At 70.6% G+C, this 55423-nt stretch carries 53 protein-coding genes (1 of these 53 cut by a window edge); 28 read left to right on the top strand and 25 right to left on the bottom strand.

What is annotated here, in order from left to right; translation table 11 throughout:
* A protein-coding gene (locus tag AB0I94_RS25880) for a S8 family peptidase (RefSeq protein WP_363312040.1) crosses the window boundary here: on the bottom strand, positions 1 to 672 show its 5' portion. Its footprint begins 543 nt before the window's first position; only the first 672 of its 1215 coding nucleotides appear in the window; its start codon is at positions 670 to 672; the stop codon falls past the left edge of the window.
* Between the two features lie 338 nt (positions 673 to 1010).
* On the opposite strand from AB0I94_RS25880, the gene AB0I94_RS25875 reads away from it, so the two are divergent.
* From AB0I94_RS25875 to AB0I94_RS25865, 3 genes are all read left to right on the top strand, one after another.
* A complete protein-coding gene (locus tag AB0I94_RS25875; RefSeq protein ID WP_363312039.1) occupies positions 1011 to 2399 on the top strand; it encodes an aldehyde dehydrogenase family protein in 1389 nt (462 codons plus the stop codon).
* Positions 2400 to 2435: 36 nt separating this feature from the next.
* Entirely contained in the window at positions 2436 to 3518 is a 1083-nt protein-coding gene (locus AB0I94_RS25870) for a Zn-dependent alcohol dehydrogenase (RefSeq protein WP_363312037.1), read from the top strand.
* Positions 3519 to 3775: 257 nt separating this feature from the next.
* Complete coding sequence (locus tag AB0I94_RS25865) at positions 3776 to 5140, top strand: MFS transporter (protein WP_363312036.1); 1365 nt, start codon at positions 3776 to 3778, stop codon at positions 5138 to 5140.
* On the opposite strand, the gene AB0I94_RS25860 is transcribed toward AB0I94_RS25865, so the two are convergent.
* From AB0I94_RS25860 to AB0I94_RS25850, 3 genes are all read right to left on the bottom strand, one after another.
* Positions 5106 to 6107 (bottom strand): urea transporter, encoded by a 1002-nt coding sequence (locus tag AB0I94_RS25860; protein WP_363312035.1) that lies wholly within the window; start codon positions 6105 to 6107, stop codon positions 5106 to 5108. The genes AB0I94_RS25865 and AB0I94_RS25860 overlap by 35 nt on opposite strands.
* 159 nt (positions 6108 to 6266) lie before the next feature.
* Positions 6267 to 6971: a winged helix-turn-helix domain-containing protein gene (locus AB0I94_RS25855; protein ID WP_363312034.1), complete on the bottom strand. Its 705-nt coding sequence runs from the start codon at positions 6969 to 6971 to the stop codon at positions 6267 to 6269.
* 92 nt (positions 6972 to 7063) lie between these two features.
* Positions 7064 to 7723: a TetR/AcrR family transcriptional regulator gene (locus AB0I94_RS25850; protein WP_363312033.1), complete on the bottom strand. Its 660-nt coding sequence runs from the start codon at positions 7721 to 7723 to the stop codon at positions 7064 to 7066.
* 133 nt (positions 7724 to 7856) lie between these two features.
* On the opposite strand from AB0I94_RS25850, the gene AB0I94_RS25845 reads away from it, so the two are divergent.
* From AB0I94_RS25845 to AB0I94_RS25835, 3 genes are all read left to right on the top strand, one after another.
* Positions 7857 to 9008 (top strand): acyl-CoA dehydrogenase family protein, encoded by a 1152-nt coding sequence (locus AB0I94_RS25845; protein ID WP_363312032.1) that lies wholly within the window; start codon positions 7857 to 7859, stop codon positions 9006 to 9008.
* Positions 9009 to 9138: 130 nt separating this feature from the next.
* On the top strand, positions 9139 to 9435 hold the full coding sequence (locus AB0I94_RS25840) for a YiaA/YiaB family inner membrane protein (protein WP_363312031.1): 297 nt from the start codon (positions 9139 to 9141) through the stop codon (positions 9433 to 9435).
* 69 nt (positions 9436 to 9504) lie between these two features.
* Complete coding sequence (locus AB0I94_RS25835; RefSeq protein WP_363312030.1) at positions 9505 to 10137, top strand: TetR/AcrR family transcriptional regulator; 633 nt, start codon at positions 9505 to 9507, stop codon at positions 10135 to 10137.
* Positions 10138 to 10149: 12 nt separating this feature from the next.
* Here the strand turns inward: AB0I94_RS25835 and AB0I94_RS25830 are convergent, their stop codons facing one another.
* Entirely contained in the window at positions 10150 to 10614 is a 465-nt protein-coding gene (locus AB0I94_RS25830) for a MaoC family dehydratase (RefSeq protein ID WP_160504115.1), read from the bottom strand.
* A gap of 116 nt (positions 10615 to 10730) precedes the next feature.
* On the opposite strand from AB0I94_RS25830, the gene soxR reads away from it, so the two are divergent.
* Positions 10731 to 11198 (top strand): redox-sensitive transcriptional activator SoxR, encoded by a 468-nt coding sequence (soxR, locus tag AB0I94_RS25825; RefSeq protein WP_363312029.1) that lies wholly within the window; start codon positions 10731 to 10733, stop codon positions 11196 to 11198.
* 57 nt (positions 11199 to 11255) lie between these two features.
* Here soxR and AB0I94_RS25820 read toward each other — a convergent pair whose 3' ends face one another.
* Positions 11256 to 11981 carry a 3-keto-5-aminohexanoate cleavage protein gene (locus tag AB0I94_RS25820; protein WP_363312028.1) on the bottom strand — a complete coding sequence of 242 codons (726 nt, stop codon included), beginning with the start codon at positions 11979 to 11981 and terminating at the stop codon, positions 11256 to 11258.
* 54 nt (positions 11982 to 12035) lie between these two features.
* Here AB0I94_RS25820 and AB0I94_RS25815 point away from each other — a divergent pair, with 54 nt between their 5' ends.
* Positions 12036 to 12554 carry a hypothetical protein gene (locus tag AB0I94_RS25815; RefSeq protein WP_363312026.1) on the top strand — a complete coding sequence of 173 codons (519 nt, stop codon included), beginning with the start codon at positions 12036 to 12038 and terminating at the stop codon, positions 12552 to 12554.
* A gap of 33 nt (positions 12555 to 12587) precedes the next feature.
* On the opposite strand, the gene AB0I94_RS25810 is transcribed toward AB0I94_RS25815, so the two are convergent.
* Complete coding sequence (locus AB0I94_RS25810; protein ID WP_363312025.1) at positions 12588 to 13196, bottom strand: hypothetical protein; 609 nt, start codon at positions 13194 to 13196, stop codon at positions 12588 to 12590.
* Positions 13197 to 13445: 249 nt separating this feature from the next.
* Between AB0I94_RS25810 and AB0I94_RS25805 the strand changes: the two genes are divergently transcribed.
* Positions 13446 to 16268, top strand: coding sequence for a penicillin acylase family protein (locus AB0I94_RS25805; protein ID WP_363312024.1), 2823 nt, complete (start codon positions 13446 to 13448; stop codon positions 16266 to 16268).
* Positions 16269 to 16280: 12 nt separating this feature from the next.
* Here AB0I94_RS25805 and AB0I94_RS25800 read toward each other — a convergent pair whose 3' ends face one another.
* The 4 genes from AB0I94_RS25800 to AB0I94_RS25785 form a co-directional block, all read right to left on the bottom strand.
* Positions 16281 to 17561 (bottom strand): serine-threonine protein kinase, encoded by a 1281-nt coding sequence (locus tag AB0I94_RS25800; RefSeq protein WP_363312023.1) that lies wholly within the window; start codon positions 17559 to 17561, stop codon positions 16281 to 16283.
* Positions 17562 to 17610: 49 nt separating this feature from the next.
* Positions 17611 to 18864: an MFS transporter gene (locus AB0I94_RS25795; protein WP_363312143.1), complete on the bottom strand. Its 1254-nt coding sequence runs from the start codon at positions 18862 to 18864 to the stop codon at positions 17611 to 17613.
* Positions 18865 to 19033: 169 nt separating this feature from the next.
* Entirely contained in the window at positions 19034 to 20356 is a 1323-nt protein-coding gene (locus tag AB0I94_RS25790) for an erythromycin esterase family protein (RefSeq protein ID WP_363312021.1), read from the bottom strand.
* A 108-nt stretch (positions 20357 to 20464) separates the two neighbouring features.
* A complete protein-coding gene (locus AB0I94_RS25785) occupies positions 20465 to 21733 on the bottom strand; it encodes a DUF1343 domain-containing protein (RefSeq protein WP_363312020.1) in 1269 nt (422 codons plus the stop codon).
* A 156-nt stretch (positions 21734 to 21889) separates the two neighbouring features.
* Between AB0I94_RS25785 and AB0I94_RS25780 the strand changes: the two genes are divergently transcribed.
* From AB0I94_RS25780 to AB0I94_RS25770, 3 genes are read left to right on the top strand one after another with little or no spacing between them, the layout of a single operon-like run.
* Positions 21890 to 22657 carry an SDR family NAD(P)-dependent oxidoreductase gene (locus tag AB0I94_RS25780; RefSeq protein WP_363312142.1) on the top strand — a complete coding sequence of 256 codons (768 nt, stop codon included), beginning with the start codon at positions 21890 to 21892 and terminating at the stop codon, positions 22655 to 22657.
* On the top strand, positions 22654 to 24375 hold the full coding sequence (locus AB0I94_RS25775) for an AMP-binding protein (RefSeq protein ID WP_363312019.1): 1722 nt from the start codon (positions 22654 to 22656) through the stop codon (positions 24373 to 24375). The genes AB0I94_RS25780 and AB0I94_RS25775 overlap by 4 nt, the downstream gene beginning before the upstream one ends.
* Before the next feature lie 25 nt (positions 24376 to 24400).
* Entirely contained in the window at positions 24401 to 24994 is a 594-nt protein-coding gene (locus AB0I94_RS25770) for a TetR/AcrR family transcriptional regulator (RefSeq protein ID WP_363312018.1), read from the top strand.
* 82 nt (positions 24995 to 25076) lie between these two features.
* Here AB0I94_RS25770 and AB0I94_RS25765 read toward each other — a convergent pair whose 3' ends face one another.
* From AB0I94_RS25765 to AB0I94_RS25755, 3 genes are all read right to left on the bottom strand, one after another.
* Complete coding sequence (locus tag AB0I94_RS25765) at positions 25077 to 26291, bottom strand: acyl-CoA dehydrogenase family protein (RefSeq protein WP_363312017.1); 1215 nt, start codon at positions 26289 to 26291, stop codon at positions 25077 to 25079.
* Positions 26292 to 26298: 7 nt separating this feature from the next.
* Positions 26299 to 27333, bottom strand: coding sequence for a phosphotransferase family protein (locus AB0I94_RS25760; RefSeq protein WP_363312016.1), 1035 nt, complete (start codon positions 27331 to 27333; stop codon positions 26299 to 26301).
* A 213-nt stretch (positions 27334 to 27546) separates the two neighbouring features.
* Positions 27547 to 27843: a hypothetical protein gene (locus AB0I94_RS25755; RefSeq protein ID WP_363312015.1), complete on the bottom strand. Its 297-nt coding sequence runs from the start codon at positions 27841 to 27843 to the stop codon at positions 27547 to 27549.
* Between the two features lie 195 nt (positions 27844 to 28038).
* Between AB0I94_RS25755 and AB0I94_RS25750 the strand changes: the two genes are divergently transcribed.
* Positions 28039 to 28995, top strand: a complete 957-nt coding sequence (locus AB0I94_RS25750; protein WP_363312014.1) for an NADP-dependent oxidoreductase — start codon at positions 28039 to 28041, stop codon at positions 28993 to 28995.
* A gap of 32 nt (positions 28996 to 29027) precedes the next feature.
* On the opposite strand, the gene AB0I94_RS25745 is transcribed toward AB0I94_RS25750, so the two are convergent.
* The 6 genes from AB0I94_RS25745 to AB0I94_RS25720 all read right to left on the bottom strand — a co-directional run bounded on the left by AB0I94_RS25745 (position 29028) and on the right by AB0I94_RS25720 (position 32798).
* Positions 29028 to 29360, bottom strand: coding sequence for a DUF202 domain-containing protein (locus tag AB0I94_RS25745; RefSeq protein ID WP_363312012.1), 333 nt, complete (start codon positions 29358 to 29360; stop codon positions 29028 to 29030).
* A complete protein-coding gene (locus tag AB0I94_RS25740) occupies positions 29357 to 29749 on the bottom strand; it encodes a DUF202 domain-containing protein (RefSeq protein WP_361052801.1) in 393 nt (130 codons plus the stop codon). Before AB0I94_RS25740 ends, AB0I94_RS25745 begins: the two co-directional genes overlap by 4 nt.
* 20 nt (positions 29750 to 29769) lie before the next feature.
* Positions 29770 to 30306, bottom strand: coding sequence for an NUDIX domain-containing protein (locus AB0I94_RS25735; protein ID WP_363312011.1), 537 nt, complete (start codon positions 30304 to 30306; stop codon positions 29770 to 29772).
* Between the two features lie 15 nt (positions 30307 to 30321).
* Complete coding sequence (locus tag AB0I94_RS25730) at positions 30322 to 31095, bottom strand: glucose 1-dehydrogenase (RefSeq protein WP_363312010.1); 774 nt, start codon at positions 31093 to 31095, stop codon at positions 30322 to 30324.
* Complete coding sequence (locus AB0I94_RS25725) at positions 31092 to 31718, bottom strand: TetR family transcriptional regulator (RefSeq protein ID WP_363312009.1); 627 nt, start codon at positions 31716 to 31718, stop codon at positions 31092 to 31094. Before AB0I94_RS25725 ends, AB0I94_RS25730 begins: the two co-directional genes overlap by 4 nt.
* A gap of 240 nt (positions 31719 to 31958) precedes the next feature.
* Positions 31959 to 32798, bottom strand: a complete 840-nt coding sequence (locus AB0I94_RS25720; protein ID WP_363312008.1) for an NAD(P)H-binding protein — start codon at positions 32796 to 32798, stop codon at positions 31959 to 31961.
* 94 nt (positions 32799 to 32892) lie between these two features.
* Between AB0I94_RS25720 and AB0I94_RS25715 the strand changes: the two genes are divergently transcribed.
* The 6 genes from AB0I94_RS25715 (at position 32893) to AB0I94_RS25690 (ending at position 39454) form a co-directional block, all read left to right on the top strand.
* Positions 32893 to 33264, top strand: coding sequence for a helix-turn-helix domain-containing protein (locus AB0I94_RS25715; RefSeq protein WP_363312007.1), 372 nt, complete (start codon positions 32893 to 32895; stop codon positions 33262 to 33264).
* A gap of 336 nt (positions 33265 to 33600) precedes the next feature.
* Complete coding sequence (locus AB0I94_RS25710) at positions 33601 to 35256, top strand: FAD-binding dehydrogenase (protein ID WP_363312006.1); 1656 nt, start codon at positions 33601 to 33603, stop codon at positions 35254 to 35256.
* 211 nt (positions 35257 to 35467) lie between these two features.
* Positions 35468 to 36427 (top strand): hypothetical protein, encoded by a 960-nt coding sequence (locus AB0I94_RS25705; RefSeq protein ID WP_363312005.1) that lies wholly within the window; start codon positions 35468 to 35470, stop codon positions 36425 to 36427.
* Positions 36428 to 36468: 41 nt separating this feature from the next.
* Positions 36469 to 38049: an APC family permease gene (locus AB0I94_RS25700; RefSeq protein WP_363312004.1), complete on the top strand. Its 1581-nt coding sequence runs from the start codon at positions 36469 to 36471 to the stop codon at positions 38047 to 38049.
* Between the two features lie 159 nt (positions 38050 to 38208).
* Positions 38209 to 38874 (top strand): molybdopterin-dependent oxidoreductase, encoded by a 666-nt coding sequence (locus AB0I94_RS25695; RefSeq protein ID WP_363312141.1) that lies wholly within the window; start codon positions 38209 to 38211, stop codon positions 38872 to 38874.
* Entirely contained in the window at positions 38846 to 39454 is a 609-nt protein-coding gene (locus AB0I94_RS25690) for a cytochrome b/b6 domain-containing protein (RefSeq protein ID WP_363312003.1), read from the top strand. The genes AB0I94_RS25695 and AB0I94_RS25690 overlap by 29 nt, the downstream gene beginning before the upstream one ends.
* A 74-nt stretch (positions 39455 to 39528) precedes the next feature.
* On the opposite strand, the gene AB0I94_RS25685 is transcribed toward AB0I94_RS25690, so the two are convergent.
* Both AB0I94_RS25685 and AB0I94_RS25680 read right to left on the bottom strand, forming a co-directional pair.
* Positions 39529 to 40926, bottom strand: a complete 1398-nt coding sequence (locus AB0I94_RS25685) for a gluconate:H+ symporter (protein WP_363312002.1) — start codon at positions 40924 to 40926, stop codon at positions 39529 to 39531.
* A 45-nt stretch (positions 40927 to 40971) separates the two neighbouring features.
* Entirely contained in the window at positions 40972 to 41490 is a 519-nt protein-coding gene (locus AB0I94_RS25680) for a gluconokinase (RefSeq protein ID WP_363312001.1), read from the bottom strand.
* 189 nt (positions 41491 to 41679) lie between these two features.
* Between AB0I94_RS25680 and AB0I94_RS25675 the strand changes: the two genes are divergently transcribed.
* From AB0I94_RS25675 to AB0I94_RS25655, 5 genes are all read left to right on the top strand, one after another.
* The gene (locus tag AB0I94_RS25675) at positions 41680 to 42381 is read left to right on the top strand and encodes an FCD domain-containing protein (RefSeq protein ID WP_363312000.1); all 702 of its coding nucleotides are present in this window, start codon (positions 41680 to 41682) and stop codon (positions 42379 to 42381) included.
* Between the two features lie 20 nt (positions 42382 to 42401).
* The gene (locus tag AB0I94_RS25670) at positions 42402 to 42806 is read left to right on the top strand and encodes a YchJ family protein (RefSeq protein ID WP_363311999.1); all 405 of its coding nucleotides are present in this window, start codon (positions 42402 to 42404) and stop codon (positions 42804 to 42806) included.
* A gap of 339 nt (positions 42807 to 43145) precedes the next feature.
* Entirely contained in the window at positions 43146 to 46022 is a 2877-nt protein-coding gene (locus tag AB0I94_RS25665; protein WP_363311998.1) for a peroxidase family protein, read from the top strand.
* Entirely contained in the window at positions 46009 to 47412 is a 1404-nt protein-coding gene (locus AB0I94_RS25660; RefSeq protein ID WP_363311997.1) for a hypothetical protein, read from the top strand. The genes AB0I94_RS25665 and AB0I94_RS25660 overlap by 14 nt, the downstream gene beginning before the upstream one ends.
* A gap of 127 nt (positions 47413 to 47539) precedes the next feature.
* Positions 47540 to 48409 (top strand): YhjD/YihY/BrkB family envelope integrity protein, encoded by an 870-nt coding sequence (locus AB0I94_RS25655; protein WP_363311996.1) that lies wholly within the window; start codon positions 47540 to 47542, stop codon positions 48407 to 48409.
* Here the strand turns inward: AB0I94_RS25655 and AB0I94_RS25650 are convergent.
* From AB0I94_RS25650 to AB0I94_RS25640, 3 genes are all read right to left on the bottom strand, one after another.
* Complete coding sequence (locus AB0I94_RS25650; protein WP_363311995.1) at positions 48374 to 49603, bottom strand: MAB_1171c family putative transporter; 1230 nt, start codon at positions 49601 to 49603, stop codon at positions 48374 to 48376. The genes AB0I94_RS25655 and AB0I94_RS25650 overlap by 36 nt on opposite strands.
* Positions 49603 to 50106, bottom strand: coding sequence for a hypothetical protein (locus AB0I94_RS25645; RefSeq protein ID WP_363311993.1), 504 nt, complete (start codon positions 50104 to 50106; stop codon positions 49603 to 49605). The genes AB0I94_RS25650 and AB0I94_RS25645 overlap by 1 nt, the downstream gene beginning before the upstream one ends.
* Before the next feature lie 166 nt (positions 50107 to 50272).
* The gene (locus AB0I94_RS25640) at positions 50273 to 50944 is read right to left on the bottom strand and encodes a helix-turn-helix transcriptional regulator (RefSeq protein ID WP_363311992.1); all 672 of its coding nucleotides are present in this window, start codon (positions 50942 to 50944) and stop codon (positions 50273 to 50275) included.
* Positions 50945 to 51907: 963 nt separating this feature from the next.
* Here AB0I94_RS25640 and AB0I94_RS25635 point away from each other — a divergent pair.
* From AB0I94_RS25635 to AB0I94_RS25620, 4 genes are all read left to right on the top strand, one after another.
* On the top strand, positions 51908 to 52975 hold the full coding sequence (locus tag AB0I94_RS25635) for a histidine kinase (protein ID WP_363311991.1): 1068 nt from the start codon (positions 51908 to 51910) through the stop codon (positions 52973 to 52975).
* A gap of 3 nt (positions 52976 to 52978) precedes the next feature.
* On the top strand, positions 52979 to 53587 hold the full coding sequence (locus AB0I94_RS25630; RefSeq protein ID WP_363311990.1) for a response regulator transcription factor: 609 nt from the start codon (positions 52979 to 52981) through the stop codon (positions 53585 to 53587).
* A gap of 277 nt (positions 53588 to 53864) precedes the next feature.
* Entirely contained in the window at positions 53865 to 55313 is a 1449-nt protein-coding gene (locus AB0I94_RS25625) for an NAD(P)/FAD-dependent oxidoreductase (protein WP_363311989.1), read from the top strand.
* Positions 55314 to 55316: 3 nt separating this feature from the next.
* A partial coding sequence (locus AB0I94_RS25620; RefSeq protein WP_363312140.1) for a tetratricopeptide repeat protein occupies positions 55317 to 55423 on the top strand: 107 nt, incomplete at its 3' end.

The raw sequence follows: 55423 nt of genomic DNA, 5'->3' as shown, positions 1-55423 counted from the left end.
GTCGAGCACGCGGACGGCCACGATCTTGGCCTTCTTGGCGACGCCGTACGTCTTGCCCGCGATGGTGGTGGCCACGTGCGTGCCGTGGCCGTTGCCGTCCTGGGCGGTGTTGTCGCGGTCGACCGCGTCGTAGCCGTTCACCGCGCGCCCGCTGATCTCGGAGTGCGTGATGCGTACACCCGTGTCGATCACGTACGCGGTGACACCCGAGCCCGCGGTGTCCGGATAGGTGTAGCTGCCGGAGAGCGGCAGGCTCGTCTGGTCGATGCGGTCCAGGCCCCAGGGGGCGTTGGTCTGGGTCGCGTCGGCCCGGACCGTGCGGTTCTGCTCGACCGAGGCGACGGCGGGGTCGGCGGCGAGGCGTCTCGCCTCCGCCGCGCTCAGCTCGACCGTGTATCCGTCGAGCGCGGCCTTGAAGGTCTTCTTCACCGACCCGCCGTACTCGGATATCAGGCCCTTGCCCTGGGTGGAGGCGGCCTTGAAGCCCGAGTTCTTCTTCAGCGTGACGATGTAGCTGTCCTTGACGGCGTCGGCGGAACCGGCCCCGATCACGGTGCCCTCGGCGGGAGCGGCCTGGGCCGGAAGGGCGGTGACCGCACCGAACAGAGTGGCGGCGGTGGCGGTCGAGATCGCCGCGGCGATCACAGTCTTCTTGCTACGCAGAATTGCCATTACGAGGGAGTCCTCCTCATTGGCGGCGCGCGTCCTGGGTCGGGCGGCGCAACTGTGGGGGCGCGTGCGTGATCGCACACACAGCCGGGAGCGGTGCGTTCCGCTCACGGCGCGGTCAGCAGAATGTCGGCTCTACAGGCGTAGATCAAGAGAGTTGACGCTTTGACATGTGTATGTCACATGCACGAAATCGAATTTCGGGGGACCGTCCGGGGGGTAGGCCCCGAGCCGGGGGAAATGTCCCTGGCTCCGGCCCCTCCTCCGGCGCCCCTGGTGGAGAAAAACTATCAGCGCTAGTTTGGGGTGGACGAGGTGCGGACGACCAACCGAGGAGAGCGATGAAGGCCCACGACGGCATGTACATCGGCGGCGCCTGGCGGCCCGCCGTCGGCACGGACACGATCACGGTCCTGAACCCGGCCGACGAGCAGCCGATCGGCCAGGTCCCCGCCGGCACGGCCGAGGACATCGACGCGGCGGTACGCGCCGCCCGCGATGCCTTCCCCGCCTGGGCGGCGACCCCGCCCGCCGAGCGCGGCGCGCTCATCGGCGCGCTCCGCGACCAGCTGGTCGCCCGCAAGGACGAGATCGCCGAGACGGTGACGGCGGAGCTGGGCTCCCCGCTCCCGTTCTCGCAGATGGTGCACGCGGGCGTACCGATCCTGGTCTCCGGTTCGTATGCCGAGCTCGCCGCGACGTACGCCTTCGAGGAGAAGATCGGCAACTCCACGGTCTACCTGGAGCCGGTCGGAGTGGTCGGCGCGATCACGCCCTGGAACTACCCCCTGCACCAGATCGTCAACAAGGTCGCCCCCGCGCTCGCCGCGGGCTGCACGGTGGTCCTGAAGCCCGCCGAGGACACACCGCTCACCGCCCAGCTCTTCGCCGAGGCCGTGCACGAGGCGGGCATCCCCGCCGGTGTCTTCAACCTGGTCACCGGGCTCGGCCCGGTCGCGGGCCAGGCGCTCGCCGAGCACGAGGACGTCGACCTGGTCTCCTTCACCGGCTCGACGGCGGTCGGCAAGCAGATCGGCGCCACCGCGGGCGCCGCGGTCAAGCGCGTCGCCCTGGAGCTCGGCGGCAAGTCCGCCAACGTCATCCTGCCCAGCGCCGACCTGGCCAAGGCGGTCAACGTGGGCGTCGCCAACGTCATGTCCAACTCGGGCCAGACGTGCAGCGCGTGGACCCGCATGCTGGTGGACTCGGAGCGGTACGACGAGGCGGTGGCCCTCGCGTCCGCCGCCGCGGTCAAGTACGGCTCGCGTATCGGCCCCGTCGTCAACGCCAAGCAGCAGGCGCGCGTGCGGGGTTACATCGACAAGGGCGTCGAGGAAGGCGCGCGCGTGGTGGCCGGCGGTTCCGAAGCGCCGCGCGAGCAGGGGTACTACGTCCAGCCCACGGTCTTCGCCGACGTCACCCCGGAGATGACCATCGCCCAGGAGGAGATCTTCGGTCCCGTCGTCTCGATCATCAGGTACGAGGACGAGGACGACGCCCTGCGCATCGCCAACGGCACCGTGTACGGCCTCGCGGGCGCGGTCTGGGCGGCGGACGACGCGGAGGCGGTCGCCTTCGCCCGGCGCATGGACACGGGACAGGTCGACATCAACGGCGGCAGCTTCAACCCCCTTGCCCCCTTCGGCGGTTACAAGCAGTCGGGGGTGGGCCGCGAGCTGGGCCCGCACGGTCTCGCCGAGTACCTCCAGACGAAGTCCCTCCAGTTCTGATCCCTTCACCACCCGCCTTTCAAGGAGTACGTCACCGTGGTCCGCGCCGCTGTTCTGCCAGCCGTCGGTTCTCCCCTGGAGATCACCGAGATCGACCTGCCCGAGCCGGGCCCGGGCCAGGTGCGGGTGCGCCTCGCCGCCGCCGGGGTCTGCCACTCCGACCTGTCGCTGACCAACGGCACGATGCGGGTACCCGTGCCCGCCGTGCTCGGGCACGAGGGTGCGGGGACGGTCGTGTCCGTGGGCGAGGGAGTCACGCACGTCGCCCCCGGCGCAGGGGTGGTCCTCAACTGGGCGCCCTCCTGCGGCGGTTGTCACCCGTGCTCGCTCGGTGAGGTGTGGCTGTGCGTGAACGCGCTGGCCGGCGCGGCCGACGTGTACGCCCGCCGTGCCTCGGACGGCGCCGACCTCCACCCGGGCCTGAACGTCGCCGCGTTCGCCGAGGAGACGGTGGTCGCGGGCAACTGCGTGCTGCCGGCCCCGGACGGCATCCCGCTGACCGACGCGGCGCTCCTCGGCTGCGCCGTCCTGACCGGGTACGGCGCCGTGCACCACTCCGCGAAGGTCCGCGAGGGCGAGACGGTGGCGGTCTTCGGGGTCGGGGGAGTGGGCCTCGCGACGCTCCAGGCGGCGCGGATCGCCGGTGCCTCGCGGATCATCGCGGTCGATGTGTCCCCGGAGAAGGAGGAGTTGGCGCGGTCGGCCGGAGCGACGGAGTACGTCGTCGCCTCCGAGAAGACGGCCAAGGACATCCGCAAGCTCACCGGTGGCCAGGGCGTGGACGTGGCCGTGGAGTGCGTGGGCCGCGCGGTGACGATCCGTACGGCCTGGGAGTCCACGCGGCGCGGCGGGCGTACGACGGTGGTCGGCATCGGCGGCAAGGACCAGCAGGTCACCTTCAACGCCCTGGAGATCTTCCACTGGGGCAGGACCCTCGCCGGCTGCGTCTACGGCAACTCGGACCCCGCGGTGGATCTGCCGGTCCTGGCGGACCACATCCGCGCGGGGCGCTTCGACCTGAGCGGCCTGGTGACGGACCGGATCGCGCTGGACGGGATCCCCGCCGCCTTCGAGAACATGGTGGCGGGGAAGGGGGGCCGGGCGCTGGTGGTGTTCTAGTCCTCGGCCGCCGTCACATGCCAAAGGGGCTGGGAATCCAGCCCCTTTGGCATGTGAGGAGCGGGGGCCGGGTGCGGAGGCCCGGTCTGTTTCCCCGGGCGTCCGGGGAAACAGACCCGGCCTACCGGACACTGCCTGCTGCCCCGGGGCAAGAATCCGTGCGAACCGTTGACCACATACCCACTGGTCGGTACGGTCCCTGCAATCACACGCCCACCCCCTGTCCCGTCCCCGGACCCACCGGAGTGTGCACCCGCATGGATCCCGCACCGTCCGCCCCCACGGCGGCCCCCCAGCCCGAATCCGCTCAGCCCGCGAACCCGGCGGATCCCCACCGCCGCAAGGTCGCCACCGCTGCCGCCCTCGCATCGGCCGTCGAGTGGTACGACTACTTCGTCTTCGGCATCGCCGCGGCCCTCGTCCTCGGCGACCTGTACTTCCCCTCCGGCAGCTCGTCCGCCGGAGTGCTCGCCGCCTTCGCCACCTTCGCCGTCGGATTCCTCGCCCGCCCCATCGGCGGCATCATCGCGGGGCATCTCGGCGACAAGCGTGGCCGCAAGCCCATGCTGGTCCTCGCCCTGACCTTGATGGGCCTCTCCACCACGGGCATCGGTCTGCTCCCCACGTACGACACGGTCGGCATCGCCGCGCCGATCCTCCTCGTCACCCTCCGCGTGTTCCAGGGCATCGCCGTCGGCGCGCAGTGGGGCGGCGCGATGCTGATGGCCACCGAGTACGCCCCCGAGGGCAAGCGCGGCCTCTACGGCAGCCTGGTCCAGCTGGGCGTGCCCATCGGCGTGGTGACCGCCAACACGGTCTTCCTGATCGCCGGTGCCGTCACCAGCGAGAGCACCTTCGAGGCGTGGGGATGGAGGGTGCCCTTCATGGTCGGGCTCCTCGTCCTCGTCCTCGCCTGGTACATCCACACACGCGTGGAGGAGACCCCCGAATTCCGTGCGGCGGAGAAGGCCCTCGCGCAGAAGGAGAAGAGCCAGAAGGCCGCAGGCGGCGAAGGGGGCAACTCACCCCTGCGCACCATCCTCCGCCACCACCTCGGCACCGTCTTCCTGGCGGGCGGCTCGTTCGCGGTGAATACCGCGACCTTCTACATCATCATCACCGGCGTCCTCGACTACACCACTCGCGAACTCGACATGAAACGCAGCGCGGTCCTCACCGTCTCGCTCTGCGTCAGCCTCACCCAACTCGCCCTGATCCCGGCCTCCGCCGCGCTCTCCGACCGCATCGGGCGGCTGAAGATCTACGCTCTGGGCGCCGCGGGGCTCGCGGTCTGGGCCGTGCCGATGTTCCTGCTCATCGACACCGGTTCGTTGCTGTGGCTGGCCGTCGGCACCTTCGTCACGAGCTGTTTCCTCAGCATCATGTACGGGCCGCAGGCCGCGCTCTTCGCGGAGTTGTTCACCGCCGAGATGCGCTATACGGGAGCGTCGCTCGGCTACCAGATCGCGGCCGTGTTCGGCGGCGGGCTCGCGCCGTTCGTGATGGTGCTGCTCCTGGAGGTGACAGGCACCTCGATGGCCGTCTCCGCATACATCATCGGCCTCGCCGTGATCGCCCTGATCTCCATCAAGGTGCTTGCGGGGCAGGCGAGTTCCCGCTGACGGCCGGGGTCGCGACCGGCTCCGGCGCCGTTTTGACCGACGGTGCCGGAGCCGTCGTACGCAGCCGTGCGAAGGACTTGGCCGCCGCCAGGAACGCGAGCGTCGTCAGCACGAACGGCCAGGTGAACGGGTGCCCGCCGGACGGTGCGAGGAGCGCCGACATGGCGGAGCCGACGGCGGTCGCCGTGGCGGCGCCCACCGTCGCGTACGCGAGTGTCGCACCGCGCGCGGGAAGGAAGACGCCGCACAGGGCAAGCGCGACGAGCACCGAGTTGTATCCCATCGTGCCGTCCGCGATCTGCGCGGCCGGCGCTCCGAGCGCCCACCCCGAACCGATCCCGACCGCGCTGCCGAGGCACGCCACGGCCCCCGCGCGGCGGCTCGCCACGAAGAGGCCGACGAGCAGAATCACCCCGACGTACCACTGCGGCATGAAGAAGATCTGGGCGAAGCCCGCGAAGAACCCCCGGGCCACGTCGTCGAGTTGGAGCGCGGTCGGGCCGGTCGCCGCGCGCGTTGGCGCGGCCAGGGCGCCCCCGTGGTGCCAGACGCGCTCGAAGCCGGGCGCCGCGATCGTCGTCACGCTCGCGAGCAGGCAGTACGGGAGTGTGAGCGAGGGCAGCTCCCAGACGGCGAGGAGATTGACGGCCGCCGCCGTCACCACCGTGACCACCACACAGCCCGCGAGGGCGAGCGCGGCCGTGGACAGATGGCCGGCCCCGAGGAACACCGCGAAACACAGCGCGGTCAGGCAGGCGTTGAAGCCTTCGAGCCCGGTCGAGACGCGGTCGCCGTCCGCCCCGAGAAGCCGCGCGGTTGCCGTGCCGACGGCCGTGCCCGCCAGGCCGTAGAGGCCGTACTGCCAACCCGCGGCGAAGAGCGCCACGCAGAAGACGGCGCCCGCCGCCGCGCTGGGCAGGAAGGTGACCTGCGCCTGGCCACGCAGGACGTGAGCGGCGAAGCGCAAGGCCCTGGCCGGCGGCCCTGCGGTCGGTCCTGCGCTGGGTCCTGCGGTCGGCCCCGCGGTTCCAAAAGGCAGGCCCTTGGCATCCGTTGAGTGCCGCACGGCTCACTCCCGTGTTACGTCCATGTTTCCCCCGACAAGGCAGATGCACCTTACATCTACCTAACGGGGTGCCGCGACACCGAGGTGTGTCTCCAGTGCGCGGGATCCGGCCGGTGTCACCTTGACCGCCCGCTCCGAACCGATCCGCACGCACCAGCCGGCGTCCAGCGCGTGGCGGCACAGCGCCGCGCCCGCGACCCCGGCCAGGTGCGGCCTGCGTTCGGTCCAGTCGACGCAGGCACGGGCCAGCGGGCGTCGGCCGGTGCGCTCCAGGCCGATGCCCAACTCCCCGAACCAGTCGATCCCCTGGTCGGTCAGGGCGAAGCCCGCGTCCTGCCGCAACAGGCCGCGCTCCGTCATCGCCCGGGTGATGGTGACCCCCAAGTGGCCCGCCAGGTGGTCGTAACAGGTGCGCCCACGCGCCATCGCCTCGCTCGCGCTGGACTCCCGCAACGTGCGCGGCGGCCGTACCGTGGCCCCGCCCGGCCGCACGTACGCGGTCAGGTCCTCGATCAGCTGTGCCGCACGCGCGTCGGTGATGCGGACGTAGCGGTGCCGCCCCTGCCGTTCCTCGGCCAGCAGCCCGCCCGCGACGAGCTTGCCCAGATGTTCGCTCAGCGTGGACGCGGCGACCCCCGCGTGCCGGGCCAGCTCACCCGCGGTCCAGGCCCGGCCGTCGAGCAGGGCGAGCAGGCAGGCGGCGCGTGTCTCGTCGGCGATGAGCCCGGCGAGCGCGGCGAGACGAGGGGTCGCGGGGTCCGTCATGGTTCAAGGATGCGCTGCCGACCGTTCGGTCCGCGCCGAACGGTCACCCTGTGGCGCCACCCCGGGTGCCGCCTGAGGCGTTCCCCGAGGAGTCACCCAGTGGGCGCCGCCACCTGGGCGTACTGGAGCGCGAGCCCGTCGAGCAGTGCCCGCAGGCCCGCCTCGAAGGCGCGCTCGTCGATCTCCTGCTGGCGCTCGGCCAGGAGGTGGGCCTGGCCCAGGTGCGGATAGTCGGCCGGGTCGTACGCGGTCGCGTCGTCCACGAAGCCACCGGCGAAGGAGCCGAGCGCCGAACCCATGATGAAGTACCGCATCAGCGCGCCGATCGACGTGGCCTGCGCGGCGGGCCACCCCGCGTCGACCATCGCCCCGAACACCGCGTCCGCCAGCCGCAGTCCGGCCGGGCGGCGGCCGGGGCCGCTCGCGAGCACCGGAACGATGTTGGGGTGCAGGGTGAGCGCCGCTCGGTACGAGACGGCCCAGTCGTGCAGTGCCGTCCGCCAGTCGCGTTCGTCGGCGGCCTCGAACATCGACAGGTCGACCCGCGCGCTCACCGAGTCCGCGACCGCCTCCAGGATCTCGTCCTTCGTGCGGAAGTGGTTGTAGAGCGAAGGCCCGCTGACCCCGAGCTCGGCGGCGAGGCGGCGCGTCGATACGGCGGCGAGGCCCTCGGCGTCCACGAGCGCGCGCGCCGTCTCGACGATGCGTTCTCTGCTGAGGAGGGGCTTGCGCGGTCGGGCCATGCGGCACATAGTAGGGCTGCCGCAAGAAACTAGCAGTGCTAATTTAAATCCGGGCCAGGGCATGAGCCCGAGCCAGGACCGGGGCACGAACCCGAGCCGAGGCCGCCCGAGCCGAAGAGTCGACCCGAAGAGGTGCCACGCGATGAATCTGGAGCTCAGCGAGGAGCAGTCCGCCGTCCGGCAGTTGGCGAAGGACTTCGTGGCCCGCGAGATCGCGCCCCATGTCATCGAGTGGGACCGCGCCGAGAGCGTGGACCGGTCCCTCGTGAAGAAGCTCGGCGAGGTCGGCTTCCTCGGGCTCACCGTCGACGAGGAGTACGGCGGCTCGGGCGGCGACCACCTCGCCTACTGCCTGGTGACCGAGGAGCTGGGGCGGGGCGACTCGTCCGTGCGCGGCATCGTGTCGGTCTCGCTGGGGCTCGTGGCCAAGACCATCGCGTACTGGGGGAGCGAGGAGCAGAAGCGGCAGTGGCTGCCGGGGCTTACCTCCGGCGAGTACGTCGGCTGCTTCGGGCTCACCGAGCCCGGCACCGGGTCCGACGCGGGAAACCTCTCGACGAAGGCCGTGCGCGACGGCGGCGACTACGTCGTCAACGGCTCCAAGACGTTCATCACGAACGGCACCTGGGCCGATGTCGTGCTGCTCTTCGCGCGGACGAACGACGCTCCCGGGCACAAGGGCGTCTCTGCCTTCCTCGTGCCGACCGACACCCCCGGCCTGAGCCGCCGCACGATCCACGGCAAGCTCGGCCTGCGCGGCCAGGCCACCGCCGAGCTGGTCCTTGAGGACGTCCGCGTCCCCGCGTCGGCCATGATGGCGCCCGAGGGCAAGGGCTTCTCGGTGGCCATGTCGGCGCTCGCCAAGGGGCGGATGTCGGTCGCCGCCGGGTGCGTGGGCATCGCCCAGGCCGCCCTGGACGCGGCCGTGATGTACGCGACCGAGCGCGAGCAGTTCGGCAAGGCCATCGCGGGGCACCAGCTGGTGCAGGAGCTGATCAGCGACATCGCGGTGGACGTGGACGCCGCACGGCTGCTGACCTGGCGGGTCGCCGACCTCATCGACCGCGGGCAGCCCTTCACCACGGAGTCGTCCAAGGCCAAGCTGTTCGCCTCCGAGGCCGCGGTGCGCGCCGCCAACAACGCGCTGCAGGTCTTCGGCGGCTACGGCTACATCGACGAGTACCCCGCGGGCAAGCTGCTGCGCGACGCGCGCGTGATGACCCTCTACGAGGGCACGAGCCAGATCCAGAAGCTGGTCATCGGGCGTGCGCTGACCGGGATCTCGGCGTTCTGAGCGGAGTACGCGGGCTGATTACGGGGGCCGACCACCCGAGCCGAGTACGCGAGCCGACCGCCCCAGCTGAGTACGGGAGCTGAGTACGCGAGCGGATGTGCCGCGACCGCTCCCGGGCGAGGCTCTGACCATGAGTGAGACACCGGCACCGGTCAAGCAGCAGAACTCCACCGCCTACTACGGTCAGGCGATCGCGTCGTTCGCCGTGGCCATCAGCGCGACGGCGATCGGCATCTACAGCCTCGACGTCAGCGGCTGGATCCGCGCCTTCCTCGCCGTCTCCGTCCTGTACCTGACGACCTCCGCGTTCACCCTCGCCAAGGTGATCAGGGACCGGCAGGAGGCGGACCAGCTCGTCAGCCGCGTCGACCAGGCCCGTCTGGAGAAGATTCTCGCCGAACACGACCCGTTCAAGCCGGTGGCCTGACCGGCCTCCTAAGCGCTTGCTCACCGTCAGGGGTATGGTGTCCCTCCCGACCGGCGGAAGGAGTGGGCGATGAGCACGGCGGAGAAGACCGAGGGCGATGACCTGCCATGGGGCGAGGTCACGCCTGATGCGGCGCGGCGGCTGCTGATCGCCGCCGTCGAGGCCTTCGCCGAGCGTGGGTACCACGCGACGACGACCCGGGACATCGCGGGCCGCGCCGGCATGAGCCCGGCGGCGCTCTACATCCACTATAAGACCAAGGAAGAGCTGCTCCACCGCATCAGCCGGATCGGCCACGACAAGGCGCTGCGGCTCCTGCGCACCGCGGCCGACGGTCCGGGCACCGCGGCGGAGCGGCTCGACGACGCCGTACGGTCCTTCGTGCGCTGGCACGCCGACCACCACACCACCGCCCGCGTGGTCCAGTACGAGCTGGACGCGCTCGGCGACGAGCACCGCACGGAGATCGTCGCGCTGCGCCGCCAGTCGGACGCCGCCGTGCGGGACATGATCAACGACGGGGTGCGGGACGGGGAGTTCGACGTCGAGGACGTGCCGGGCACCACGCTGGCCGTGCTCTCGCTCTGCATCGACGTGGCCCGCTGGTTCAACGTCGCGGGCACCCGGACGCCTGACGAGGTCGGCGCGCTCTACGCCGACCTCGTGCTGCGGATGGTAGGGGCCCGGCAGGCGGCCTCGTGACCCCGGCCCGCCTCAGAAGTAGTAGCGGGACACCGACTCCGCGACACAGGCGGGCTTCTCGGCGCCCTCGCGCTCGACGGTGACCACGGCCGTGACCTGTACGCCGCCGTCCTTGGTCTGCTCGACCTCCTTGAGCACGGCGGTCGCCCGCACCCGGGAGCCCGAGGGCACCGGCGAGGGGAAGCGGACCTTGTTGGTGCCGTAGTTGACACCCATCTTCATGCCTTCGACCCGCATGACCTGCGGCACCAGGCTCGGCAGCAGCGACAGCGTCAGATAGCCGTGCGCGATGGTCGTCTTGAAGGGGCCCTGGGCCGCCTTCTCGGCGTCCACGTGGATCCACTGGTGGTCGCCCGTGGCGTCGGCGAACAGGTCGATCCGCTTCTGGTCGACCTCCAGCCACTCGCTGTGCCCGAGCTGCTCGCCGACTCCGGCACGCAGGTCGTCGGCCGACGCGAAGATCCTCGGCTCTGCCATGTCCCTGGCCTCCTCAAAGTATTCGAACTAAGCGCTTGCTCAGCATGCTGTGTGTGCCGACGTGTGTCAACGGACCGGTCGTCGCGGCCGGCGGATCTGCCATTAGGGTTGGAGGGGTGCCCCAGATCCCAGAGAAGATCCACGAGCTCACGGTCGGCCAGCTCTCGGCCCGCAGCGGCGCGGCCGTGTCCGCCCTGCACTTCTACGAGACCAAGGGCTTGATCACCAGCCGCCGCACCTCGGGCAACCAGCGCCGCTACCACCGTGACGCGCTGCGCCGCGTCGCCTTCGTGCGCGCCGCCCAGCGGGTGGGCATCCCGCTCGCCACGATCCGCGAGGCGCTCGACTCGCTCCCCGAGGAGCGCACCCCGACCCGCGAGGACTGGGCACGCCTCTCGGAGGCCTGGCGCTCCGAACTGGACGAGCGGATCAAGCAGTTGGGGCGCCTGCGCGATCACCTCACCGACTGCATCGGCTGTGGCTGTCTCTCCCTGGAGAACTGCGTGCTCTCCAACCCCGACGACGTCTTCGGCGAACGCCTCACCGGCTCCCGGCTGTTGGTGGAGGGCCGGGCCAAGTCGTGACCGTGAGCCGGTCGCCCGGGTCCAGCTCCTCGCCCTGCCCCACGACGAGCGGTGCGCTCACCCCTCCTGGGACGGCGTGCTGAGCAGGGACAGCGCCGCCGACACCAACTGAGCGTTCGACGAAGCCGGCTCCCCGTCCGGCAGGGTCAGCGTGTCCTCGAGGCCGACGCGGGTCGCAAGACCCAGGCGGCCCGCGAGCCGCAGCACGGGCCACGTGCCGCCCTCCTCGCCGTGCAGCAGGACCGGGCGGCCGTGCGCCGGGCCGATCGCGGAGAGCAGGGCGCGGGCCGAGTCGCGGGCCGTGCCGGGGTCGGGGTCCGTCACCTCCGCGAGGACCCGCAGGACGCGCGGGCCGAGCGCCGACGCCGCGAAGCGTTCCGTGCCGTCCGTGCCGGACCAGATGCCCGCCTCCACGCCCACACCCCGCTCCAGGAGCGCCGCGGCCACCGCTTCCGCCCCCGGCTCATGCCAGTTCACCGACGCGTGGTCGGGCAGTACGGTCCACGCGCGGATGTGCGCCACCCGCTCCTCGGGGTCCGGGACGGCCCAGGCGCCCGTGGTCACCCCCACCGGGACGGAGGACACGGAGCGGACCGCCGCCAGCACGGCCGCAACCGCACGTGGCGTCAATGTGTCTTGCCCACAAGGGGACTTGGGGTGTACATGAACATCCCGAGCACCGGCCGCGACGGCTTCCAGCACGGACGCGGCCATCGCCCCGGGCGACAACGGGATCAACGCACCATCGCCCGCGCCGCGGGCACCGTTCAGACATACCTGCATCGCCACAGGACAGCACAGACGACGACGCACAGACGACACACAGGGGGAAGTCCGATGGGAACAGCCATCTGCTCGTTGCTGTGGAGCGCCGCGCGTTCGGGGCGCCAGAAGATCAGATATGACAGCGACGGCTACCACCTCGTGCGGTTTCCGTACGCGGGCACCGAGGAGTCGTACGACCCGTGGCACATGCACGACCCCGGCAAGGGCGACACCAGCCCGTCAGGCTTCCCGGACGCCCGCTCCGGGCTCATCTGGCCGAGCCACCACGGCTGGGGCACCCTGTCGGCGATGATCTTCTGGGAGCCGGACGACCGGCCCACCGAGTACCGCGCGCGCTATGTGCGCGACCCGCTCGGCGTCTCGACCGGGTACGACTCGACGGCCACCACCGACTGGGTCCCGAGCAGGGGCGGGCAGTACCGGACGCACATGTGGCAGATGTTCGTCCACCCGCAGACACCGGTCGGCCTGAAGATATCGGCGCGCGGCCCCGGCGACGTGAAGATCGCCGCACCGCTCATGTTCGCCGAGTTCAAGCTGGCCATACAGACGGACGTGGCGACGCCCTAGCCGCCGTACGCCCCCGGACGCCCCGGCCGGACGTCATGCCGAGACCAGCGGCCGTGCCCGCCGTGCCCGCGCCCTCGCCATCGCGGCGGGCGTGAGCACCGGGGCCGGCACGACGATCCCGCAGCCCGTGCAGACGGCGCCCGCGGAGGGCTCGTGCGCCAGGCCGTGGGTCCAGACGAGGTCGGTCCGGTCGCATACCGGGCAGACCGTGCCCGGCTCCCGTTCCAGCGCCGCGATCAGCCGCCGCAGCACCTCGGCGAGCGGCATCGAGGGGTGGATGCCGGGGTCTTCGCACCAGGCGACCCCGAACCCGCCCCAGGTGCACCGGTGCCAGTCGTCCACGCTGCCGGGCCGGCGAAGCCCGTCGTGCTTCTCCTTGCGTCGGCGCTCCGCGAAGCACCGCTCGTAGGAGAGCCAGACCGCACGCGCCGCTTCCAGTTCGTCGAGCGCGGCGACGAGCCGCGCCGGGTCGGGCGAGCGGTCCTCGGGCCCGAAGCCCGCCCGGGAGCACAGATGGTCCCAGGTCGCCCGGTGGCCGTAAGGGGCGAACCTCTCCAGGCACTTGCGCAGTGAATACCGCCGCAGTGCCAAATCACTCAGCGGATCGCGCACCTGTCTCGCGAGACTCCGGAATCCGGCCATCGCCCTGCACCTCCGTCGCTCGTTCTCGGACGTTGCCGAGTAGACGTATCGACACACGATTCGGCTCCCTCATCTCCCATCCGATTTCGGATGGATGCCATCAGACCCGCGGCAAAGGGCCGTGAGCAGTGACGATGTGGGGATTCTGGAAAGGCGACGCATGTTCATCTTCCGGGTTCGGCAACCCGCCAGTAACCTCCGCCCCAACTCCCTCCCACAGGAGCACAAGCGGAGCCCAGAGGAGCACACATGCCACGACGCACCGTCCGGCTCAGAACCCTCACCGCCACCGCGGCGCTCGCCCTCGCCGCCTCCCTCCTCGTGCCACAGCCGGGGGCGGCGGCCGACGAGCCCCCACCGGCCACGGACTACTGCGAGGGACAGTGCGCGGACGTGCTGCCTCCCGGCGCGAACGGCAACGCCACGCTCGCCGAGATACTCGCCCACCGCGTCCTCGGCACCCAGCCCAAGCACGCGAACGACCAGCTGGGCCCCTACGACGCACTCTCCTCCGGCTGCCCCTCCCTCACCGACGACAAGCTGACGGAGTTCTTCAACGACGCGTCCTTCGGCGTCCCGGGCGGTCAGGTCGCCTCCGTCACCAAGCCGCGCGACGACGTGACGATCACCCGGGACAAGAAGTACGGCATCCCGCACATCAAGGGCAGCACGCGCTACGGCACCGAGTTCGGCGCGGGCTTCGCGGCCGGGCAGGACCGGCTCTGGCTGATCGACCTGTTCCGGCACATCGGCCGCGGCGAACTGACCTCGTTCGCGGGCGGCGCGCTCGCCAACCAGGGCCTGGAGCAGCAGTTCTGGCCGCAGGCCCCGTACACGGAGAAGGACCTGGAGAAGCAGGTCGAGTACATCAAGTCGACGCGGGGCGAGCGCGGCAAGCAGGCCATGGAGGACGCCCAGGCCTACATCGACGGCCTCAACGCCTACCGCGTGAAGTCGAAGAACGGCCGCTACTTCCCCGGGGAGTACGTCCTCACCGGAAAGATCGACGCGATCACCAACATCGGCGAGATCGAGCCCTTCAAGATCACCGACATGATCGCGCTCGCCTCCGTCGTCGGCGGTCTCTTCGGCAACGGCGGCGGCGGAGAGGTCGACGCGGCCCTCTCCCTCCTCAAGTCCCAGGAGAAGTACGGCGTCGAGAAGGGCACGAAGGTCTGGGAGTCCTTCCGCGCCCGCAACGACCCCGAGGCCGTCCAGACCATCCACGACGGCACGAGTTTCCCGTACGCGGGCAAGCCCAAGGACGCGCGCGGCACCGCGATGCCCGACGCCGGTTCGGTCGAGCGCGAACCGCTCGTGTACGACAGGGAGGGAGGCGCCACGTCCGCGTCCACCGCTCCCAAGGACCCGGTGAAGGCGCCGAAGAAGCTCAAACCGCTCCAGGGGATGTACGACGACGGGGTACTGCCCGCCGACCTGTTCCGACAGGACGGTCACAAGAAGGGCATGTCGAACGCCCTGCTCGTCTCGGGCAAGCACACCGCGAGCGGAAACCCGGTCGCCGTCTTCGGCCCGCAGACCGGCTACTTCGCCCCCCAGCTCCTCATGCAGCAGGAACTCCAGGGCCCCGGCATCAGCGCGCGCGGCGTCTCCTTCGCGGGTGTCGGCATGTACGTCCAGCTGGGGCGGGGCCAGGACTACGCGTGGTCGGCCACCTCCGCCGGGCAGGACATCACGGACACGTACGCCGTCGAGCTCTGCGAACCGGGCGGTGGCGCGCCCACGAAGCGCTCCACCCACTATCTCCACCACGGCACCTGCACCCCCATGGAGAAGCTGGAGCGCAAGAACGCCTGGAAGCCGACCCTCGCCGACTCCACGGCCGCCGGCTCCTACCGCATGCAGGTGTTCCGCACGAAGTACGGCGTCGTGACCCACCGCGCGAGCGTGGAGGGCAAGCCCGTCGCCTACGTCTCGCTGCGCTCCACCTACCGCCACGAGGCCGACTCGATCATCGGCTTCCAGATGCTCAACGACCCGACGTACGTCAAGGACGCCGCGACCTTCGAGAAGGCCGCCGAGAACATCAGCTACGCCTTCAACTGGTTCTACGCCGACTCGCGCGACACCGCCTACTACAACAGCGGCGCCAACCCGCAGCGCGCGAAGGACATCGACCCCGCCCTGCCCGTCAAGGCCCAACCGGCCTACGAATGGCGGGACTTCGACCCGGAGAACAACACATCGGCGCTGACCCCGTCGGCCGAGCACCCGCAATCCGTCAATCAGGACTACTACATCTCCTGGAACAACAAGCAGGCCAAGGACTTCAGTACGGCGGGCTTCGGCGTCAGCGCCGTGCACCGCGGTGATCTGCTCGACGGACGGGTCAAGAAGCTCACCGAGGAGGGCGGCGTCACGCGTGCCGCGCTGACCCAGGCCATGTCCGAGGCGGCCGTCACCGACCTGCGCGGCGAGCAGGTACTGCCCGAGCTGCTCGAGGTGGTGCGGAGCAAGCCCGTCACCGACCCGCAGCAGGCCGAGGCGGTCCAGCAGTTGGAGGCGTGGCGCAAGGCCGGGTCGCAGCGCAATCAGACGGCGGCGGGCTCCAAGGCGTACGCCCACCCCGACGCCGTACGCATCATGGACGCCTGGTGGCCTCTGCTCATCGAGGCGGAGTTCAAGCCGGGCATGGGCAAGGAGCTGTACGAGGCGCTGACGGCGCAGCTGAGCACCGACGAGTCACCATCGGCGGGGCACGGCCCGACCGGGGCGCACGCCGGGTCGGCCTTCCAGTACGGCTGGTGGGGCTATGCGGACAAGGACCTGCGGGCGGTGCTCGGGCAGCCCGTGGAGGGCAAGCTGGGTGACGCTTACTGCGGGGAGGGGAAGCTGGACGCCTGTCGTGACGTGCTTCTGGCCACTCTGACCAAGGCCGTCGCGAAGCCCGCCTCCGAGGTCTATCCCGGTGACGAAAGCTGCAAGCCGGGCGAGCAGTGGTGTGCGGACTCGATCATCCACCGGGCGCTCGGCGGGATCACGCACGGGCCGGTCCAGTGGCAGAACCGGCCCACCTACCAGCAGGTCGTCGAGTTCCCCCGGCACCGCTGAGCGACGAGGGAGTCAAGCCGACGGAATCCGCCCTGCGGCGAACACGACACGCGCCAGCTCCTCGTGGCAGATGTCGCTGTGCGCGCCGGAGGGCGGACCGCCGCGCCGCACCACCGACGAAGCGTCCACGCTCACGCACCCCGTGGCGGGGATCGCCCGGCCCAGCTTGACGCGCTTGGCGCCGTCCACCGCCCGGATGCCGTCATACCCGATGGCGCCCCAGCGCTCCCAGAGACCGAGGAAGGTCGAGGAGTCGCCGGCGATCTTCGACGCCAGGGGGTACATCTTGCCCAGGGCGTCGTCGTGCCGTGAGTAGCAGGACACCAGCGGGCCGTCGATCCGCCGCTGCACGCCGTTGAGCGCGCCGCTGCGGGAGGGAGCGTGCGGCAGGCGCTTGGAGAACGCGTAGTGCGAGAACGCCCCTTGGAGCAGCGTCGTGGACTTCACGCTGCGCACCGGCGCGGGCATCCCGCGCAGGGTGTACGACACGAGCCGCGCGCCGAAGCTGTGCCCGATGAGATGGACCCGCAACTCCGGTGCCTCCCGGGCGAGCAGCCCGATGGCGGGGCCGAGCCCGAGCTGGCCCACGGAGCCCGCCCGGCGTTTCATGGCGTAGTAGCTGGCCTGGCGCAGCAGCTCGTGCGCCCCGTTCCAGAGCCGTTTGCGCAGGCTGCCGAAGAGCTCCTGCTGACCGGTGCCCTCCATCGCCGCGGCGAACACCTGGCACACCTCGACCGCGTCGTCGGTCAGCATCGCGGGCAGGCCCGTCCAGGTGTCGTTGGCGAAGCGCCAGGCGGCGCTGTTCTGGTGCACGGCGACCAGGTTGCGTACGAGGCGGCTGTACTCGTAAAAGCGCGAGGGCACCTCGGAGCGTTCCGCCAACAGCGCTTCGATCCTGGCCAGTTCATCGCCACGGTCGGGGAACTGGCGCGCGAGCAGCAGCCTGGTCGGCTCGTCGAGCAGGGGGCCCGCGCCCGGTGCCGGGCCCGGCCCGGTGGCCGTGACCGAGGGCTCGAAGTCCGGTATCCGTTCGTCGGGGAAGCGGATGGCGGGCCAGAGCACGCCCACGTACCCCAGGCGTACGCGCGCTCCCGCGAGGTCCTGGCACGGTGCGAAGAACCGTCGGTAGAGGTCGGTGGCCATGTCTTGGTCGTTGTTCCAGCCGTGCGCGAGGACGAGGAGATCGGTGACGCGCTCGTCGGCCACCTGGGCGAGAAGATGGTCGCGTTGCGTGGTGTCGACATCCCCGTCGGCGTCGAAGGTCAATTCCCAGTAGGGCTCCACGCGAACCATCGTCCTGCGGCCCCGGTGTACTGACCAGATGTCCCGCAGCACGCTTTGGTCAGCTCAGTTCGCGCTCCCGCGTCTCCGGCAGCGCGAGAACGCACACCAGGGACACGACGGCCATCGCGCTCACGTACCAGCCCACCGACGAGGAACCGAACGCGGACTGCAGCCGGGTCGCCACCAGAGGGGAGACCGCGCCGCCCAGCACACCGCCCAGGTTGTAGGCGAGCGAGGCACCCGAGTAGCGCACCTTCGTGCCGAACAGCTCCGGCAGGTACGCACCCATCGGCCCGTAGACGACACCCATGCAGAACAGCGCGCCGCCGAGCGCCAGCGCCATGAGCACCGGCTGCTCGGTGTCCAGGAGCGGGAAGAGCACCAGACCCCACACCACCGCGAGCCCGGCGCCCACGAGGACCAGCTTGCGGCGGCCCGCGCCGTCGGAGCGTGTCGCGGCGAGCCATGTACCGGCCGCGAGGAAGAGGCAGGCGACCAGCGAGAGTCCCAGCATGGTGTTGCGGGAGACGCCCAGGGTGCCGGTGGAGTAGGCGAGACAGTAGGTCGTCGCCGTGTAGAAGAGGCCGTACGCGACGATCATCCCGCCCGCGCCGAGCAGCAGCTCACGCGGATGGTGCCGCAGCACGTCGAGCGTGGGCACCTTGCTGGCCTCCTGCGCGTCCATGACCTTCGCGAAGACGGGCGTCTCGCTGATCCGCAGACGCACGAAGAGTCCGACGCCGACCAGGAGGAAGGAGAGCAGGAACGGCACGCGCCAGCCCCAGGAGCGGAACGCGTCGTCGGAGAGGACGGCGGAGAGCAGCCAGAAGACACCGGTCGCCGCGAAGAACCCGACGGACGGGCCGAGTTGCGGGAAGGCGGCGTACAGGCCGCGCTTCTTCTTCGGCGCGTGCTCCACGGCGAGCAGCGCGGCCCCGCCCCACTCGCCGCCGAGCCCGATGCCCTGGAGGAAGCGCAGCAGGATCAGCAGGACCGGCGCCCAGATGCCCCACGTGCCGTATCCGGGCAGGAGCCCGACGAGCGCCGTCGACAGACCCATGAGCAGCAGCGAGGCCACGAGCACCGACTTGCGGCCGATCCGGTCACCGAAGTGCCCGAAGACCACCGACCCGATGGGCCGCGCCGCGAACGCCACCGCGTAGGTGGAGAAGGAGGCGAGCGTCGCGTTGACCGGGTCGAGGGTCGGGAAGAACGCCTCGTTCAGGACGAGCGCGGCCGCCGTGCCGTAGATGTAGAAGTCGTAGAACTCGATGGCCGTTCCGATGAACGAGGCCACGGCCACCCGGCGCATGCTCTCGGGGCTCGCGTCCGGCTGAGGTCCGGCGTCCGGCTGGGTCTTCTCGGGTGAGATTTCGCTTGAGATTTCGCTGTGCACGAGCGGCACTCTCACGTTGGATGTATGGGCCAGTCAATAGTCGGGACGGCACGTCTCGATCATTGAGACCGATCACTGGGACCGATCACTGAGACTGGCGGTGAGCCGCCGTGACGCGGTGCAGATGGATCAGGATGTCGTGCGAGGCCGCGAGCCGGATCTTGTGCGGACCGTCCGGGAACGCCGTGCCGATGCTCTTGGTCAGCCGGGCCTTGCCCAGCCACTTCCGGGCGGACGCGGGAGCGGTCCGCATGTCCAGGAAGTAGTCGTCGTGGCGCACCTTGTCGAGCGTGTACTCGTTCGTGCCGGGCGCGGCGGCGCCCACCGAGCGCGGCTTCCAGACCTCGGAGTCCGCGCTCTGCGCCATGAGCGAGCCCTGGTCGAAGGTGAACCCGACGCTGACGTACCGGTCGCCGAGCCGGTCCCGCAGGAAGGCGCCCTGCATCTTCGGGTAGCTCGGGTCGTAACTCTCGTACGACACGTGGGCGTTGTGGGCCGAGAGCAGTACCTTGCCGCCGGTGTGCCGCTGCCACCAGGCGGTGTTCTGGGCCATGAGGCGGTCGCGGTACAGCATGGCGTCCGTCTCGCCCTGGGGGGTGTCCAGGGGGAAGGCGTAGACCGTGGCGGTCTGCGAGAGGGACCGGGCGTGCTGCAACGCCCAGGCGAAATTCCCCCCGGACGGGGCGGGTCGGCGCTTCTTGAGCAGGTCCAGGGCCTCCCGCGCCTTTCCCGCCAGCTCCCGCCGCTCCTTCAGCGGCCTGCCCATGTACGTGTCCCCGTCCGTAAGGCGCCGCATCGGCGCGTACAGCTCGGTGATCCTGGGCAGCAGATCGGGCTCGTGCGCGCGGACGTAGTCCTCGACCCCGTGGAACAACTCAGGGCCGATCTCGGGGTAGTTGAGGTCGTTGCCCATGAAGCGCACCTGGCGGTGCGGGTGCTTGTCGTTGTACGCGCGCATCCACGTCAGGAGTTCGACGTACTCCTCGGTGTCCCAGGGCGTCCTCGCCAGCTCCTTGTGGACGAGCTCGCGCACGTTCCCCTCGCCCCCGCGCACGTACGCGTCGAAGCGCAGGCCCGTGGTCCAGCTGACCTCCTGCGAGAAGGTGGTGAACCCCTTCTCCTCCACGAGATAGCGGAAAACGCGGTCCTTCATCGTGAAGAACTCGTGCGAACCGTGTGTGGCCTCACCCAGGCCCACCACCGAAGCGTCACCGACCATCCGGCCCATCGGCCGCAGGTCCTTGGTGGAGCCGCCGGGGCCGGTCGAGCGCAAGGGGTGGGCGGCGCGTTCGATCGCCTGGACGGGATCGACGGGCTTGGCCTGGGCTGTTTGGGGAGCGACCAGCACCCCCAGGCCGAGCGTGCCGGCCAGTGCGAGCGGCACTGTGCGCCGTGCTGTGCGGGCCATGCGGGATCTCCTCAACTCGGGTGTACGCAGCTGTGGATCACGATCCCGGGCCCGTCGGGGTGCCCGCCATCCGGCAGGCACCCCTCTCGCCGGTGGGGAGTTCCCTACCTACCGGTAGTGCAGGTACTGCTTCCGTACGCCGCGGAACCGCGCCAGATCCTCCTGCCAGCCGCCCACCACCTCGTCCGTGTCCGCGCCCGCGTCGATCATGGTGCGGACCCGGGTGGTGCCCGTCAGCCGGTCGATCCAGTTGTCGGAGCGCCAGGCGAAGCCGCTCCACGCCTTCTTCGCGGTCACCAGGAGCGCTATGCCGGTGCGCACCGGGTCGTACGACACCCGGTCGTGCACGTGAAGCTGCACGCCGCCGATCGTCTTGCCCTGGAACTTGGAGAACGTCGGCGCGAAGTAGGCCTCCCTGAAGTGCACGCCGGGCAGACCCACGTCGTTCGCGGCGGCCGCCCACTTCCGGTCGATGCCCTCCGCGCCGAGCAGCTCGAAGGGGCGGGTCGTGCCGCGCCCCTCGGAGAGGTTCGTGCCCTCGAAGAGGCAGGTGCCGCTGTAGACCAGGGCCGTCTCGGGCGTGGGCATGTTCGGGCTCGGCGGCACCCACGGCAGCCCGGACGCGTCGTAGAAGTCCGAGCGCTTCCACCCGGTCATCCGTACGGTCTCCAGCTCGGCCGGGCGCTCCAGGAACTCGCCGTTGAACAGCAGCGCCAGCTCCGTCACCGTCATCCCGTGCGCCTGCGCTATGGGCTGGCGCCCGACGAACGTCGCGAACTCCTTGTGCAGGACAGGTCCGTACGCCCCGCGCCCGGTCACCGGGTTCGGCCGGTCGAGGACGACGAAACGTTTGCCCGCGAGCTCGGCCGACTCCATGCAGTCGAAGAGCGTCCAGATGTACGTGTAGAAGCGCGCCCCCACGTCCTGGATGTCGAAGACGATCGTGTCGACGCGGGACGCCGTGAAGATGTCGGCCAGCGCCTTGCCGCTCTTCTGGTACGTGTCGTAGACGGGGAGCCCGGTGGCCGGGTCGTCGTACCGGCCCTCGGAGCCGCCCGCCTGGGCCGTCCCCCGGAAGCCGTGCTCGGGGCCGAACACCGCGACCAGGTTCACGCGCTCGTCGGCGTGCATGACGTCGACGACGTGGCGTACGTCCCTCGTGATGCCGGTCGGATTGGTGACGACGCCGACCCGCTCACCGTCCAGGAGCGCGTAACCGTCGGCGGCAAGCCGCTCGAAGCCGGTGCGCAGCCGTCGGCCGCCGCCGGATCCGCCCCCGCCTCCCGCGGCGGCCGCCGGCGCCGCCGAGGTGAGGGCCGTGGCGGTGGTGGCGGCCAGCAGGCCCCGTCTGGAGAAGCTGCGGCGGGACATGTTCATGCAGAGACCTCCGTGCGTGCGGTGGCTGTCATGGCCACGCACGCTAGCGCGCGGATCTCCGGCGGGGAATGAACCTGGCTGCCCGGCCCCCTTCCATCTGAACATACCGACTGGTTAGTCTGCGATCACAGCGGAGCCGCAGTCGAAGGAGACCGGATCGTGGAGAGCTTGCAGGGCAAGGGAGTTGTCGTCACCGGTGCCGGAGGCGGGATCGGGGCCGCGCTGGCCCGCCGGTTCGCCGCCGCCGGGGCGCGGGTCGTGGTCAACGACCTGGACGCGGCCAAGGCCAAGACGGTGGCCGACGAGATCGGTGCCGCCGCCGTGGCCGGCGACGCGTCCGCGATCGTGCCGGAGGCCAGAGACGCGCTCGGCGGCACCGTCGACGTGTACTGCGCCAACGCGGGCCTCGGCTCGGGCGGCTCCGAGGCCGCGCCGGAGGAGGTCTGGGCCACGGCCTGGGACGTCAACGTCATGGCCCACGTCCGCGCGGCCCACGCGCTGCTGCCCGACTGGCTGGAGCGCGGCAGCGGCCGCTTCGTCTCCACCGTCTCGGCGGCAGGCCTGCTCACCATGATCGGCGCCGCGCCCTACAGCGTCACCAAGCACGGCGCGTACGCCTTCGCCGAGTGGCTCTCGCTGACCTACCGCCACCGCGGGATCGACGTGCACGCGATCTGCCCGCAGGGCGTGCGCACCGACATGCTCGCCGCCACCGGCACCGCGGGCGACCTCGTGCTCACCCCCACCGCCATCGAGCCGGACGTCGTCGCGGACGCGCTCTTCGCCGGGATGGAGGAGAACCGCTTCCTGATCCTGCCGCACCCCGAGGTCGCCGAGTACTACCGCATCCGAGCCGCCGAACCGGACAAGTGGCTCACCGGCATGAACCACATCCAGCAGAAGTGGGAGGCGACCGAGCGGTGAGCGACCCGACCCCGACCGCCGAGCCCTCCCAGCGCGCCGACGCCTCCATATACGCCGCCAAGCCCTGGCTCGGCCGCCTCACCGAGGCCCAGCGCGGCCCGGTCCAACCCGCCGCTTCCGTCGTGCACGCCTTCCGCACCTCGGTGCTCAAGGCCCCCGAGCACACGGCCCTCGCCTACTTCGACGGGCGCCTGAGCTACCGCGAGGTGGACGCCCTCACCGACTCCGTCGCCGGGCACCTGGCCGCCCGCGGGCTCGCGCGCGGCGACCGGGTCGCGATCCTCCTGCAGAACACCCCGCACTTCGTGATCGCGCTGCTCGGCGCGTGGAAGGCGGGCGCCACGGTCGTGCCCGTGAACCCCATGTACAAGTCGGCGGAGGTCAGGCACGTCCTGGCGGACGCCGACGTGACCGCGCTGATCTGCTCGGACCGCGCATGGGAGACGTATCTGCGCGATACGGCCGCCGCCTCTCCCGTACGCATCGTGCTCACCGCGTGCCAGCTCGACCTGCAGACCCGGAACGACACACGCGTCCTCGACTTCGAGCGCCTCCCGCAGGCCGCCGACGCCGACGACCTGGTGACGGTCGCCCGGCAGGGACTCCCGGCGCCCGGGGACCGTCAACTCGGTCCCTCCGACATCGCGTTGATCAGCTATACGTCGGGTACCAGCGGCGCCCCCAAGGGCGCCATGAACACCCACGGCAACATCACCTACAACGCCGAGCGGCAGTGCACGGGCTCCGGCATCCCCGAAGGCGCCTGTTACTTCGCGATGGCGCCGCTCTTCCACATCACGGGCATGGTCGCGCAGGTCGCCGCCTGTCTGACCAACGCGGGCACTCTCGCGCTCGCCTACCGCTTCGAGGCCGGAGTCGTCCTGGACGCCTTCGCCGAGCACCGCCCCGCCTACACCGTGGGCCCCTCCACGGCCTTCATGGCACTGGCCGCCCACCCCTCCGTCACGCGGGCGCACTTCGACTCCTTCGCGATGATCTCCTCGGGCGGCGCCCCGCTGCCGCCCGCCCTGGTGGAGAAGTTCCGCGCCGACTTCGGCCCCTACTTCCACAACGGGTACGGCCTCACCGAGTGCACCGCGCCCTGCGCCTCCGTACCGCCCGGCCAGGAGGCGCCGGTCGACCCGGCCTCCGGCACGCTGGCCGTCGGCGTCCCGGGACCCGAGACGGTCGTCAGGATCGTCGACGACCACGGCGCGGACGTCCCCTTCGGGGAACAGGGCGAGATCACCGTGCGCGGCCCGCAGGTCGTGCCCGGCTACTGGAAGCGCTCCGACGCCACGGACGAGGCGTTCCCCGACGGGGAGCTGCGCACCGGCGACATCGGCTTCATGGACGAGCAGGGCTGGCTCTACGTGGTCGACCGCAAGAAGGACATGATCAACGCGTCCGGTTTCAAGGTATGGCCGCGCGAGGTCGAGGACGTCCTCTACAGTCACGCAGCCGTCCGTGAGGCGGCGGTGATCGGCGTCCCGGACAGCTACCGCGGCGAGACGGTCAAGGCCTTCGTCAGCCTGCGCCCGCAGGCCGACGTGGCGCCGGACGACCTGGCGGCGTACTGCAAGGAACGGCTCGCGGCGTACAAGTACCCTCGCGCGGTCGAGATCCTGCCGGAGCTGCCGAAGACCACAAGTGGGAAGATCCTCCGGCGGGAACTGCGTTCCCGCAACGACACGAGCTCTCGGCACCACGAGAGCTGAATACCTCGAAAGGCAGGTGGCGGCAGTGGCCAGGACGATGGACGGTGACGGCACGCCCGTCCCTCAGCGGCTGCTCGCCGCCGCCACGCGGCTCTTCGCCGACCGCGGCTACGACCGCACATCGGTGCAGGAGATCGTGGAGTCGGCAGGCGTCACCAAGGGCGCGCTCTACCACTACTTCGGATCCAAGGACGACCTCCTGCACGAGGTGTACGCACGGGTCCTGCGCGTCCAGCAGGAGCGCCTCGACGCCTACGCGGACGCCGACGCCCCCGTCGAGCAGCGGGTGCGGGACGCGGCGGCGGACGTGGTCGTCACGACGATCGACAACCTCGACGACGCCTCGATCTTCTTCCGCTCCATGCACCACCTGAGCCCGGAGAAGAACAAGCAGGTGCGGTCCGAGCGCCGCCGCTACCACGAGCGGTTCCGCGCGCTGATCGAGGAGGGCCAGGAGGCCGGCGTCTTCTCCAAGGCGACCCCCGCGGACCTGGTGGTGGACTACCACTTCGGCTCGGTCCACCACCTGTCCACCTGGTACCGCCCCGGCGGCCCCCTCACCCCCCAGCAGGTCGCCGACCACCTGGCGGACCTGCTGCTGAGGGCGCTGCGGCCGTAAGGAGCGCCCCGAAGGGGCGCGGGGAACTGCGCGACCAGCCACGACGCGCCCGCAGCGACGCGCAGACCCCCGGTAGGAACAGCTAGAGGTACTTCTTCAGCTCCCGGCGGGCCAGCGACCGCTGGTGCACCTCATCCGGGCCATCCGCCAGACGCAGAGTCCTCGCAGACGCCCACAGTTCGGCCAGCGGGAAGTCCTGGCTCACGCCACCCGCGCCGTGCAGCTGGACGGCCTGGTCGAGGATGTCGACGACCGTGCGCGGGGTGGCGATCTTGATGGACTGGATCTCCGTGTGCGCGCCCTTGTTGCCCACGGTGTCCATCAGCCACGCGGTCTTCAGGACGAGCAGCCGCAGCTGCTCCACCGCGACCCGGGCGTCCGCGATCCACTCCTGGACGACGCCCTGCTGGGCGAGCGGCTTGCCGAAGGCCGTACGCGCCACCGCACGCTGACACATCAGCTCGATGGCCCGCTCCGCCATGCCGATCAGCCGCATGCAGTGGTGGATACGGCCGGGACCCAGGCGCGCCTGGGCGATGGCGAAGCCGCCGCCCTCCTCGCCGATCAGGTTGCTCACGGGGACCCGGACCCGGTCGAAGACGACCTCGGCGTGGCCTCCGTGGGAGTGGTCCTCGTAGCCGTACACCTGCATGGCGCGGCGCACCTCGACACCGGGGGTGTCGCGCGGGACGAGCACCATGGACTGCTGGCGGCGCGGGTCCGCGTTCTCGGGGTCCGTCTTGCCCATCAGGATGAAGATCTGGCAGTCCGGGTTCATCGCCCCGGAGATGTACCACTTGCGGCCGGTGATCACATACTCGTCGCCGTCGCGCTCGATGAGCGTGGTGATGTTCGTGGCGTCGGACGAGGCCACTTCGGGCTCGGTCATCGCGAACGCCGAGCGGATCTCACCGGCGAGCAGCGGCTCCAGCCACCGCTTCTTCTGCTCGTCGTTGCCGAACTGGGCGAGCACCTCCATGTTGCCGGTGTCCGGGGCCGCGCAGTTCAGCGCGGTGGGCGCCAGATGCGGGGAGCGGCCGGTGATCTCGGCGAGGGGGGCGTACTGGAGGTTCGTCAGCCCGGCGCCGTGCTCGGCGTCCGGCAGGAAGAGGTTCCACAGCCCCTGCTTGCGGGCCTCGGCCTTCAGTTCCCCGACGATCGCCGGGGTGTCCCAGGGCGAGGAGAGCTGAGCGCGCTGCTCCTCGGCGGTCTTCTCCGCCGGGTACACGTGCTCGTCCATGAAGGTGAGGAGCTTGGCGCGCAGCTCTTCGGTACGGGCGTCGAATGCGAAGTCCATGGCTGTCTCAGCCTTCCTGTCGTCCTTGGAGGGTGGTGAGGCCGTGCTCGATGAAGACGGGGACCAGCTCCCCGATGCGGTCGAAGCCCGCTCCGACCGTCTGGCCGAGCGTGTACCGGTAGTGGATGCCCTCCAAGATCACGGCGAGCTTGAACCACGCGAACGCCGTGTACCAGGAGACTGCCGAGACGTCGCGCCCCGAGCGCGCGGCGTACCGCTCGACCAGCTCTGCGGCGTCCGGGTGACCGGGAGCGCCCGCCGTGGTGCTGATGGGGGAGTCCGGCAGTTCGAGCCGGGTGCTGTACATGACCAGCAGGCCCAGATCGGTGAGCGGATCGCCGAGGGTGGACATCTCCCAGTCGAGGATCGCCTTGATCGCGTCGTCCTCGCCGATCAGGACGTTGTCGAGCCGGTAGTCGCCGTGCACGACGGTGGGCGCGGGGGAGACGGGGAGCTGCCGCCCCAGCGCGGCGTGCAGCTCGTCGATCCCCGCCAGGTCGCGGTTGCGCGAGGCGTCCAGCTGCTTGCCCCAGCGGCGAAGCTGCCGGTCCAGGAAGCCGTCGGGCCGCCCGAAGTCCCCGAGACCGACCGCTTCCGGGTCGACGGAGTGCAGCTCGACGAGGGTGTCGACGAGCCCGAGGACCGCCGCACGGGTGCGCTCGGCGCCCAGCGGGGCAAGCTCCTCGGCGGTGCGGTAGGGCGTGCCGTCCACGAAGTCCATGACGTAGAAGGGCGCCCCGAGCACGTCGACGTCTTCACAGAGCAGCACCGGCGCGGGCACCGGAACCTCGGTCCCTCGGTGCAGGGCGCTGATCACCCGGTGTTCGCGCTTCATGTCGTGGGCGGTCGCAAGGACGTGCCCGAGCGGTGGCCGCCGTACGACCCAGCGGGCGCTGCCGTCCGTCACGGCGTACGTCAGGTTCGACCGGCCGCCCTCGATCAGCCGGGCGGTGAGCGGGCCGCCCACGAGGCCCGGCCGCTCGCGGTCCAGATGGCCGCGCAACTGGTCGAGGTCGAGGCCTGGTGGGTGGTCTGAGCTCATCTTCGCTCCTGGTCGGACGGTCGTCGTCGAGTGCGCGCTGCGTCGCGCTGACGTTCATGATGCCGACCAGTCGGTATGTAGTCCAGAGCGCGGTACGAACGTGATCAGGATCGCGGCGGGGCGAAGGCGCCCGCACAAGCCGATCCCCCGCCACAGACTGCCAGTTGGCGCCCGTGCGGGGGAAGTCGGCGGAGCCGGTGGGGCCGGGTGGCCTCAGTGGTCGTCCCAGTGGCCGTCGTGCGCCGCGTGCCGGTGTCCGTCGTGGACGTAGTCGACGTGGTCCCCGTGCAGTACGGAGCTGTGCCCGCAGCCCTCGCCGTGCCGGTGGTCGTGCCCCTCGTGCACGGAGTGCTCGTCCGGCTCGCACTCGTCCCAGTGGCCGGAGTGCAGGCGGTGCATGTGGCCGTCGTGCGCGTAGTCGACGTGGTCGCCGTGCGGCACCTCGGGGTGTCCGCAGGCCGGGCCGTGGACGTGCTCGTGGACGGGGTGTTCGTGGTGGAGCGTGGTCATGGTGTGTACACCTTCTGTGGGAGGGGGTGACTCTCTCAGGCTAGTACTCAATGCCCCTTTGATGGGGATATGGAAGCCTCGTTGATGTTTCCACCACCGGACCCCGTCTGATCCCACCTGACCCCCACCGGATCAGCCCCGCACCCTCGCTCCCCCAGGGCGATTCCACGAAGGCGCTCCCATGAAGCCGACCCCATGAAGGCGATCAGCTACCGCCGGTACGGCGGCCCCGAAGTCCTTGAGTACGGCGACGTGCGCGACCCCAAGGTCGGCCCCGACTCCGTCCTGGTGAAAGTCCGCGCCGCGTCGGTCAACCCCGTCGACTGGAAGTGCATGGCAGGACACCTCGACGGCATCCTCGACCCCGTCTTCCCGGTCATCCCCGGCTGGGACGTCGCGGGCGTCGTGGTGCAGCCGGGCGCCTCGGTCCCGGAGTACGTGGTGGGGGACGAGGTCATCGGCTACGTACGCGAGGACTTCCTCTCCCGCGGCACCTTCGCCGAGTACGTGGCGGCCCCCGTACGCACCCTGGCCCGCAAGCCGCGCAACCTCACCTTCGAGGAGGCCGCCGGCCTGCCGCTCACCGGGCTCACCGCCTATCAGGTGGTCGTCAAGACGCTCGCGGTGACGGAGGGGGAGGTCGTCCTCGTGCACGCGGCGGCCGGCGGCGTCGGCTCGGTCGCCGTCCAGCTGGCCCGGCACGCGGGCGCCCGTGTCATCGGCACCGCCAGCGAGCGCAACCACGACTACCTGCGCGAACTCGGCGCGGAACCGGTCACCTACGGCGACGGCCTGGCCGACCGCGTACGAGCCCTCGCACCGGACGGAGTGGACGCGGCCTTCGACACGGTGGGCGGCGACACCCTCAAGGTCTCCGCCGACCTCCTCACGCCCGGCGGACGCCTCGCGTCCATCGCGGACGGCGCGGTGATCGGCCTCGGCGGCCACTACTGCTTCGTGCGTCCGGACGCCGAGGACCTGCGGCGCCTGACGCAACTCGTGGAGCAGGACGTCGTCACGGTCCATGTCTCCGAGACGTTCCCGCTGGAGCGCGCGGCGGACGCCTACCGCCTGAACGCGGAGGGCCGTACGCGAGGCAAGATCGTCGTCACCGTCCCCTGGACGACCGAGGACGGGTCCGTCGAGCACTGACGGCGTCCTCCTCGTGGCGGGTCGCGGGCTGCTCAGAACACCATGGCCGTCGCGCACGCGGCGAGCGCCATCGTGCACAGCGCGGCCGTCGCCGCGGCCCGTACCGGAAGCCGCAGCGGTCTGCTGCTGGCGGCGAGCTCGGTCATCCTGCGGTGCGCCACGCCCAGGAAGCCGAGCCACAGGAGCAGACAGAGGGCGCAGGCGATGACGGCCAGGGCGGTCGTTTCCTCCTGGAGTGCCGCTCGCGCCGCGAGGATCGCCGCGACGGTGCAGGACAGGGTCGTACGCCGCCACGCGAGCCTCGTGCGCTCCGGCTGCAGCCCCGGATCGCGCTCGGGGACGGGGGCCTCGCCCTGGTCGGTCACCCCTCCCACCCGAAGAGCACGACGACGACCATGGCGAGCGCCACGACCGCGACGGCCAGGCTCAGGACGGTCGGGAAGCGCGAGACGGGCAGATCATCGCCACGTCGCATCGCCCGCTCGCAGCGCACCCAGTGGTTGACCGCGCGCAGCGAGCTGAGTACGCCCGCGGCCAGCAGGGCGAGTGCGAGCCCGATGCGCCACCCCCAGCGCAGGTCCGGCAGGAACTGGTCCACCGCGAAACCGCCGCCGATGAGCGCGAGCGCGGTGCGCAGCCAGGCGAGGAAGGTGCGCTCGTTGGCGAGCGAGAAGCGGTAGTCGGGGGTGTCGCCCTCGTCCCGGATCCGCTCGGGCGCGAACCACAGGCGCAGGGACTGTACGAAGTTGCTCACTCGCCGCAGCCTAACCCGCCCTAACCCGCACGGAACTCCCGCAGCCGTTCGTACGCGGCAAGCCCGTCCGGCACCCACGCCCACTCGCCGAGCCGCTTGTCCAGCTCCTCCTCGGTGAGGAAGGCGTGCCAGGCGACCTCCTCGGCCTGCGGGTCCACCGGCAGGTCGCAGCGCACCTCGTAGAGGTACGACCACCAGCCGTGCCCCGCGTCGTCCTCGTACAGGAACTTGAACAGCGGTGTGGGCCGCGGCAGTCCGTGGACCCCGAGCTCCTCTTCCGCCTCGCGCAGGGCGGCGTCGTCGTAGGACTCGCCGGCCCCGACGACACCGCCGACGAACATGTCGTACATCGAGGGGAAGACCAGCTTGACCGGCGTGCGCCGGTGCACGAAGACGCGGCCTTCGGCGTCCCGTGCCTGGATGAACACGCAACGGTGGCGCAGGCCCCGCGCGTACACCTCACCGCGCGGGGCCTCGCCGACGACTTCGTCGTTCTCGTCGACGATGGACAGGATCTCTTCGCTGGGGTCGGGCACGGGCCGACTGTTCGTGGTCATGCCGACCATCCAAACTCAACTCCCCATGACGTACTTCACGGTGGGTCCCGCGGTCCAGCCGCCGTCGACGGCGAGCTCGGCGCCGGTCACGTACGACGCGGCGTCCGAGAGCAGGAAGACCACGGCGCCCGCGATCTCGTGCGGCTCGCCGACCCGGCCCATCGGGGTGCTGGGGTACTTGCCCTCACCCTTCTCGATGCCCACCCGCGCGGTCATCGGGGTGTACGTCATGCCCGGGTGGACGGAGTTGACGCGGATGCGGGCGGTGCCGAGCTCCACGGCGCCGATCTTGGTGAGGCCGCGGACGCCCCACTTGGAGGCGCCGTAACCGGCGGTGAGGGCCAGGCCCATGAGTCCGGCCGCCGAGGAGATGTTGACGATGGATCCGCCACCGGACTCCTTCATCGCCGGGATGACGCTCTTCATGCCGATGAAGACGCCGGTGAGGTTGGTGTCGAGGACCTTGCGGAAGTGCTCGACCGACTCCGACTCCAGGAACTGGCCCGTGGATATACCGGCGTTGTTGACCAGGCCGTGGACCCCGCCGAACTCGCTGACCGCGCGTTCCACGACGCGCTGCCAGTCCTCCTGCGCTGTCACGTCGTGGTGCGCGAAGAGGGCGCGCTCGCCGAGTTCGGCGGCGGTGACCTCACCTTCCTTGTCGAGCACGTCGGTCAGGACGACGTTCGCACCGGCGCCGATCGCCTGGCGCGCGGCTTCGGCGCCGAGGCCGCGGGCGGCTCCGGTGATGACGACGGTCTTGCCGGTGAGGTCGTGCGCTTCGCTCATCGCTCTCTCCGCGGGACGGGGGCCTCAAGCAGGGCCGCTGTGGTCTCGACGAGGTCCGCGAGGAAGAGCGGTTCGTCGGTCAGGGGGGTGGCGCCGGCCAGGTACTGACCCGCCCGGTCGGCCATGGCGGCGCCGATCAGGGTGAGGGCGAGGTCGAGCCGCTCCAGCCGCAGCGGCTCGGGGAGGCCGGTGAGGCAGCCCTCGACACGGCCGATCAGCCGCCAGTAGACGGTGCCGTCGAGGGTCGGATGCGGGGTGCGAGTGCGTACGCCGCTTTCGTGGCTGAGCTGGGCGCAGACACGCAGGCAGCGGCGGCCCCGTTCCGAGCGGAGCTCGGTGGCCTCCGCGTTCACCAGGGCCGTGAGCAGGCCGCGAAGCCCGTCCGCCGCCTGCTTCAGCTCGGCGGTGAGCACCTGCTCCGTACGGGTCTGGCGCTCGGCCATGACGGCGTCCAGAAGGCCCGCGCGTGAACCGAAGTGGTACTGGACGGCGGAGGGGTTGCTCTGCCCGGCGAGCCGCACGATGTCCCTGAGCTGCGCGCCGTGCACACCTTGCGCGGCGAACACTTCTTCGCCCGCGCGGATCAGCTTCTCCCGGGTCTCGGGTCCTGAGGTCCTCGGCATGGGGGCATAATAATGCTGAGCATTACTAAAAGCGAGAGCCGGTGGACCGCTGGCACGGCCGTGCGGATCGCGCGGGCCCAGGAACATTCCGGGCGACCCCCGTCCTGTCGGCAAACGATCGTTTGCCGACAGGAGGGGCCACGCGTCCAAGGAACCCGTGCGATCGGGGGTCCGCGGCCCCTCGGCCGTCAGCAGTGGACCGCCGAGTACGAAGAGCGGTCCCAGCGGCGCCGACCAGTCTCAGCGGAACGCGGCGACATTGCGGGCGGCCCAGTCGGCGAAGGGGTGCGGGGCGCGGCCGAGGACCTGCTGGACGTCCGGGCTGACGCGCAGCTCGGCCGGGCTCGGGGAGCCGAGGATGTCCAGGGTGTCGTCGGCGAGCTCCCCCGGCATGCTCTGGGACATGGCCGCCTTGGCCTCCTCGCGGGTGAGCTCGTGGAATTTCACCGGCGAGCCCAGCGCGGCGGCGATGGCCTCCGCCTGCTGGCGCGGAGTGATCACCTCCGGGCCGGTCAGCTCGTAGACGCCGCCGGCGTGCCGGTCCTCCAGCAGGCTGGCTGCCGCGACCGCGGCGATGTCCGCCGGGTCGATGATCGGCACCCCGATGTCACCGAACGGCGCGGCGACGAGCTGTTGCGCGCGGACGGACTCGGCCCACCACAGGGCGTTGGAGGCGAAGCCGCCCGGCCGCAGGATGGTCCACTCCAGACCGGACTCCCGCAGCATGTCTTCCAGTGCCCGCATCGCGATCCGTGTCTGGCCGGAGGGCCTGGTCACCACGCCCAGCGTGGAGAGCAGGACGACCCGGCGGACCCCGCCGGCCGCGGCCTCCCTGATGATGTCGGCAGGGTTGGCTCCGGTGGCGTGCAGGTCGCCGGAGAGCAGCAGGAACAGCGCCTTCGCCCCGACCAGCGCGGGCTTGAGGCTGGCCGGCTCGGCCAGGTCGGCCGTCACGTGGCGGACGCCGTTCGGCACCGCCGCCGAGTGCCGTGACACTGCCGTCACCTGCTGGCCCGCATCGGCCAGCGCCTGCGTCAACGGACGGCCGATGTTTCCGGTAGCCCCAGTTACTACGATCATGATCGCTCCTCGTCAGGTGTTCGTGCTCTGTGGCCTTCACGCTGGAGCAAGGGCTAACTTTTAGTAAGGGCGTACCTCCAGGTAAGCTCATCACATGGCGGGAAGCGCGCAGTTCACACGGACCGAGGCGGGCGAGCGGTATGACGTGTTTCACACGGGCTGCCCCGCACGTGATGTGGTCGACCATGTGACCAGCAGGTGGGGCATCTGGGTGCTGATCTCTTTGCGGAGCAACGACCTGCGGTTCTACGAACTGCGCGAGAGCATCCAGGGCGTCAGCGAGAAGATGCTCGCCCAGACCCTGCGCGCGCTGGTCCAGGACGGCCTGGTCTGGCGGAAGGTCGAGCCGACGACGCCGCCCCAGGTCACCTACGGGCTGACCGAGTTCGGCCGGGACCTCGGCGAGCCGCTGACGGAGCTGTTCGACCGGATCACAAGGCGGCTGGCGCCGCACAGCACGGACTAGGGGGCCTCGGAGCGGGTCGCCTCCTCTGCGGACTTCCCGTACGCCTCAGCCTGTTCATCAGCCAGAGACTCCACCGGCACGAGGCGGACCGTAGTCGGCCCCAGCGCCAGCGGGTCGGCCTCGGTGTGCCCGCCCCGCGGCCGAGGCAGCAGACGGGAGGCGGGCCGGCGGGCCAGCAGGCCGGAAAGCGGGGTTTGGCGCGTACTCGGCCGACGACGGTGGTCCTCCCCGCGGTGCACCGCCCTATGAGTCACCCGAGCAGGACGGTTGACGCCGGTCACTTCGCTGCCCAGGATCTGACTCACCAGTAAGCCCCTGCTTAGGAGGAACCCCCGGATGGCCTACGACGCAGACGTCATCGTGATCGGCGCGGGCCTCGCGGGCCTCGCCGCCACCGCGGAACTCGTCGACGCGGGCCGCCGGGTCATCCTCGTCGACCAGGAGCCCGAGCAGTCGCTCGGCGGCCAGGCGCACTGGTCCTTCGGCGGGCTCTTCTTCGTCGACTCCCCGGAGCAGCGCAGGCTCCGCATCAAGGACTCCCACGCCCTGGCCCTCCAGGACTGGATGGGCACGGCAGCCTTCGACCGCCACGAGGACCACTGGCCCCGCCAATGGGCCGAGGCGTACGTGGACTTCGCCGCGGGCGAGAAGCGGCCCTGGCTGCACGGGCAGGGCGTGCGGTTCTTCCCCGTGGTGGGCTGGGCCGAGCGCGGCGGCTATGACGCGCAGGGACACGGCAACTCCGTGCCCCGCTTCCACATCACCTGGGGCACCGGGCCCGGTCTCGTCGCCCCCTTCGAGCGCCGCGTCCGCGAAGGCGTCGCCCGCGGCCTCGTCCAGCTGAAGTTCCGCCACCGGGTCTCCGGCCTCTCGCGCAGCGCGGGCAGCGTCGACACGGTCACCGGCGAGGTACTCGAACCCTCCGACGCCGTGCGCGGCAAGGCCAGCAGCCGTGAGGTCACCGGGTCCTTCGAGTTCCGGGCCCAGGCGGTGATCGTCACCTCCGGTGGTATCGGCGGCAACCACGACCTCGTACGCGCCAACTGGCCCGAACGGCTCGGCACTCCGCCGGAGCGGATGGTCGCCGGCGTGCCCGCGCACGTCGACGGGCGGATGCTCGGCATCACCGAACAGGCAGGCGCGCGCCTCATCAACCGTGACCGTATGTGGCACTACACCGAGGGCATCCAGAACTGGAACCCCATCTGGGACAACCACGGCATCCGCATCCTGCCCGGCCCCTCGTCGCTCTGGCTCGACGCGCGCGGCGACCGCCTTCCCGTGCCGCTCTTCCCCGGCTTCGACACCCTCGGCACGCTCGAACACATCATGAAGTCCGGGTACGAATACACGTGGTTCGTGCTCAACCAGCGCATCATCGGCAAGGAGTTCACGCTCAGCGGCTCGGAACAGAACCCGGACCTCACCGGCAAGTCCGTGCGCGGCGTCATCGACCGTGCGCGCGCCGACGTGGCCGCCCCGGTCAAGGCGTTCATGGACAACGGCGCCGACTTCGTCGTGGAGAGGGACCTCTCCTCCCTCGTGCGCGGCATGAACGCGCTCACCAAGGAACCCCTCATCGACGAGGCCGCGCTGCACCGCACGATCGCCGCGCGCGACCGCGAGATCGCCAACCCCTTCACCAAGGACCTCCAGGTCACCGCCATCCGCGGTGCCCGCAAGTTCCTCGGCGACCGCCTCATCCGCGCCGCCGCCCCGCACCGCATCCTCGACCCCAAGGCGGGCCCCCTCGTCGCGGTGCGGCTCAACATCCTCACCCGCAAGACCCTCGGCGGCCTGGAGACCGACCTCTCCTCGCGGGTCCTTGCCCAGGGCGGCGAACCGCTGCCCGGCGTGTACGCGGCGGGAGAGGCCGCCGGGTTCGGCGGCGGGGGAGTGCACGGCTACCGCTCGCTGGAAGGCACCTTCCTCGGCGGCTGTCTCTTCTCGGGGCGCACGGCGGGCCGGGCGGCCGCCAAGTCGGTGAGCTGACGGGCGCGTTCGGTGCGTCGTGGCGTGATCGTGGCCGCTTGTCCGAATCGTGTCCTACCGGTCAACTCCGCAGGTCGGGGGTGAAGTCTGAGGATTTTGAAACGAGTTGGTGAAGGGCCCCGGGTCGGGCAGACCTTGACTGGAGGGCTGCCTACCGCTTTGCTGTGCGTGATCATCCGTACGCGAGCCGCGCCGGGGAGGAAGTCCCGCGGTGTCACCACCCCCACCCCCCTTGGGCCGTTCCCGCAAGCGAGCGGCCTACGCCTTCGACTCCGCACTCGACGACACCGAACTCGCCGACGCCCGCGCCGCCTTGGCCCAGGGCCGCTGGACCGAGGTCCGCGCGCTGCTCGCCGCCACCGGCGACGACTGGGACCGCAGGGGCCACCGGTTCGACGTGCTCGCACAGGAGCACACCACCACCGCCTGGGCCCGTGACTGGCGGCTGGCCGAGCCGGAGAGCACCGATGTCCTCGTGCTGCTCGCCTACGCGTCCGTGCACCTCGCGCTGCGCGGCAAGGGGCGCTCCGAGAAGGCGCGGGAAGCCTGCCGTGAAGTGGCCGCACTGCTTCCCGCCGACCCCACGCCGTGGCTCGCGCTGCTCACCCTCGAGCGATCCCTTGGCCGCGAGGAAGACGTCGTCCGGCTCTTCGACGAGGTCCGGCACCGGCACCCCGAGCACCACCACGCCCACCACCTGATGGTGGCCAGGCTCGCCGAGCGACGCCCCGCCGCGGGCCAGGACCCGCTGCACGAGGTGTACGACTTCGCCGCCTGGGCTGCCGAACAGGCGCCCGACGACTCGCCGTTGGCGGTCCTGCCCGTCATCGCGCACGCCGAGCGCTACCGCGTGCTCGCCGCCGCCGGCAGCGAGCCCGTGAACCCGGCGGCCTCCGAACACTGGACGGGACGCCGGGCCCGGCAGGTCATGAAGGCCGCCTTCGACTGGTGGCTGGAGTGGCAGATGCCCACCAGCGCGACCCACCCGCGCAGCCATGTCGACCTCAACTTCCTCGCCCACGCCAAGTTCTGCGAGGGCCGGGCGGCCGAGGCGGCCGCCCTCTTCCACCGCATCGGGCGGCACGCGACCCGAGCCCCCTGGTCGTACCCGGACCGGGACCCCTACAAGGCGTTCACCGCCGCGCGCAGCGCCGCGCTCGGATCCGCCTGACCCACCGCACCAACCGGCCGATTCGAAAGGACAACCGCGCCATGGCGACGGGCAGTTCGAGCAGCACGAGCGACACGAGACCCGCGAGCGGAGCCGCCGAGAGCGCTGCCGGCGGCGGCAAGATCAGCACGTACAAGGGTCAGGAGACGGCACTGCGCGCCGGCCGGCTCGGCACGGCGGGCCTCCTCCTGTCGGTGCTCGCGGCGACCGGGCCGCTCATGGTCGTCGCCGGTGTCATGCCCACCACATACGGTGTGATGGGCGTGGTCGGGCAGCCGCTGCTCTTCCTCATCCTCGGCGTGGTCCTCGGTCTGTTCAGCTTCGGGTACGCCGAGATGAGCCGGCACGTCCACAACGCGGGCGCCTTCTACGCGTACATATCGCGGGGCCTCGGCGGCACCGCGGGCGCGGGTGCCTCGCTGGTCGCGCTCGTCGCCTACAGCGTCCTGCAGACAGGGCTCTACGGCCTCCTCGGCTTCGAGGTGTCCGGACTCCTCCACACCTACTTCGACGTCGAAGTCGCCTGGTGGATACCGGCACTCGTCACCGTCGCCGTCGTCGCGGTGCTCGCCTGGCTGAAGATCGACCTGAACGCGCGCGTGCTCGGCGTGCTGCTGCTCATCGAGGTGGCGCTCGTCGTCATCTTCGACATCGCGGCCATCGCGGACCCGGCCAAGGAGGGCCTGTCCCTGCACGCGTTCAACCCCGACACCCTCACGGGCGCGGGCGTCGCCACCTCGCTCTGCTTCTGCATCGCCGCCTTCACCGGCTTCGAGCAGGCACCCGTGTACGCGGAGGAGACCGACCGCCCGCAGGTCGTCGTCGCCCGCGTGATGTTCTTCGCCGTCGGCTTCGTCGCGATCTTCTTCGCGATCAGCTCCTGGGCGCTCACGGTCGCCGCGGGCCCCTCCGGCATCGTCCCCGCCGCACAGGAACAGAGCGCGGGGCTGCTCTTCGGGCTCACCGAGTCCCGGCTCGGCGGCACCTTCACCGACGTACTCCACGTCCTCTTCGTGACCGGCATGTTCGCGGCGATCCTCTCCTTCCACAACGTGGTCGCGCGCTACGCCTTCGCCATGGGCCGCGAGGGTCTGCTGCCTGCCGCGTTCGGCAGAACCAACACCTCGACCGGCGCCCCCGGCACCGGCTCCCTGCTCCAGACGGCCATCTCCGCGCTGATCGTGGTGGCCTTCGCGGTCACCGACGACGGCGCGTTCGGCGACCCGACCGCCCCGGTCCTGCACCTGTTCACCTGGGGCGGCAACATCGGCGCCCTCGGCGTCATCCTCCTGATGGCCACCGCGTCCGTCGCGGTCATCGTGTTCTTCGTACGACGTGGCGCCGCGCGCGCCCAGGCCTGGCGCATCACCGCATCCGCGCTCGCCGCGGTCGGCCTGCTCGTCATCGCGGGCTACACCGTCAAGGACTTCGACGTCCTGGTCGGCGCGGACTCCGGCTCGGCGCTCAGCTGGGTGCTGCCCGGCATCATCCTGCTCGCCGCCCTCATCGGTGTGGCCTACGGCCTGTTCCTGCGCTCCACCAAGCCCGAGGCGCACGCGCGGATCGGTCTGGGCAACGAGGCGTTCCAGCTGGAGAAGGCGGCGAAGACGCCGGGCGAGTAGCCGCGCGCCCAGGTGTGACGAAACGCTGACGGACACCCGCGGCCCCTGTACCCGGGGGTCCGCGGGTGCTCGAATCGGAGGGTGACAACTCCCCTTCCGCACCCGCCCGAAGAGGACGGTGGCGCCGGGACACCGGTCGGCCGCCGTCTGGTCCTCGGCATGCTCGGCCTCGGCGTCGCGGGGGTGGCCGCCGCGCCACAGCTCCAGCGGGGCCTGGAATCCTTCCTGGGCGCCGCGTCCGACAAGGACCCCACGGGCCTGACGGACCTGCTCCCCAACGGCGGCGGATTCCGCTACTACTCGGTGGCCTCCTCGGTCCCGCACAAGAGCGCGTCCACGTACCGCCTGAAGCTCGACGGTCTGGTGGACCGCCCCACGGCGTACACACTGGCCGAGCTGCGCGCCCTGCCGCAGACCCGCCTGGTGCGCGACGTCCAGTGCGTGACGGGCTGGCGAGTGTTGAGCACGCCCTTTGAGGGAGTGCGCCTCTCGCGCCTCCTCGAGGCGGCAGGGGTGCGCCCCACCGCCCGCGCCGTCCGCTTCACCTGCTTCGACGGGACGTACAGCGAAAGTCTGACCCTGAAGCAGGCCCGGCGGGCCGACGTCATGGTGGCGCTGCGCATGCAGGGCAAGGACCTGGGCCACAGCCACGGCGGCCCGGCCCGCCTCTACGTCGCCCCGATGTACTTCTACAAGTCGGCGAAGTGGCTCTCCGGGATCACGCTCACGGACGAGGTGCGGCCGGGCTACTGGGAGAAGCGGGGCTACGACGTCGACGCGTGGGTGGGTGATTCGAATGGCAGGGACGACGAGCCCACGGCCTGAAGTGACGGCACGCGTACGGAGGTTCAGCCCGGCGCAGCGGTGGGTGCACCGGGTGACGGCCCTCCTCATAGGGGTCTGCGTCGCGAGCGCGGCGTGCCTGTACCTTCCGCAACTGGCCGAGCTCGTGGGGCGCCGCGCGCTGGTGGTGACCGTCCACGAATGGTCGGGCCTGCTGCTTGTGGCCCCCTTCTCGGCGGGTCTCGCCTCTCGCGCCTTCCGCGGCGACCTGCGTCTCCTGAACCGCTTCGGGCCGCACGACCGGGCCTGGCTGCGACGTGGCACCGCGCGTCGGCAGGCGGGGAAGTTCAACGCGGGCCAGAAGCTGTACGCGGGCTGGCTGGCAGGGGCGGTCCTGGTGATGCTGGGCACGGGTCTGCTGATGTGGTTCACGCACCTCACCCCGCTGGCCTGGCGTACGGGGAGCACGTTCGTCCACGACTGGCTGGCCCTGGCACTCGGCGTGGTGATCGCCGGGCATGTGGGGATGGCGTGGGCGGACCCGGAGGCGCGGCGGGGGATGCGGACGGGGTCGGTGGACGCGGGGTGGGCGCGGCGGAAGCACTCGCTGTGGCGGAGGTAGGCGTCGTACGAGCGCTGGCCGGGCTGGATCCCCAGCCCGGCCGGCGCTCGTACGAGACCTCTTGGTGAGCCCGGCTACAACACGAGCGACAGCAGCAGCACGAACCCGCCGGCCACCACGGAGATGATCGTCTCCATGACCGACCAGGTCTTGATCGTCTGCCCGACGCTCATCCCGAAGTACTCCTTCACCAGCCAGAATCCCGCGTCGTTCACGTGCGAGAAGAAGAGCGAACCCGCTCCGATGGCCAGCACGAGCAGCGCCGTGTGCGTGTCGGACATGTCCGCGGCCAGCGGTGCCACCAGGCCCGCCGCCGAAATGGTGGCCACCGTCGCCGAACCCGTGGCGAGACGGATCACCACGGCGATCAGCCACGCGAGCAGCAGTGCCGGGATCGACCAGTCCTTGGAGATCTCGAGGACCATCTTGCCGACGCCCGAGTCGATGAGGGTCTGCTTGAAGCCGCCACCCGCGCCGACGATCATCAGCACGCCGGCGATGGGCGCGAGCGACTTCTCGACCGTCGTCGAGAGGCGGTCCTTCGTGAAGCCGGCCGCACGGCCCAGGGTGAACATGCCGACGATCACCGCGGCGAGCAGCGCGATCAGCGGGGAACCGACGACGTCGAAGACGCGCTGCACGGTGTGCTCGGGGTTGTCGACGATGATGTCGACCAGGGCCTTGGCCAGCATCATCACGACGGGCAGCAGCACGGTCGCGACCGTCACACCGAACCCGGGACGCTTCTCCAGGTCCTCCGAAGGACGCTGCGGCATCATCTTCTCGGGGGCGGGGACGTCCACCCACTTCGCCGCGTACTTCGAGAAGACGGGTCCGGCGATGATCACCGTCGGGATGGCGACGAGCACGCCGAGCGCCAGCGTGATGCCGAGGTTCGCGTCCACCGCGTCGATCGCGACCAGCGGGCCGGGGTGCGGCGGGATGAGGCCGTGCATCACGGACAGGCCGGCCAGGGCCGGGATGCCGATCCGCATCAGCGAGTAGCTGCCGCGCTTGGCCACCATCAGGACGACCGGGATCAGCAGCACGATGCCGACCTCGAAGAAGAGCGGAAGACCGATCACCGAGGCGATCAGGACCATCGCCCACGGCATCGAGCGCCCGCCCGCCTTGGCGAGGATCGTGTCGACGATCTGGTCCGCGCCGCCGGAGTCGGCGAGCAGCTTGCCCAGGATCGCGCCGAGCGCGATCAGCACACCCACACCCGCGACCGTCGAGCCGAGACCCGCGGTGAAGCTGGCGATCGCCTTGTCGAGCGGGGCGCCGGCGAAGGCACCGAGGGCGAGCGAACCGATGGTCAGGGCCAGGAACGCGTGCAGCTTGAACTTCGTGATGAGCAGGACGATGACGGCGATGCCCGCGAGGACGGCGATACCCAGCTGGGCATGGCCAGCGGAGGTGATCGGCTCGACGGCGTCCGCTGCCAGCATCTCAACGCTGAGACTGGGCACGGTGTCTTCCTTGTACGTCAGGGGAGGGGAGCGGGGACAGGGGGACTACTGGTCGAGTCGGCTGAGCGCCCCGAAGGCCCGCTCGCTGATCTCTTCGGGAGTGCCGGTGACGTCGACGGCGACGCCCGCCTCGTCCGCGCCGAGCGGCTGCAACGTGGCGAACTGCGAGTCGAGCAGGGCCGTGGGCATGAAGTGGCCCTGACGGTGCGACATCCGGTCCTCGATGAGGGCCCGGTCACCGGTGAGGTGTACGAAGACGAGGCTGTCGACGCCGGGGGCCGCGGCCCGCAGCCGGTCGCGATAGCTGCGCTTGAGCGCCGAGCTGCTGACCACACCGCCGAGTCCGGCCCTGCTGTGGGCCCAGGCACCGATGGCGTCGAGCCACGGCCAGCGGTCGTCGTCGGTCAGCGGGGTCCCGGCCGACATCTTGGCGATGTTCGCCGGGGGGTGGAAGTCGTCGCCCTCGGCGTAGGGAACGCCGAGCTGTGCCGCGAGCAGGGGGCCGATCGTTGTCTTACCGGTTCCTGCCACGCCCATCACTACGACGACGTGGGGGGTGCTCATCGCTGTCCTGCCTCGCTGTCTTCTTCGACATCGGTCCGAAACGAGCCATCGGTCCGGAACGAGCCACGGGACGGGGGAGACCCGTGGCTCGTTCACGTCACTGAAACCCATTAGGTCTGACAAATTCAAGAGTCTGTGACACAAAAGTCTGACTTTTTGTTCCCGAGGTTCCCCACATACCCTGACGACATGACCGATCAGGCCCGTGGGCTGCACGCTCGCGTACTGGAAAGCCTCGGGCCCGCCATCACCGGGGGCGAGTACCCGCCGGGCAGCGTGTTGCGCACGGACGAGCTGGCCCAGCGCTTCGAGGTGTCACGCTCCGTCGTGCGCGAAGCGGTGCGGGTCCTGGAGTCGATGCACCTGGTCGAGTCCCGGCGCCGGGTCGGCGTGACGGTACGGCCCACCGCGGAGTGGAACGTCTACGACCCCCAGGTCATCCGGTGGCGTCTGGCCGGCGCGGACCGGCCGCGCCAGCTGCGCTCCCTCACGGTCCTGCGCTCGGCGATCGAACCGGCAGCCGCCGGGCTCGCCGCCCAGCACGCCACCCCCGAACAGTGCGCGGCCCTCACCGAATGCGCCCTCGGCATGGTCGCCACCTCGCGGGGCCAGCAGCTCGAGGGCTACCTCTTCCACGACATCAACTTCCACCGGATCATCCTGAACGCGTCGGGCAACGAAATGTTCGCCCGCCTCGGCGACGTCGTCGCGGAGGTCCTGGCGGGCCGCACCCACCACCAGGTCATGTTCGAGGACCCGGACCCGGCGGCGGTCACCCTGCACGTCAGGCTCGCGGAGGCGGTGCGGGAGGGCGATCCGGCGCGCGCGGAGGAGCTGACGCGGGAGATCGCGGTGGGAGCACTGCACGAGCTGGACATTCTCGCCCCGTAGCGTCGGGGACAATGGTCGGCATGTCCCGACGTGCCCCCCACTCCCAGACCACGTGCCCCTGCGGCCACCCCGAGCCGTACGAGAAGTGCTGCGGACGGCTGCACAAGGGTGAAGCCGTCGCAGCCGTTCCCGAGGAGCTGATGCGCTCCCGGTACTGCGCCTTCGCCGTCCGGGACGAGGCGTACCTCCTGCGCACCTGGCACCCCCGTACCCGGCCGCCCCGCGTCGAGTTCGACCCGGGCATGCGCTGGGTCGGCCTGGAGATCCTGGACACGACCGACGGGACGGCGTTCCACACCACCGGCACGGTCGAGTTCCGGGCCCGCTACACCGACGGTGGCCGCCCCGACGCGCTGCACGAGCGGAGCCGCTTCGAGCGCCTCGACGGGGCCTGGGTGTACGTCGACGGAGCGTTCATCGACTAGCGGCAGGCCCGCCTGCGTACGGCCCGCGAGGCGCGCGCCCACCCATCACGACCGGCCACCGGCGTGCCCCGCTCCTGGGGTCGCTGTGAGAGAAGTCCCCAGAGGGGCAGCCGGACGATCACCCGCGCCGCGTCCCACGCCCGCCCCCGGGCGCCCGACATGCCCAAATACCGCCGCCCGTCTGCCTGTTCGACGCCCGGACCGTGCCCAGCACATAGGCGGGAACCCGCGCTGTGGCCGTCCGGTGCCGCCAGTAGCGTCCTAGAGCCCTGTCGTCGCACAGGGCTCCAGGTCCTGTCCCAGCCCCGTCCCGTACGCCTGCTGCGAAGGAAGCGCCTGATGGCCGACACCGGACAGTACGAGCAGACCTACGAGCGATACGTGGGCGGCAGCCCCGAGGCGGAGCACCGCCTCTTCGAGCGCCTGGCCCACGAGATCATGAAGATCCAGGCGAAGAACCGGCGCACCAGCGACGCCGGTTCCCTCGCGCGCACCCAGCACGCGAAACCCGCGCTCGGCGTGGAGAACGCCCGCCTCACCTTCCGCCAGGACCTCCCCGAGGCCCTGCGCGGCGGCTTCGCCCAGCCGGGGGCCGAGTACGCGGCGACCGTGCGGCTCTCCAACGCCAGCGGCACCCGGCAGCCCGACGCCGTGGCCGATCTGCGCGGTGTCGCCCTGCGCGTGACGGTGTCCGCCGAGGAGAGCCACGACCTGATGGCCACCAACTTCCCGGTGTCGCACGCCCGCGACGCCCGCGAGTTCGTGGCCTTCGCCAAGGCCATGGCGGGCGCGAACACCACGCTGCAGAAGGCCTTCGGCCTGTTCGTGAAACTCCCGCTGGCCGTCGGTCTCTCCACCGCCACCCGGATGCGGCGCAACATCCAGGCCGCCACCCGGCACAAGGTCGACAGCCTCGCCAAGGAGACGTACTGGAGCCGCGGCGCCATCCTCTGGGGCGACGCGGGCCCCGTCCGCTACCTCCTGCGCCCCGTCGTGGGCAGCGCCCCCGAGCCGAAGCCCGAGCGCCGCGACCCCGGCTTCCTGCACCGCGAGCTCGCACACCGCCTCATCACGTCCGACGTCGCCTTCGACCTGTGCGTGCAGCGGTACGTGGACGAGCAGCGCACGCCCATCGAGGACGGCTCCGTGGAGTGGAAGGACACCGTCGCGCCCGCGGTGCCCGTCGCCCGCCTCACCGTGCCCAGCCAGGACGTGGCCACCGCAGAGGCGCAGGCGGCGGCGGGCCGGGTCGAGGAGCTCGCCTTCAACCCCTGGTACACCACCGACGAGTTCCGCCCCCTCGGCAATCTCAACCGCGCCCGCAAGGCCGCGTACGAAGCGAGCGCGGCCCACCGCCAAGGCCTGCGCTTCACCACCGAGGAGCCGCTGCGCAACACCGTCCTCGGTATCCCGGTCGGCAGGTTCTTCGCCGCCCTCAACCGCTATGTGCCGTGGCACAGGCTGCCGTTGACGGCGAGCCTGCTGAACCTGGTCTTCCTGCGCAAGGCGCTCCGGCGCCTCAACCTCATCGACACCGACGTCCACGAGGCGCCCCCGAAGGCCGTCCGCGTGCCGCCGCCGGTCGACGAGCGGCTGCGCACGGCCCGGTCGTACGACGGGACGTACAACGACCTCTCCGCGCCCTCCATGGGCGCCGTGGGCGCGGCCTTCGGACGCAATCTCAAGCCGGACTACCGGCCCGACCTCTTCGACACCCCGAACCCGGTCACCGTCAGCCGCACGCTCTTGCAGCGCGACACCTTCGTGCCCGCGACCTCGCTCAACATCCTGGCCGCCGCCTGGATCCAGTTCCAGGTCCACGACTGGGTCAACCACCGCCGCCACCCCGTCGGCGGCAAGGCCGTCGAAGTCCCGCTGCCGCCCGGCAGCACCTGGCACAACACCCCCGGCGGGCCGCCCGAGAACGTCATGCGCTTCGCCGAGGACGAGGGCGTCCAGCTCCCCGGCAACCAGCCGCCGATCCTCTTCGCCAACACCGCGTCCCACTGGTGGGACGGTTCCGAGGTGTACGGCGCGGACGAGCGGACCGCGAAGTTCCTGCGCGAGGCGGGCGGCAGCGCCGACCTGCGCCTGGAGGACGGCCACCTGCCCACCGGCCAGAACGGCATCCCGCTCACCGGCTTCAACGAGAGCTGGTGGCTCGGCCTCAGCGCGATGCACACCCTCTTCGCCCGCGAACACAACGCCGTCTGCGCGGCCCTGCGCCGCGAGTACCCCGCGATGAGCGAGGACAGCATCTACCACACGGCGCGTCTGGTCGTCTCCGCCCTCATCGCCAAGATCCACACGGTGGAGTGGACACCGGCGATCCTCGCCACCGAAGCCATGGACCTCGGCCTGCGCACCAACTGGGAGGGCCCGCCGGACAACTGGCTGAACAAACTCGGCCTGTGGCTCCTGGAATCCCACTCGCTGACCGGCATCCCCAAGACGCTGCCGGACCACCACGCGGCGCCGTACTCCCTCACCGAGGACTTCGTCACCGTCTACCGGATGCACCCGCTGATCCCCGACGACTACGTGATGCGCGAGCACCACTTCGGGCAGCGTCTGGAGAGCCTGACCTTCCAGGACATCCAGGGCGGCGCGGCGGAGGCCGCCATCCGCAAGACGGGCCTGGCCGACACCCTCTACTCGCTGGGCATCGCCCACCCCGGCGCGATCACCCTGAACAACTTCCCGCGCGCACTGCAGCGCTTCGAGCGCGACGGCGAGATCATCGACCTGTCGGTCGTCGACCTCGTCCGGACCCGCAGGCGGGGCGTGCCGCGCTACAACGACTTCCGCGCGGGTCTGCACAAGCCGCGCATCCGCCGCTTCGAGGAGCTGAGCCAGGATCCCGAGACCGTCGCGCGCCTCAAGGACGTCTACAGCTCCGTCGACGAGATCGACACCGTGGTCGGCCTGTTCGCCGAGAACCCGCCCACCGGCTTCGGCTTCAGCGACACCGCCTTCCGCGTCTTCATCCTGATGGCCACGCGGCGCCTGCAGAGCGACCGCTTCCTGACCGTCGACTACCGCCCCGAGATCTACACGCCGCTCGGCATCGAATGGGTCGAGAAGAGCGGCATGAAGTCCGTGATCCAGCGGCACGCCCCGGAGCTCTCGGGTCTGCTGCCGCGGGACGCGAGCGCGTTCGCGCCGTGGCGGCAGGTCAAGCCGGTGCGGGACGGAGGCAGCGATGCCACCGAGTGAGGCCGGATCCGGCGGCCGGGAGAACGGCCACCACCCCGGGCTCGCCGACCTCTTCGTACGCCCCCTCCTGGAGACGGTCTGGCGCCGCCGCACCCACCGGGTGAGCCGCGGCGCCACCGTCCCCGCCGGATCGATGAGTTACGTCTCCAAGGACCCCCCGCAGCCGCTGACCGAGCTGGAGGAAGCGGTCCTGATAGCCCTCACCGGCTGCACGGGTCTGACCATGCCCGACCGCCCCTTCGAGGACCCGCGCAACGGCAAACCGATCATGGCGAAGCCGAACCTGACCATGGCGGGGCGCACCGCGGGCAGCCCCGACAACGCGCAGGGCACGCACTTCTTCCTGATCAACGACACCGGCACGTACTACCTGAGGAAGCTGCCGCCGGCACCGGAGGAACCCTTCGACGACGCGACACTGACGGCCCGCGCACGGGAAGCCAAGGTCAAGGTCCTCGACCACCGTCTGGACGTGGCGGAGGGCATGCGGGACTTCCCGGCCTACCTGGACTCGAACCGCTTCCTGTCCAACCTGCCGGGCACGACGGTGCTCTTCCCGGTGGTGGACCTGTCCCACCAGTACATCAACGCCCTGATGTACCTGCTCACCCAGCCGGACGGGGCACGGCCCACGCTGGTGGACGACCGGAACTTCTACCGTCCCGCGGGCGTGAAGAAGTGGATCAAGAACGGCTTCCTGAACGAGAAGCTGAAGCTGCCGCTGGGTGCCCTTGGCCCGCTCCGCACCCAGATCGAGGCGGACCTGCTGCTCCAGAACCTGATGCTCGTCGCGGACGCGATGGGCCTCGGCGCCTGGATCCATGCCTCCATCAACCCCCAGATCGCCCTGGGAGACCCGAAGTTCTCCCGCGCCTACGGCAGGATGCTCGGCTTCACCTTCGTCACCCCGCGCTGGCGCCCCGCCGACGTGTGGCGCTGGCACATCCCGCTCCCCAAGTACGCCAACGTGCGCTCACATCCGGTGGGCCTGAAGGCGCCGGACGGCGAGCAACTGATCTCCGCGACCTGCCCACCCGCCTTCGCGTCGATGTCCGACGCGGTGGACGCGGTGATCCACGAGAAGTTCGGCCCGGGAGGCGTCTACGGCGACAAGGACGTCTTCACCCGCATCTACCGGGAGGACTACGGCCGGCGCTACCTCGCCGAGGCGAGCGAGTACGAGGAGCGGGTGATCGAGTGCGCCCGCGACATCTGCACGTACATCCTGCGCACCCACCGCCGCTTCCCCGCACACACGGACGCGATCCACGTCCCCGGAGTCTGGCTGCAGGCCCACCACGTGGAGAACGAGTACTACGACAAGTACTTCACGCAAGGGCTCACACCGGCGCATCGCCGCCACGGGGGACTATGGGACGACCAGGGGTAATGCAAGTGATCCAGGTGTTCCGGGCGAGCGCGTACGCCTGGACGGGGGACGGCGGACGCCTCGGCCAGGGGCCCGTTCGGCGGAACGCGGGACGGGCTCCGCGGCGATTGCGGGAATGCGATCGGACATGCCCCCAGCACCTGGTGAGCCGCCGGACCACGGCGCCTCCGCGCACCACAGGAACCGGCCCCCGCGCCTCCATCGCCGCCTGCTGACCTCCCCGCTCGTCGGGCTGGTCTGGAACCGCGGCCGTGAGATGGAGCTGATGCACCGAGCCATGGGCTTCGCGGCGCTCAGCTTCCTCACCCTCGTGCCCCTCCTGGTCGTCGTCGCCGCGGCCGACCTCGGGAGGGGAGAGGGCTTCGCCCGATGGCTGGTGCAGGGGCTCGGGGTGTCCGAGGTGCCGGAGGAGGAGATCGAAAGACTCTTCGGCGCTCCGGGACAGGCGTTGCGGCGGACCACGGCGCTCGGCCTCGCCGCCCTCGCGGCGTTCGGCGTGACCTTCGGATCAGCCGTACAGACCGGCTACGAACGCGTCTGGGACCTGCCGTCGGCACGCTGGCACACCATGTGGCGCCACGTCGTCTGGCTGGCCGTGCTGGTCTTCGTTCTGCTGCTCTTCGTCACCACGCCCTCACCGGAGGAGTCGTCCGCCGCCGAGACCGCCCTCGTCGCCGCGGCCGACACCATCGGGGTGTTCCTCTTCTTCTGGTGGTCGCAGCGGATGCTCCTCTGCGGCCGTATCCGCTGGCGTGCCCTGGCCCCCGGGGCCGCCGCGACCGCCTTGGGGCTGCTCGGGCTGCGGATCTTCTCGCAGTTCGTCTTCTCTCCGCTGATCGCGTCGAGCGCGGTGACGTACGGCCCGTTCGGCACCGTGCTGATCCTGCAGTCCTGGCTGGTGGGGGTGGGCTTCGTCGTCTACGGCGGGGCGCTGGTGGGCCGCCTCGTGCATGAGCGGCGGCTACGGCGCGGGCTGCCGGCCGGCGGACCGAAGTGACCACCGGCCGTCGGGGTGCTGGAGTGCGGTGGCCACGCGGACCAGGTGGGCTCGTTCCTCCGCCGGTGGGACCGAGGGCAGGGGAGCCGTGGGGGTGGCAGGCCGGGGTGGAACGCCCTGCCGTTTGCGGGTGATGGCATCGATGAGCATGGCGGCCGCGCATGCGGCGGTGAGGTCCGGCTGGGCGGTGGTGGAGGGAGCCGACCGCAGGACGCGCTCCGCGGGCCCGGGTCGCATCCAGGGGTGGAGGGCGTGGATGGCGTCGGAGATCTCCATGATGCGGCGGGGCAGATACCACTTCGTGACGTTGAGGGCGAGCTTCTCCGTGAGGGGGCCTGGGGGAGCGAGTGCCAGGCGTGGATCGCCGGCCTGCATGGTCAGTTCCCACAGGGGGTGCAGTGTGCGGAAGTCGCGGCGCTCCTCGATCCAGGCGTCCAGCGCTGGTGCCAGGTAGCCGTACTGCATGAGAAGGGTGCCGGCGCCGCTCAGGAGGGGCGCGCCGAGGTGGAGTACGTCGATGTGGTGGGCGCCGAAGGAACTGGCCGTCAGCGGCGGGAGCTTGAGCGCGAACGAGGAACCCAGGAGGAGCGCCCCGATCTGAACCGCGCGCAGGCCGCGGTTGATGGAGGGACGCTCGTACTGGCGGACCTGGCGGACCTGGCGGATCTTGCTGCAGTGGTGGGCGGTGGCAAGGAGGGGAGCGGCGATGGCCACCCAGGTGGTGGCGAAGAAGCACACCACCAGGGGGTGGGTGTCGACGGTGATGCGCTCCGCCCCCAAGTCCCGCGGGTATCGGAAGGCAACCATGAAGTAGAGCGCGGCCATGGCGATGCCGAGCGGCGGGTACAGCGTGGCCGGGCGCACCGGTCGGCGCGGCCTTGGGCGGGGGAAGCCGTCGTGGTCCTGACTCCAGAGCCGCACCAGAACGTGCGAGTTGATGGCGAAGCCGAAGATGCACAGGTAGATCAGCAGGGTGGCGAGCGTGGGGATGCCGGAGACGGCTCCGAGCCGGCGGTAGACGGCCGGGTACATGAGCAGAAAGGAACCGGCAGCCAGCAGGGTTCCCCAGGCGAGGACGCTCAGCGAGCGGGAGGCGTGGTTGCGCAGCGCGAGCATCTTGCTGGCCGCCGTCATGACCGACAGGCCACTGAGGAGAAAGTAGAGGGTGACGTAGACGGTGTTGAGGACCGTCATCAGACACCGGTTCTGCGATGGGCCAAAGAGGCCGCGAGCCGAGCGTTGCCGATCTGATCCGCCCGCAGATCCAGCATGGTGACCAACTGGGTGGCCACCACCTCCGCCTCCCGTTCCAGCGGAGACCCGTAGTGGGAGCGCCCCATGAGGACCCCGCGGACGACGTCCGGACGGATCCCGGGCAGCAGCGTGCGCACGGTGGCGCTGTCGAACAGGGCGCCTTGCTCAGGAGTGTGTCCGCGCCACAGGTGCACGAGCTCATGGCAACCGGTCAGGATTCTGTTCAGAGGTGAGGCACTGTCGCCGATGACGATGACATCGCGGTGGGCCAACTGCGCGCAGAATCCGTTGAGACCGGAGGGAAGCCGGCGATAGGTGACCTCGACCGGTCTGTCCCGTGCTCGTGCCACCGCATCGACAACATCCTTTAGCACGGGCAATTCCGGGAGATCGAGTTCCCGAATGAGTCGTATTGCGCGCCGCCGCTCACGGCCGATTCGCATGGTGCCCCCCGTAGTGTCTGGACGCTCGTGGTCTGGTCAGGACCACGTGCGAGTGATCTTATGACCACTTGCCTGGACTTAGGCACGGGGGCGAAATCTTGGGCACGGGGAACGGCTTTTATGGCCGGTCAGCCTGTTTGCCAGTGCGATGCCGGCGGTGCCGGGGCTATGAGGCGGTGTCGTGCGCGGGCGGGTCCGCGAGCAGGCTCTCGATCGCGGCCGCGACCTCTGACGCCTGCCCCGGGGGAAGGCCGGCCATGCGGAACGCGACCTGCGCGGCGGCGGGACTGTGGGAGATGCGGCGGTAGGCGGCCAGGGCCTTGAGGGTGTCCTCGAGTTCGATGGCCACCGGCTCGCTGCTGTCGTAGGTGAGGGCTTCTCTGCGGACGCCGAAGTGGTGGGCGATGGAGCCAAGATCATCGGTCAGGAGGGCGTCGATGCCGACCCGGAGGAAGGCGGCCAGCGGCGCCAGCTTCGACAGCGTGGGCTGGCTGTGGCCTTCCAGCAGCTTGTCGAGATACGTCGACGACATCCCCGAGGCCCTGGCCGCCGCGCGCAGCGAATAGCGCTGCCCGTGCTCGTCGACGCGCTGTGCCAACAGGTGGTTGAGGCGGTCGGTGAAGCGCGCGGAGATGTGCTCCTGCGGAGGGTCGCGGTGCAGGGGTTCGAGCGGTCGCCCGCTGCGAAGGCCGGCGATCCGGGCCACTGCCACGCCCGTGGCCTCGGAGACTTCCTGATTCGTCCATGGCCGGCCCAGCCGGGCGGGTACGACGTTCTGGAACAGATGCTCCAGACGCTCCGACACGCGCTGAGCCAGCTCGTCACCACTGTCACTCACAACCAAGCTCCTTGTCTGCCCAGGGCGTGGGGGGTCAGGGGAGTCTAGAGGCCCTCCAACCGCTTGACATGGCGGCTCCCTCCTATCGGGAAGAACTGCCCGATGCCGGGCGGGCCTTGGAGAGCTCCATGAGGGTGCCATTAATAGTTGACACTTGTGAGCGTGGCCAGTGAGGATTCGGTGCGAACGGCAGATCGGGCGGATGCACCTCCAGCACGGCATGTTCAGGGGGATTCTTATGTCTACTTACCGGCTTCATGTGCCGAGAGGCGCGCATCTCGCGCCGCCCGACACCCGGGTGCGCCCGCGGCTCGCCGCGCCGCCCGGCAGGGGAGATGTGACGGCCCGTCGTGGCGTGGCGTCCTCCAACGACCGTGCGCACGGCGGGTGTTCGCCCCGGACGCGGAAATCCCTCTGAGCCGGGCGCCCGTGCCCACTGCGCCGGCCCGATGGTCCGTGAGTCGCGATGCCCCCCACGGCAGGCGCCCCTCATGCGGGGGCCATTGATCACGTCGGCTCCGGATGCCGACCCCTCAGCGGGTGCGTGCCCTCTCTGATGCGCTCCTGACCGGGCGGAACACGGACCCCGGATGTGCCACCGCCCGTCAGGGTGAGGCCCGTTCCGTCCTCGCGGCCGAGCTGATCAGTCGACCTGAGGGGTTGGCGCCCCCGCGGGTCGGGCGCCCCCATCTCCCCGCCTGCCTCAAGAACGTGAACGGCCAACCGCCTTGCGCCGGCCGGCCCGACGAGGCCCGAATTCTACCTGCGTGATGCACCTACCTTGTGAGGCTCGACTTGCCCCCCACGCCCGAGTCCTGGCCGTACCCGTCCTTCGCACCCGCCCCGCTCCCTGACCGGGATGCGCGTCGGGCTCCGCTGGAACCCACGCAGTGGCACACCACACGCCAGGATGCCGAAAGGTTCGCGAGGCGCACCCGGCGGGGACTCACCATCTGCCTGACCGTGCCCCTCCTGGTCTTCGTCCTGATCGCGGAAATGCCCGATCCACACCCCGTCCTCGGGCTCGTATCGGTCCTGTACGCCCTTCACCTGGGGGCTCTGCTGCGTCCGGTGTGCACCGGAAGCCGCTACCCGGTCCCACCGCTCGCCCTGCTCGCCCCCACCTTCGTCTGGTTGGCCGGCCTCTGGCTCCTCCCCTACACCGGTGCCTTCACGCGGGCGGAGGTCGTCCCGCTCTCCGCGATGGCCGTCGTGCCCGCGGCCGTCGCGGCGGCCGAGTTGTCGCTGCGCGTCCAACTGGTCACCGGCTCCACGTGCCTCGTGGTGGCCGCCGCCGTCAGCCCCGGTCCGGTGACCTCGGCGCTGGTCGCCGGGGGGATCTTCCTGACCATCATCATCGCCGTCCGCGGCGTGATGCGACCCGTCTCCGTCATCTCCCGGCTGGGGGCGGCCGCGGACGTGGCCGCCCTGCACGCGGTGGCCGAGGAGCGGCTGCGGATGTCCCACGATCTGCACGACACGCTGGGGCGGCACCTGGCCGTCATCGCTCTGAAGTCCGAACTCGTCGCCCGTACAGGTGAGTTGCGGGAAATGGAGGAGGTGCAGGTGTTGGCGAGGGCGTCACAGAGTGAGCTGCGGGCGGTGGTCAACGCCGTACGTACCGCGTCACTCGACGACGAGCTGGAGGGCGCACGCTCCCTGCTCCAGGCCTTCGGCATCCGGTGCGACGTGATCGACGAGGGCTGCGGCCCGCACGTGCCCCGCGAGGTGCGGGAGGTCCTCGGCTGGGCCGTACGGGAAGCGGCCACGAACGTCGTGTGGCACGCGTCCGAGGCCACTGCCTGCACGATCACGCTGGCCCTGTCCGGTGTGGGGGAGGGGAGGGAGTGCGTCCTGCGGGTGGAGAACGACGGCGTGCGTGACCTGCAGGGCCAGGAAACGGAGCTCGGTACGGGCATGAACGGGCTGAGGCGGCGCGTCACACCGCTGGGAGGACGCCTGGAGCACGGCACTCAGCCGCACGGCGCCTACTGCCTCCTGGTCACTGTTCCCCTTGCGCGAGAGGTGTGAGGCGTGCGGATCCGAGTTCTTCTGGCCGATGACGAGAAGATGATCCTGGGGGCGCTGTCCGCGTTGTTGGCGGCGGAGGAGGACCTGGAAGTGATCGGTGAGGCGACAGGTGGGGTGGCGGCGTCCGAGATGGCGAGGAAGCTCGTCCCGGACGTCTGCGTACTGGACTTGAGCATGCCCGACAAGGGCGGCATCAGCGTCATCCGAGATCTGCGGCACGCCCAGCCTTCCATACGGTGCGTCGTGGTCACCTCCCACACGGCGCCCGGATATCTCGCCTCGGCGCTGTCGGCGGGAGCCTGGGGTTTCGTACCGAAGACGACGTCCGCGAGAGAACTGGCCGTCATCGTCAGGACGATTCATCGGGGCGCCCGCTATGTCGATCCGGAGATGGCCGCCAAGGCGATGTCGGTGGGGGCGTCCCCGCTGACCCGGCGCGAGACGGACATCCTGGCGCTCTCGGCGGACGGGGCGCCCATAGACACGGTGGCAAGGCGCGCGGTCCTGTCGCCCGGGACCGTACGCAACTACCTTTCGAAGATCGCCGGCAAGCTGGAGGCGGCGAACCGGCATGAGGCCGCCCATGTCGCGCGTCGGCAAGGCTGGATCTGACCGGCGTGGTGTCCGTCACATCTTCTGCGTCCGCAGCGTCCGCGGCACCGATCTCCGCGGCGAATTCGCAGGTCAGGGCGGCAACTGCGACATGGACCAGGGTGGCATCCGTCATGTCGGAGCCGTGACGCATGTCAGACGTTCAGAACGGGCAACTCCGCTTGTCGATGTGATCTGCACCATGACGAGGACTTTCGAGTGCTGCTTGTATCCACTGCAGGTGACCGACGGAGACTCCCGTACGAGCCTTCCGTGAGACCAGGAAGAGGGGCATCCCATGCCGGATGCGGTGATCGTCGGTACGGGCCCCAATGGGCTCGCCGCCGCTGTGACGCTTCTACGGGCGGGGCTCAGCGTCGAGCTGTACGAGGGGCACGACACACTCGGGGGCGGTCTGCGCACCGAGCCGCTCTTCGACTCCGACGTCGTGCACGACATCTGTGCCGCAGTGCACCCCATGGCGGCCGCGTCCCGGTTCTTCCGGGAGTTCGACCTGCCCGCGCGCGGCGTCGACCTGCTCCAGCCGGAGATCCCCTACGCCCATCCGCTGCTGGGCGAGGACACCGTCCTCGCCCACCGCGGCCTCGCCGAGACGAGCGCCGGACTCGGCGCGGACGGCGAACGCTGGCGGCGGCTCATGACGCCGCTCGCCGCACACAGCCAGGGCGTTGTCGACCTGATCCTCTCCGGCCAGCGCGGCATCCCGAACGACCTGGCGGCGCCGCTCCTCCTGGCGCCCAGGGTCCTCGCCCACGCCACCAGGCTGCCTTTCCGCACCGAACGGGCTCGCGCCCTGCTCACGGGTGTCGCCGCGCACGCCGTCGGCAGACTCCCCTCGCTGGCCGCCGGTGCCGTCGCCCTGCTCCTGGGCCACCTGGCGCACACCACGGGATGGCCCCTGCCCAGGGGCGGCAGCGCCCGCATCGCCGACGCCCTCGCCGCGGACATCGCCGCGCACGGCGGCCGCATCCACACCGGCACACCCATCAAGGACCTCGGCGAACTCGGAGACGTACCCCTGGTGTTGCTCGACACCAGCCCCAAGGGGCTCCTGGAGATCGCCGGTGACCGACTGCCCGCGCGCTACCGCCGGTCCCTGGAACGTTTCCGGTACGGGCCCGGGGCGTCCAAGGTCGACTTCCTGGTGTCCGGACCCATCCCGTGGGCCGACCCGGAGACCGGCCGGGCGGGCACCGTCCACCTCGGCGGCACCCGCGCCGACATGTTCCGTACGGAATCCGCGGCCGTACGCGGCACCCAGGACCCCGAGCCGTTCGTGCTCCTCGTCGATCCCGCCGCGACCGACCCCGGTCGGGCGGTCGGCGGCAGACGTCCCGTCTGGGCCTACGCCCACGTTCCGCACGGCGACCGGCGAGACCCCGTCGACCTCGTCCGTCGCCGCATCGAGCAGTACGCACCCGGCTTCGGTGACACCGTCGTCGCCGCGCGCGGCGTGAGCGCCGCCGATTACGAGACGTACAACCCCAACTACGTCGGCGGCGACATCGGCGCCGGAGCCATGACCCTGCGCCAATCGCTGCTGCGCCCCGCCGCGAAGTGGGACCCGTACAAGGTCCCGGTGCCCGGCCTGTATCTGTGCTCGGCCTCCACGCCACCGGGCCCCAGCGTGCACGGAATGTCCGGCTACCTGGCCGCGCTCTCCGCGCTGCGCCACGAACACGGCATCCGGACCCCGCCGTCGCTGCGCCCGCACGGCAGCACGTGACGCATGACGAGAGAAGGAGGGGCCGGCTTCGACGCGGTGTACGACGCGTTCCCCGGCGAGCCCGCGCCCAAGCTGGCCCTCGGCGTCTGCGCGGAGGTCCTCGAACAGCT

Source organism: Streptomyces sp. NPDC050147 (assembly GCF_040660195.1).
In the GTDB taxonomy this organism is placed as follows: domain Bacteria; phylum Actinomycetota; class Actinomycetes; order Streptomycetales; family Streptomycetaceae; genus Streptomyces.
Note: the sequence above shows the minus strand (reverse complement) of the source record. Positions and strands in the feature narration are given on the sequence as shown.

What these genes read in the sequence shown, in the direction of transcription:
- AB0I94_RS25655 (WP_363311996.1), top strand. Translation starts at nt 47,540, where the DNA reads ATGCCCCCAGCACCTGGTGAGCCGCCGGACCACGGCGCCTCCGCGCAC.
- AB0I94_RS25660 (WP_363311997.1), top strand. Translation starts at nt 46,009, where the DNA reads ATGCCACCGAGTGAGGCCGGATCCGGCGGCCGGGAGAACGGCCACCAC.
- AB0I94_RS25805 (WP_363312024.1), top strand. Translation starts at nt 13,446, where the DNA reads ATGCCACGACGCACCGTCCGGCTCAGAACCCTCACCGCCACCGCGGCG.
- AB0I94_RS25730 (WP_363312010.1), bottom strand. Translation starts at nt 31,095, where the DNA reads ATGAGCGAAGCGCACGACCTCACCGGCAAGACCGTCGTCATCACCGGA.
- AB0I94_RS25720 (WP_363312008.1), bottom strand. Translation starts at nt 32,798, where the DNA reads ATGATCGTAGTAACTGGGGCTACCGGAAACATCGGCCGTCCGTTGACG.
- AB0I94_RS25830 (WP_160504115.1), bottom strand. Translation starts at nt 10,614, where the DNA reads ATGGCAGAGCCGAGGATCTTCGCGTCGGCCGACGACCTGCGTGCCGGA.
- AB0I94_RS25810 (WP_363312025.1), bottom strand. Translation starts at nt 13,196, where the DNA reads ATGGCCGGATTCCGGAGTCTCGCGAGACAGGTGCGCGATCCGCTGAGT.
- AB0I94_RS25835 (WP_363312030.1), top strand. Translation starts at nt 9,505, where the DNA reads ATGAGCACGGCGGAGAAGACCGAGGGCGATGACCTGCCATGGGGCGAG.
- AB0I94_RS25625 (WP_363311989.1), top strand. Translation starts at nt 53,865, where the DNA reads ATGCCGGATGCGGTGATCGTCGGTACGGGCCCCAATGGGCTCGCCGCC.
- AB0I94_RS25665 (WP_363311998.1), top strand. Translation starts at nt 43,146, where the DNA reads ATGGCCGACACCGGACAGTACGAGCAGACCTACGAGCGATACGTGGGC.
- AB0I94_RS25815 (WP_363312026.1), top strand. Translation starts at nt 12,036, where the DNA reads ATGGGAACAGCCATCTGCTCGTTGCTGTGGAGCGCCGCGCGTTCGGGG.
- AB0I94_RS25865 (WP_363312036.1), top strand. Translation starts at nt 3,776, where the DNA reads ATGGATCCCGCACCGTCCGCCCCCACGGCGGCCCCCCAGCCCGAATCC.
- AB0I94_RS25760 (WP_363312016.1), bottom strand. Translation starts at nt 27,333, where the DNA reads ATGAGCTCAGACCACCCACCAGGCCTCGACCTCGACCAGTTGCGCGGC.
- AB0I94_RS25695 (WP_363312141.1), top strand. Translation starts at nt 38,209, where the DNA reads ATGCTCGGCCTCGGCGTCGCGGGGGTGGCCGCCGCGCCACAGCTCCAG.
- AB0I94_RS25785 (WP_363312020.1), bottom strand. Translation starts at nt 21,733, where the DNA reads ATGAACATGTCCCGCCGCAGCTTCTCCAGACGGGGCCTGCTGGCCGCC.
- AB0I94_RS25850 (WP_363312033.1), bottom strand. Translation starts at nt 7,723, where the DNA reads ATGTGCCGCATGGCCCGACCGCGCAAGCCCCTCCTCAGCAGAGAACGC.
- AB0I94_RS25765 (WP_363312017.1), bottom strand. Translation starts at nt 26,291, where the DNA reads ATGGACTTCGCATTCGACGCCCGTACCGAAGAGCTGCGCGCCAAGCTC.
- AB0I94_RS25795 (WP_363312143.1), bottom strand. Translation starts at nt 18,864, where the DNA reads ATGCGCCGGGTGGCCGTGGCCTCGTTCATCGGAACGGCCATCGAGTTC.
- AB0I94_RS25700 (WP_363312004.1), top strand. Translation starts at nt 36,469, where the DNA reads ATGGCGACGGGCAGTTCGAGCAGCACGAGCGACACGAGACCCGCGAGC.
- AB0I94_RS25755 (WP_363312015.1), bottom strand. Translation starts at nt 27,843, where the DNA reads ATGACCACGCTCCACCACGAACACCCCGTCCACGAGCACGTCCACGGC.
- AB0I94_RS25670 (WP_363311999.1), top strand. Translation starts at nt 42,402, where the DNA reads ATGTCCCGACGTGCCCCCCACTCCCAGACCACGTGCCCCTGCGGCCAC.
- AB0I94_RS25735 (WP_363312011.1), bottom strand. Translation starts at nt 30,306, where the DNA reads ATGACCACGAACAGTCGGCCCGTGCCCGACCCCAGCGAAGAGATCCTG.
- AB0I94_RS25800 (WP_363312023.1), bottom strand. Translation starts at nt 17,561, where the DNA reads ATGGTTCGCGTGGAGCCCTACTGGGAATTGACCTTCGACGCCGACGGG.
- AB0I94_RS25875 (WP_363312039.1), top strand. Translation starts at nt 1,011, where the DNA reads ATGAAGGCCCACGACGGCATGTACATCGGCGGCGCCTGGCGGCCCGCC.
- AB0I94_RS25715 (WP_363312007.1), top strand. Translation starts at nt 32,893, where the DNA reads ATGGCGGGAAGCGCGCAGTTCACACGGACCGAGGCGGGCGAGCGGTAT.
- AB0I94_RS25690 (WP_363312003.1), top strand. Translation starts at nt 38,846, where the DNA reads ATGGCAGGGACGACGAGCCCACGGCCTGAAGTGACGGCACGCGTACGG.
- AB0I94_RS25650 (WP_363311995.1), bottom strand. Translation starts at nt 49,603, where the DNA reads ATGACGGTCCTCAACACCGTCTACGTCACCCTCTACTTTCTCCTCAGT.
- AB0I94_RS25645 (WP_363311993.1), bottom strand. Translation starts at nt 50,106, where the DNA reads ATGCGAATCGGCCGTGAGCGGCGGCGCGCAATACGACTCATTCGGGAA.
- AB0I94_RS25855 (WP_363312034.1), bottom strand. Translation starts at nt 6,971, where the DNA reads ATGACGGACCCCGCGACCCCTCGTCTCGCCGCGCTCGCCGGGCTCATC.
- AB0I94_RS25725 (WP_363312009.1), bottom strand. Translation starts at nt 31,718, where the DNA reads ATGCCGAGGACCTCAGGACCCGAGACCCGGGAGAAGCTGATCCGCGCG.
- AB0I94_RS25845 (WP_363312032.1), top strand. Translation starts at nt 7,857, where the DNA reads ATGAATCTGGAGCTCAGCGAGGAGCAGTCCGCCGTCCGGCAGTTGGCG.
- AB0I94_RS25710 (WP_363312006.1), top strand. Translation starts at nt 33,601, where the DNA reads ATGGCCTACGACGCAGACGTCATCGTGATCGGCGCGGGCCTCGCGGGC.
- AB0I94_RS25675 (WP_363312000.1), top strand. Translation starts at nt 41,680, where the DNA reads ATGACCGATCAGGCCCGTGGGCTGCACGCTCGCGTACTGGAAAGCCTC.
- AB0I94_RS25680 (WP_363312001.1), bottom strand. Translation starts at nt 41,490, where the DNA reads ATGAGCACCCCCCACGTCGTCGTAGTGATGGGCGTGGCAGGAACCGGT.
- AB0I94_RS25750 (WP_363312014.1), top strand. Translation starts at nt 28,039, where the DNA reads ATGAAGGCGATCAGCTACCGCCGGTACGGCGGCCCCGAAGTCCTTGAG.
- AB0I94_RS25840 (WP_363312031.1), top strand. Translation starts at nt 9,139, where the DNA reads ATGAGTGAGACACCGGCACCGGTCAAGCAGCAGAACTCCACCGCCTAC.
- AB0I94_RS25790 (WP_363312021.1), bottom strand. Translation starts at nt 20,356, where the DNA reads ATGGCCCGCACAGCACGGCGCACAGTGCCGCTCGCACTGGCCGGCACG.
- AB0I94_RS25820 (WP_363312028.1), bottom strand. Translation starts at nt 11,981, where the DNA reads ATGCAGGTATGTCTGAACGGTGCCCGCGGCGCGGGCGATGGTGCGTTG.